The 55,569-nt window shown below is 71.3% G+C and carries 49 protein-coding genes and 2 pseudogenes (1 of these 51 running past the window's edge); 26 read left to right on the top strand and 25 right to left on the bottom strand.

Translation table 11 applies throughout. The features are described from left to right. A protein-coding gene (locus ACIRD7_RS07040) for an AAA family ATPase (protein ID WP_403451705.1) crosses the window boundary here: on the top strand, positions 1–420 show its 3' end. 438 nt of this gene lie to the left of the window's left edge; 420 of the gene's 858 nt are visible here — the last part of the coding sequence; the start codon falls outside the window, past its left edge; its stop codon occupies positions 418–420. After that, complete coding sequence (locus ACIRD7_RS07035; RefSeq protein ID WP_403450777.1) at positions 417–1,775, top strand: VWA domain-containing protein; 1,359 nt, start codon at positions 417–419, stop codon at positions 1,773–1,775. Before ACIRD7_RS07040 ends, ACIRD7_RS07035 begins: the two co-directional genes overlap by 4 nt. On the opposite strand, the gene ACIRD7_RS07030 is transcribed toward ACIRD7_RS07035, so the two are convergent. Then, complete coding sequence (locus ACIRD7_RS07030; RefSeq protein ID WP_403450774.1) at positions 1,776–2,477, bottom strand: SDR family oxidoreductase; 702 nt, start codon at positions 2,475–2,477, stop codon at positions 1,776–1,778. Positions 2,478–2,696: 219 nt separating this feature from the next. Between ACIRD7_RS07030 and ACIRD7_RS07025 the strand changes: the two genes are divergently transcribed. Beyond that, a complete protein-coding gene (locus ACIRD7_RS07025) occupies positions 2,697–3,674 on the top strand; it encodes an NAD(P)-dependent alcohol dehydrogenase (RefSeq protein ID WP_403450771.1) in 978 nt (325 codons plus the stop codon). 34 nt (positions 3,675–3,708) lie between these two features. On the opposite strand, the gene ACIRD7_RS07020 is transcribed toward ACIRD7_RS07025, so the two are convergent. From ACIRD7_RS07020 to ACIRD7_RS07010, 3 genes are all read right to left on the bottom strand, one after another. After that, positions 3,709–4,065 carry a cupin domain-containing protein gene (locus ACIRD7_RS07020; protein ID WP_403450768.1) on the bottom strand — a complete coding sequence of 119 codons (357 nt, stop codon included), beginning with the start codon at positions 4,063–4,065 and terminating at the stop codon, positions 3,709–3,711. 152 nt (positions 4,066–4,217) lie between these two features. Beyond that, complete coding sequence (locus tag ACIRD7_RS07015) at positions 4,218–5,195, bottom strand: threo-3-hydroxy-L-aspartate ammonia-lyase (RefSeq protein WP_403450765.1); 978 nt, start codon at positions 5,193–5,195, stop codon at positions 4,218–4,220. Positions 5,196–5,553: 358 nt separating this feature from the next. After that, positions 5,554–6,240 (bottom strand): transcriptional regulator, encoded by a 687-nt coding sequence (locus tag ACIRD7_RS07010; protein ID WP_403450762.1) that lies wholly within the window; start codon positions 6,238–6,240, stop codon positions 5,554–5,556. Between the two features lie 187 nt (positions 6,241–6,427). Here ACIRD7_RS07010 and ACIRD7_RS07005 point away from each other — a divergent pair, with 187 nt between their 5' ends. The 4 genes from ACIRD7_RS07005 (at position 6,428) to ACIRD7_RS06990 (ending at position 13,744) form a co-directional block, all read left to right on the top strand. Continuing rightward, on the top strand, positions 6,428–7,630 hold the full coding sequence (locus ACIRD7_RS07005; RefSeq protein ID WP_403450759.1) for an MFS transporter: 1,203 nt from the start codon (positions 6,428–6,430) through the stop codon (positions 7,628–7,630). Positions 7,631–7,759: 129 nt separating this feature from the next. Continuing rightward, the gene (locus ACIRD7_RS07000) at positions 7,760–9,523 is read left to right on the top strand and encodes a beta-galactosidase (protein ID WP_403450756.1); all 1,764 of its coding nucleotides are present in this window, start codon (positions 7,760–7,762) and stop codon (positions 9,521–9,523) included. A gap of 127 nt (positions 9,524–9,650) precedes the next feature. Next, positions 9,651–10,718 carry a LacI family DNA-binding transcriptional regulator gene (locus tag ACIRD7_RS06995; protein WP_403450753.1) on the top strand — a complete coding sequence of 356 codons (1,068 nt, stop codon included), beginning with the start codon at positions 9,651–9,653 and terminating at the stop codon, positions 10,716–10,718. Positions 10,719–10,840: 122 nt separating this feature from the next. Continuing rightward, on the top strand, positions 10,841–13,744 hold the full coding sequence (locus tag ACIRD7_RS06990; RefSeq protein WP_403450751.1) for a M4 family metallopeptidase: 2,904 nt from the start codon (positions 10,841–10,843) through the stop codon (positions 13,742–13,744). Positions 13,745–13,832: 88 nt separating this feature from the next. Here the strand turns inward: ACIRD7_RS06990 and ACIRD7_RS06985 are convergent, their stop codons facing one another. From ACIRD7_RS06985 to ACIRD7_RS06965, 5 genes are all read right to left on the bottom strand, one after another. After that, positions 13,833–15,812 carry a heavy metal translocating P-type ATPase gene (locus tag ACIRD7_RS06985; protein ID WP_403450748.1) on the bottom strand — a complete coding sequence of 660 codons (1,980 nt, stop codon included), beginning with the start codon at positions 15,810–15,812 and terminating at the stop codon, positions 13,833–13,835. Positions 15,813–15,846: 34 nt separating this feature from the next. Next, positions 15,847–16,734 (bottom strand): metal ABC transporter permease, encoded by an 888-nt coding sequence (locus tag ACIRD7_RS06980; protein ID WP_403450745.1) that lies wholly within the window; start codon positions 16,732–16,734, stop codon positions 15,847–15,849. Beyond that, positions 16,731–17,528 (bottom strand): metal ABC transporter ATP-binding protein, encoded by a 798-nt coding sequence (locus tag ACIRD7_RS06975; protein WP_403451703.1) that lies wholly within the window; start codon positions 17,526–17,528, stop codon positions 16,731–16,733. The genes ACIRD7_RS06980 and ACIRD7_RS06975 overlap by 4 nt, the downstream gene beginning before the upstream one ends. A gap of 47 nt (positions 17,529–17,575) precedes the next feature. Continuing rightward, positions 17,576–18,508, bottom strand: coding sequence for a metal ABC transporter solute-binding protein, Zn/Mn family (locus tag ACIRD7_RS06970; RefSeq protein ID WP_403450742.1), 933 nt, complete (start codon positions 18,506–18,508; stop codon positions 17,576–17,578). A 142-nt stretch (positions 18,509–18,650) separates the two neighbouring features. Then, positions 18,651–19,397, bottom strand: a complete 747-nt coding sequence (locus tag ACIRD7_RS06965) for an SOS response-associated peptidase (RefSeq protein WP_403450739.1) — start codon at positions 19,395–19,397, stop codon at positions 18,651–18,653. 226 nt (positions 19,398–19,623) lie between these two features. Between ACIRD7_RS06965 and ACIRD7_RS06960 the strand changes: the two genes are divergently transcribed. Beyond that, positions 19,624–20,580, top strand: coding sequence for a hypothetical protein (locus ACIRD7_RS06960; RefSeq protein WP_403450737.1), 957 nt, complete (start codon positions 19,624–19,626; stop codon positions 20,578–20,580). 61 nt (positions 20,581–20,641) lie between these two features. On the opposite strand, the gene ACIRD7_RS06955 is transcribed toward ACIRD7_RS06960, so the two are convergent. Further along, complete coding sequence (locus ACIRD7_RS06955; RefSeq protein ID WP_403450735.1) at positions 20,642–21,232, bottom strand: TetR/AcrR family transcriptional regulator; 591 nt, start codon at positions 21,230–21,232, stop codon at positions 20,642–20,644. An 86-nt stretch (positions 21,233–21,318) separates the two neighbouring features. Between ACIRD7_RS06955 and ACIRD7_RS06950 the strand changes: the two genes are divergently transcribed. Together ACIRD7_RS06950 and ACIRD7_RS06945 are read left to right on the top strand one after the other, a co-directional pair. Next, entirely contained in the window at positions 21,319–22,242 is a 924-nt protein-coding gene (locus ACIRD7_RS06950) for an SDR family oxidoreductase (RefSeq protein WP_403450732.1), read from the top strand. Positions 22,243–22,286: 44 nt separating this feature from the next. Next, on the top strand, positions 22,287–22,502 hold the full coding sequence (locus tag ACIRD7_RS06945) for a hypothetical protein (RefSeq protein WP_403450730.1): 216 nt from the start codon (positions 22,287–22,289) through the stop codon (positions 22,500–22,502). 116 nt (positions 22,503–22,618) lie between these two features. On the opposite strand, the gene ACIRD7_RS06940 is transcribed toward ACIRD7_RS06945, so the two are convergent. Then, on the bottom strand, positions 22,619–23,569 hold the full coding sequence (locus ACIRD7_RS06940; RefSeq protein WP_403450727.1) for a LysR family transcriptional regulator: 951 nt from the start codon (positions 23,567–23,569) through the stop codon (positions 22,619–22,621). 157 nt (positions 23,570–23,726) lie between these two features. Here ACIRD7_RS06940 and ACIRD7_RS06935 point away from each other — a divergent pair, with 157 nt between their 5' ends. From ACIRD7_RS06935 to ACIRD7_RS06915, 5 genes are all read left to right on the top strand, one after another. After that, positions 23,727–26,012 (top strand): FdhF/YdeP family oxidoreductase, encoded by a 2,286-nt coding sequence (locus ACIRD7_RS06935; RefSeq protein ID WP_403450724.1) that lies wholly within the window; start codon positions 23,727–23,729, stop codon positions 26,010–26,012. Between the two features lie 657 nt (positions 26,013–26,669). Then, on the top strand, positions 26,670–28,364 hold the full coding sequence (locus tag ACIRD7_RS06930) for an aminotransferase class V-fold PLP-dependent enzyme (RefSeq protein WP_403450722.1): 1,695 nt from the start codon (positions 26,670–26,672) through the stop codon (positions 28,362–28,364). Positions 28,365–28,536: 172 nt separating this feature from the next. Next, positions 28,537–29,103, top strand: coding sequence for a TerD family protein (locus ACIRD7_RS06925; protein WP_403450719.1), 567 nt, complete (start codon positions 28,537–28,539; stop codon positions 29,101–29,103). A gap of 3 nt (positions 29,104–29,106) precedes the next feature. Continuing rightward, positions 29,107–30,069 (top strand): hypothetical protein, encoded by a 963-nt coding sequence (locus ACIRD7_RS06920; RefSeq protein WP_403450716.1) that lies wholly within the window; start codon positions 29,107–29,109, stop codon positions 30,067–30,069. 463 nt (positions 30,070–30,532) lie between these two features. Then, positions 30,533–31,708 (top strand): glutathione-independent formaldehyde dehydrogenase, encoded by a 1,176-nt coding sequence (locus tag ACIRD7_RS06915; RefSeq protein ID WP_403450713.1) that lies wholly within the window; start codon positions 30,533–30,535, stop codon positions 31,706–31,708. A 216-nt stretch (positions 31,709–31,924) separates the two neighbouring features. Here the strand turns inward: ACIRD7_RS06915 and ACIRD7_RS06910 are convergent, their stop codons facing one another. Next, positions 31,925–32,083 (bottom strand): hypothetical protein, encoded by a 159-nt coding sequence (locus ACIRD7_RS06910; RefSeq protein ID WP_403450711.1) that lies wholly within the window; start codon positions 32,081–32,083, stop codon positions 31,925–31,927. A gap of 237 nt (positions 32,084–32,320) precedes the next feature. Here ACIRD7_RS06910 and ACIRD7_RS06905 point away from each other — a divergent pair. After that, positions 32,321–32,710, top strand: a pseudogene (locus ACIRD7_RS06905) (LysR substrate-binding domain-containing protein); the annotation flags it as partial. Positions 32,711–32,829: 119 nt separating this feature from the next. Here ACIRD7_RS06905 and ACIRD7_RS06900 read toward each other — a convergent pair. Both ACIRD7_RS06900 and ACIRD7_RS06895 read right to left on the bottom strand, forming a co-directional pair. Continuing rightward, complete coding sequence (locus ACIRD7_RS06900) at positions 32,830–34,131, bottom strand: RICIN domain-containing protein (RefSeq protein WP_403451701.1); 1,302 nt, start codon at positions 34,129–34,131, stop codon at positions 32,830–32,832. 100 nt (positions 34,132–34,231) lie between these two features. Continuing rightward, positions 34,232–35,662: an endo-1,4-beta-xylanase gene (locus ACIRD7_RS06895; RefSeq protein WP_403450708.1), complete on the bottom strand. Its 1,431-nt coding sequence runs from the start codon at positions 35,660–35,662 to the stop codon at positions 34,232–34,234. A gap of 445 nt (positions 35,663–36,107) precedes the next feature. On the opposite strand from ACIRD7_RS06895, the gene ACIRD7_RS06890 reads away from it, so the two are divergent. Continuing rightward, complete coding sequence (locus tag ACIRD7_RS06890) at positions 36,108–37,574, top strand: non-reducing end alpha-L-arabinofuranosidase family hydrolase (protein ID WP_403450706.1); 1,467 nt, start codon at positions 36,108–36,110, stop codon at positions 37,572–37,574. 186 nt (positions 37,575–37,760) lie between these two features. After that, positions 37,761–38,981: a metallophosphoesterase gene (locus ACIRD7_RS06885; RefSeq protein ID WP_403450704.1), complete on the top strand. Its 1,221-nt coding sequence runs from the start codon at positions 37,761–37,763 to the stop codon at positions 38,979–38,981. Positions 38,982–39,164: 183 nt separating this feature from the next. Here ACIRD7_RS06885 and ACIRD7_RS06880 read toward each other — a convergent pair whose 3' ends face one another. Both ACIRD7_RS06880 and ACIRD7_RS06875 read right to left on the bottom strand, forming a co-directional pair. Next, positions 39,165–39,653: a GNAT family N-acetyltransferase gene (locus ACIRD7_RS06880; RefSeq protein WP_403450701.1), complete on the bottom strand. Its 489-nt coding sequence runs from the start codon at positions 39,651–39,653 to the stop codon at positions 39,165–39,167. A 149-nt stretch (positions 39,654–39,802) separates the two neighbouring features. After that, complete coding sequence (locus tag ACIRD7_RS06875) at positions 39,803–40,768, bottom strand: pirin family protein (RefSeq protein WP_403450699.1); 966 nt, start codon at positions 40,766–40,768, stop codon at positions 39,803–39,805. Between the two features lie 133 nt (positions 40,769–40,901). On the opposite strand from ACIRD7_RS06875, the gene ACIRD7_RS06870 reads away from it, so the two are divergent. The 3 genes from ACIRD7_RS06870 to ACIRD7_RS06860 are packed head-to-tail and all read left to right on the top strand — an operon-like array spanning position 40,902 to position 42,248. Further along, entirely contained in the window at positions 40,902–41,393 is a 492-nt protein-coding gene (locus tag ACIRD7_RS06870; protein WP_403450696.1) for a MarR family winged helix-turn-helix transcriptional regulator, read from the top strand. Next, positions 41,390–41,851: a MarR family winged helix-turn-helix transcriptional regulator gene (locus tag ACIRD7_RS06865; protein WP_403450694.1), complete on the top strand. Its 462-nt coding sequence runs from the start codon at positions 41,390–41,392 to the stop codon at positions 41,849–41,851. The genes ACIRD7_RS06870 and ACIRD7_RS06865 overlap by 4 nt, the downstream gene beginning before the upstream one ends. Before the next feature lie 49 nt (positions 41,852–41,900). After that, complete coding sequence (locus ACIRD7_RS06860; RefSeq protein WP_403450691.1) at positions 41,901–42,248, top strand: tetratricopeptide repeat protein; 348 nt, start codon at positions 41,901–41,903, stop codon at positions 42,246–42,248. Positions 42,249–42,306: 58 nt separating this feature from the next. Here the strand turns inward: ACIRD7_RS06860 and ACIRD7_RS06855 are convergent, their stop codons facing one another. Then, positions 42,307–43,707: a PepSY-associated TM helix domain-containing protein gene (locus ACIRD7_RS06855; RefSeq protein WP_403450689.1), complete on the bottom strand. Its 1,401-nt coding sequence runs from the start codon at positions 43,705–43,707 to the stop codon at positions 42,307–42,309. Positions 43,708–43,853: 146 nt separating this feature from the next. Between ACIRD7_RS06855 and ACIRD7_RS06850 the strand changes: the two genes are divergently transcribed. Next, the gene (locus tag ACIRD7_RS06850; protein WP_403450686.1) at positions 43,854–44,501 is read left to right on the top strand and encodes a peptide deformylase; all 648 of its coding nucleotides are present in this window, start codon (positions 43,854–43,856) and stop codon (positions 44,499–44,501) included. A 22-nt stretch (positions 44,502–44,523) separates the two neighbouring features. Here the strand turns inward: ACIRD7_RS06850 and ACIRD7_RS06845 are convergent, their stop codons facing one another. Next, positions 44,524–45,951: a dihydrolipoyl dehydrogenase family protein gene (locus ACIRD7_RS06845; protein WP_403450684.1), complete on the bottom strand. Its 1,428-nt coding sequence runs from the start codon at positions 45,949–45,951 to the stop codon at positions 44,524–44,526. Between the two features lie 122 nt (positions 45,952–46,073). Between ACIRD7_RS06845 and trxA the strand changes: the two genes are divergently transcribed. Next, on the top strand, positions 46,074–46,460 hold the full coding sequence (gene trxA, locus ACIRD7_RS06840) for a thioredoxin (protein ID WP_403450681.1): 387 nt from the start codon (positions 46,074–46,076) through the stop codon (positions 46,458–46,460). Positions 46,461–46,479: 19 nt separating this feature from the next. Here trxA and ACIRD7_RS06835 read toward each other — a convergent pair whose 3' ends face one another. The 4 genes from ACIRD7_RS06835 to ACIRD7_RS06820 are packed head-to-tail and all read right to left on the bottom strand — an operon-like array spanning position 46,480 to position 50,937. Beyond that, complete coding sequence (locus tag ACIRD7_RS06835; protein ID WP_403450678.1) at positions 46,480–47,916, bottom strand: aldehyde dehydrogenase family protein; 1,437 nt, start codon at positions 47,914–47,916, stop codon at positions 46,480–46,482. A gap of 30 nt (positions 47,917–47,946) precedes the next feature. Next, a complete protein-coding gene (locus ACIRD7_RS06830) occupies positions 47,947–49,125 on the bottom strand; it encodes a 4-hydroxybenzoate 3-monooxygenase (protein WP_403450675.1) in 1,179 nt (392 codons plus the stop codon). A gap of 47 nt (positions 49,126–49,172) precedes the next feature. After that, positions 49,173–50,207, bottom strand: coding sequence for a LacI family DNA-binding transcriptional regulator (locus ACIRD7_RS06825; protein WP_403450672.1), 1,035 nt, complete (start codon positions 50,205–50,207; stop codon positions 49,173–49,175). A gap of 58 nt (positions 50,208–50,265) precedes the next feature. Further along, complete coding sequence (locus ACIRD7_RS06820; protein ID WP_403450669.1) at positions 50,266–50,937, bottom strand: TetR/AcrR family transcriptional regulator; 672 nt, start codon at positions 50,935–50,937, stop codon at positions 50,266–50,268. Positions 50,938–51,039: 102 nt separating this feature from the next. Here ACIRD7_RS06820 and ACIRD7_RS06815 point away from each other — a divergent pair, with 102 nt between their 5' ends. Next, on the top strand, positions 51,040–51,603 hold the full coding sequence (locus ACIRD7_RS06815; RefSeq protein ID WP_403450666.1) for an NAD(P)H-dependent oxidoreductase: 564 nt from the start codon (positions 51,040–51,042) through the stop codon (positions 51,601–51,603). A gap of 64 nt (positions 51,604–51,667) precedes the next feature. Here the strand turns inward: ACIRD7_RS06815 and ACIRD7_RS06810 are convergent, their stop codons facing one another. Beyond that, positions 51,668–52,573, bottom strand: a complete 906-nt coding sequence (locus tag ACIRD7_RS06810) for a LysR family transcriptional regulator (RefSeq protein ID WP_403450664.1) — start codon at positions 52,571–52,573, stop codon at positions 51,668–51,670. Positions 52,574–52,687: 114 nt separating this feature from the next. Between ACIRD7_RS06810 and ACIRD7_RS06805 the strand changes: the two genes are divergently transcribed. Then, positions 52,688–52,912 (top strand): hypothetical protein, encoded by a 225-nt coding sequence (locus ACIRD7_RS06805; protein ID WP_403450662.1) that lies wholly within the window; start codon positions 52,688–52,690, stop codon positions 52,910–52,912. 9 nt (positions 52,913–52,921) lie between these two features. On the opposite strand, the gene ACIRD7_RS06800 is transcribed toward ACIRD7_RS06805, so the two are convergent. Then, positions 52,922–53,803 (bottom strand): LLM class F420-dependent oxidoreductase, encoded by an 882-nt coding sequence (locus ACIRD7_RS06800; protein ID WP_403450660.1) that lies wholly within the window; start codon positions 53,801–53,803, stop codon positions 52,922–52,924. Between the two features lie 97 nt (positions 53,804–53,900). Next, positions 53,901–54,160 (bottom strand): annotated as a pseudogene (locus ACIRD7_RS06795) (TerC family protein); the annotation flags it as partial. Between the two features lie 136 nt (positions 54,161–54,296). Between ACIRD7_RS06795 and ACIRD7_RS06790 the strand changes: the two are divergent. Beyond that, positions 54,297–55,274 carry an alpha/beta hydrolase gene (locus tag ACIRD7_RS06790; RefSeq protein WP_403450657.1) on the top strand — a complete coding sequence of 326 codons (978 nt, stop codon included), beginning with the start codon at positions 54,297–54,299 and terminating at the stop codon, positions 55,272–55,274. Positions 55,275–55,569 lie beyond the last annotated feature (295 nt).

Genomic DNA, 55,569 nt, shown 5'->3' with positions numbered 1-55,569 from the left:
CTCAGCGACTTCCAGGTCACGGTCCCCGAGCTCGGCACGATCACCGCGACGCGCCGCCCGTTCGTCGTCCTCACCTCCAACGCGAGCCGGGAGCTGTCGGAGGCGCTGCGCCGCCGCTGCCTGTTCCTGCACATCGGCTTCCCCGACGAGGAGTTGGAGCGCCGGATCGTACGGCTGAAGGTGCCGGGGCTGGACGAGACGCTGGCCCGCTCGGTCGTACGGGTCGTGGGCGCCCTGCGGGCGATGGACCTGCGCAAGGTGCCATCGGTCGCGGAGACCATCGACTGGGCGCGCACCCTGCTCGCGCTCGGCGCGGACACGCTGGACGAGACCGTCGTACGGGACACGCTGGGCGTGCTGCTCAAGCACCAGGACGACGTCCTCAAGGCCACCGCCAAGCTCGACCTGGACGCCCTGTGACCACGCCCGTGGGCGTCGCGGAGCGGCTGACGTCCCTCGTCGGAGCGCTGCGCGCGCACGGCATCCGGATCGGCACCGGCGAGACGGTGGACGCGGCGCAGGCGATGGAGGCGCTCGGTCTGACCGACCGTGAGCTGCTGCGCGAGGGCCTGGCGGCGACGCTGCTGCACGGCACCGGGCAGCGCCAGGTGTTCGACCCGGTCTTCGACCTGTACTTCCCGCGCGGCGTCGGCGGCCCGGAGCAGAAGGCGGCGGGGCGGGACGACCTGCGCGACCGTCTGGCGGACGCCCTGGCCACCGACGACGAGGCGCTGATGGCCCGGCTGGCGGTCGAGGCGGTCGACGGCTTCGGTGGGTACGGTTCCTCGCCGGAGTCGGACGGCTGGTCGTCGTACCAGACGCTGGAGCGGCTGCGCCCGCAGACCCTGCTCGCCCGGGTCCGGGACAACATCCGCGGGCAGGGCGGGAGTTCGGGGTTCGCGGACCGGCTGCTGGAGGACGAGATCCGGCGGCGTATCGAGACGTTCCGCGCACTGGTGGCCGCGGAGGCGCGGCGCCGGGTCGCCGAGCGGCGCGGGCGCGACGAGATCGCCCGGCGGGCGGTGGCCCCCACCGCCGACCGGGTCGAGTTCCTGTTCGCCGGGAAGGCCCAACTCGCCGAGCTGCGCAGGGCCGTTCAGCCGCTGGCCCGAAAGCTGGCGACCCGGCTCGCCGCCCGTCGCCGGCGGGCTTCCCGCGGCACGATCGACCTGCGCCGGACGCTGCGGGGCTCGCTGTCGACGGGCGGGGTGCCGATGCGTCCGGTCCTGCGGCGCCGGCGTCCCGTCCGTCCCGAACTGGTGCTGCTGTGCGATGTGTCGGGTTCGGTGTCGGGCTTCTCCGACTTCACGATGCTGCTGGTGCAGGCGCTGCACGACCAGTTCAGCAAGGTGCGCGTGTTCGCCTTCGTCAACCGGATCGACGAGGTGACCGGACTGCTTCAGCGCGGCACGGCCGATCCGGCGGGACTCAGCGCCCGCATCGAGGCGGAGGCCACCCTCACCGGCTATCACGGCAGCAGCGACTACGGCATGGCGCTGGGCGAGTTCGCCGAGCTGTACGGCGACGTCGTCGGTCCGCGCACGACCGTGTTCGTCCTCGGCGACGCCCGCACGAACATGAGCGACCCGAACCTGCCGGCCGTACGCCAGATCGCCGAGCGGGCGCGTCGCGTCTACTGGCTGAATCCGGAGCAGCGCTCCCGCTGGGGCACGGGCGACTCCGCCGCGCCCGATTACGCCGAGCTGGTCGAGATGCACGAGTGCCGCACCGCCCGGCAGCTCAGCGCGTTGGTGGCACGGCTGCTGCCGGTGTGATCAGGCGGCGAGCTGCGGGTACAGGGCGCTGGGATCCGCCGAGAGCCCGGCCTTGACCTGCCGCGAGATGTCGTCGGCCAGCACCTCGTAGGCGCCCGACTCGATGCCGTCGAGGGCCTGGGCCGCGACGCTCTCGGCCGTGGACTTGGGCGCGTCGACATGGGCGGCCATGTCGGTGTCGACGTAGCCGACATGCAGGCCGGTGACCTCGATGCCGCGCGGCTTCAGGTCGAGCCGCAGCGAGTTGGTCTGGGACCAGAACGCGGCCTTGGAGGCGCTGTACGAGCCGGCGATGCCGACCCAGGACAGCACGGAGTGGACGTTGAGGATGTGGCCGCCGCCGTTGCGCTCGATGACGGGGACGAAGGCCCGGGTGACCAGCAGCGGGCCGTAGAAGTTGGTCTCGAACTCGCGCCTGACGTCGTCGACGGGCGAGTCGAGGAAGTTCGCGTTCACCGACGCACCCGCGTTGTTGATCAGCAGGGTGACGTCCTGCGCCCGCTCGACGGCCGCGGCCACGGACGCCGGGTCGGTCACCTCCAGCGCGAGCGGCACGGCGTCGGGGTTCGTGACGGTCCGGGGGTCGCGGGCGGTGGCGTACACCTTCTTCGCACCCCGCGCGTAAAGGTCCGCGACCAGGGCGCGGCCGATACCGCGGCTGCCGCCGGTGACCAGGGCTACCGAACCTTCGATGGCGGTCATGGGAGTCTCCCTCGCAATTCTTGCTGCTTCTGCACGGCTGTACTCAGCACGCCCGGAAACCGATCGGTTTCCCATGACGACAAGAGTAAACCGATCGGTTTTCTCAGGGCAAGGGCTCAGGGCAAGGGGAGGGCCGGACCCTGGCGAAAATCAGGGTTCGCCCCCGATGGTCGGTACGTGGCGGATTTCCTACGCTCGGCAGGAGCGGAGGGGGATCCCATGAAGGCAGTGATTCAGGACCGGTACGGCTCGGCGGACGCCCTGGAGTTCAGGGACATCGACACACCGGTGCCGACGGCCGACGAGGTGCTGGTGCGGGTGCACGCGGCCTCGGTGAACGCGTACGACTGGCACCTCATGCACGGCGACCCGGTGATCGGCCGCTCGATGATGGGCTGGCGCAGGCCCAAGGAGCCGGTGCGGGGCCGGGACTTCGCGGGGCGGGTGGAGGCGGTGGGCTCCGGGGTCACGGGGCTCAAGCCCGGTGACGAGGTGTACGGCGAGGCCGACGGCGCGTTCGCGGAGTACGTGTGCGCGCGGGACACCGAGATCGGCCCGAAGCCGGCCAACCTCACCTTCGAGCAGGCGGCGGCGATACCCCTGGCGGGCAACACCGCGCTGATCGGCCTGCGGGACGTCGCCCGGGTGCAGCCGGGGCAGACCGTCCTGGTGAACGGCGCGTCGGGCGGTGTGGGCACCTTCGCCGTACAACTCGCCAAGGTGTACGGCGCCGAGGTGACGGCGGTGTGCAGCACGCGGAACGTGGAGCTGGTCAGGTCACTCGGCGCGGACCGGGTCATCGACTACAAGCAGGAGGACTTCACCCGGGGCGACAGACGCTACGACGTGGTGCTGGACCTGGTGGGCAACCACTCGCTCGCGGAGTTCAGGCGTGTGCTCACGCCCACCGGGACGCTGGTCCTGTCCGGCGGCGGGGTGTACGAGGGCGGCAGCATCGTCGGCCCAATGGGGCTGTTCATCAGGCGGCGGCTGGTGGCGCCCTTCGCACGCCACCAGCGACTGCTCGAGATATCGGCACGCCAGAGCAGGGCGAACCTCGCGGCGCTGCGAGAGCTGGCCGAGTCCGGGCGGATCGCCCCGGTCGTCGAGCGGACGTTTCCGCTGAGCGAGGCGGCCGAGGCCATCCGGTACCTGGAAGTGGAGCACGCGCGCGCGAAGGTCGTCGTCACGGTGTGAGGCTCCGGCGCGGGCCGGCTGAGCCGGCGGGGGGCTACTTCTTCGCGTACTCCCTCGCCGTCTGCCCCTGGAAGTCGTAGACGACGACCTGCTCGTCGCCCACGACCCAGGCGTCGTGTCCGGGCGAGCAGACAAAGACGTCACCGGGGCCGACCTCGCTCTCGCCGCCGTCGTCCATGCGGATGTGCATGCGCCCCTGGGCCATGTAGCAGTTGTGGTGCATCTCGCAGCTCTTGGTTCCCGCGAGCGGGGCCACGGACTCGGACCAGCGCCACCCGGGCTCGAAGGTCGCCACGGCGAAGTCGAGGTCCGTCATGTGGATGGCTTCGAGGTGGCCGCGGGGGAAATCACGCCGCTCGTCCGGCTTGTCGAGGGTCTTCACTTCCAACATGACGCGCTCCCTTCCGGCCGCGCCTCACCGCGGCCGGAGCCGGTCTCCCCGGCGGCCCTGGACACCGCCGTCGGCGGCCGGCCTCCTACCACTCAATCGTCCGCCCGGCCACCTGGGGCCGCCATCCGGAGGCCGACCGGCAGGGCCTCCGCTCACTCCCCGTTCCCGCAGAGCTCGGCGAATCGCCGGGCGTCGACGTTGCCCCCGGAGATGATCACCCCGACCCGCCGCGGCAGCCCGCTCGCGCGGCCGGTGAGCAGGGCGGCGAGCGGGGTGGCGCCGCTCGGCTCGACGACGATCTTCAGGCGTTCGAAGGCGAACCGCATCGCGTCCCGGATCTCGTCGTCGCTGACCAGCGTGATCTCGTCGACGAGCCTGCGGTTCACGGAGAAGGTCAGCTCGCCCGGGGTGTGCAGAGCCTGCCCGTCGGCGATGGTGTGCGGCACGGGGATGCTGATGCGCCGCCCCGCCTCCAGGGAGCGCTTGGTGTCGTCCCCGGCCTCCGGTTCGACGCCGATCATCCGGATGTCCGGGTGCAGGCCCTTGGCCACGGTGGCACTGCCGGCCATCAGCCCGCCCCCGCCGACCGGCGTCAGCAGCGCGCCCAACTCCCCCACCTCTTCGAGGAGTTCGAGGGCGGCGGTGCCCTGCCCGGCCATGATGTGCGGGTGCTCGTACGGCGGGATGACGGCGAGGCCTCGCTCGGCGGCGAGCGCCTCGGCGATGGCGACACGGTCGCCGGAGTAGCGGTCGTACGTGACGATCTCGGCGCCGTAGCCCTCGGTCGCCGCGCGCTTCGACGGCGGGGCGTCCTCGGGCATGACGATCACGGCGGTGGTGCCGAGTTCCCGGGCGGCGAGGGCGACGGCCTGGGCGTGGTTCCCGGACGAATAGGCGGCGATGCCACGGCCGAGCTGCTCCGGGGTCAGCCGGGACGCCGCGTTGTAGGCACCGCGGAACTTGAAGGCGCCGACGCGCTGGAAGTTCTCGCACTTGAGAAAGACCTCGGCACCGACGACCTCGTCGAGCGTGCGCGAGCGCAGCACCGGGGTGCGGTGGGCGACGCCCTTGAGCCGCGCGGCGGCGTCACGGACGTCGTCGAGGGTGACCGGTGGGGTGGTGGTCGTCACGCGTGTCCTCCAGGGGATGTCGGGTGGGTCGCGGGTGGGGGCGGGGCGGTGGTCGTCGGGCGGGGTGGCGCGTCGGCCGCCGCTGCCGTTGCCGTCTGGGGTGGTGGCTCGATCGCTGCGGCGGTTGCCGTCTCGGGCGACACATCAGCCGCCACTGCCTTTGCCACTTGGGGCGACGCGTCGGCCGGCGCCGCGGCCCGCCTCCGCGCCGTGGTTGCGGTCCGTGCCGGCGCCTTGGCCTCGGACGTCGCCGGTGTTCGTGGGCGGGTGGCCGCTGAAGCTGACATCCGTGTCCTGGCCTGCGGCCCCGTCTGCGTTCGCGACCCGGGGGCCGGTGGCACTCGCGCCTCCCCGCGGCTCACCCCGAAGCCTCCGTCCCCGCACCCACCTCAGCCCGCGCCTGCGCCAAATAGCTGTACGCCGACGCCCGTGAGATCCCCAGCCGGGCCGCGACCTGTTCGATCGCCCGCCGCACGGCGAACACGCCCCGCTCGTCCAGGCCACGGAACAGCTCCAGCCGCCGGGCCCGGTCGAGCGACGCCCAGTTGCCGTGCTGCCGGAGCTGGTGGGCGTCGAGAATGGCGTCGACGACGGAGTCGATGTCGTTGCCGAAGGTGGTGACCGGTGTGTCGGCCGGGGCCGCGCCGAGGCCGGCGAGGGCGCCGAGCAGGGCCTGGGCGTCGCTCACGGCGGTGACGTCGAGGTTGACGCACAGGGCGCCGAACACCGTGCCCGTGGAGTCCCGCAGCACCATCGTGGAAGCCTTGACCAGCTTGCCGCCCCGGGTCCGGGTGACGTAGTTCAGCTCGTCGCCCGCCCCGTCGCCGCGCGCGACGATCCGCATGCCGATCTCGCTCATCGCGCCGCCCGCGACCCGCCCCGTCACCGAACCGGCCACGGCGACCACGGATTTCTCCGGCCGCCGGTAGTCGTGCAGCACCACCTCGCACATCGGCCCGAACGTCGCCACGAGCCCGTCGACGACCGGCGTCAGTGCGGCCACGATCGCGTCCCGCTCCGCCTCCAGAGCCCCCTCGTCCGCCATCGCCCGCTCCTCCGGTTCGTCCGGCCTCGGCACCTCGCCACCGAGTCGATATCTAGACTACTAGTCCAACCGCTGCACGAACAGTCCAACCACGCAGGAAACCCCCTCGCCCTCACCGCCGCACCCCCCACGAGCACAGGGAAAGCACCTTGACGAGCCGCAAGATGTTACCGGTAACATCCATCCCATGACGCTGACGTCGACCCCTACACACCCACGGGTCTTCAGCCCTACCGCCGTCGCCGCCTCCTGCCTCGGCTTCGTACTCATCGGCGTTCTCCAAGCCCTGTACGGCCCGGCGATTCCCGCCTTCCGCGAGGAGTTCGGCCTGTCGCCGTCGGCCGCCGGTCTCGGGCTCAGCGCGCACTTCGTGGGCGGGGTGGCCGGTGTGCTGGTCTTCGACCGGCTCTACAGCCGGGTCGGCAACCGGCGCATCCTCGGCGCGTCGTATCTACTGGTGGCCGTCGGCGCGGCCGGCTTCGCGCTCGCCCCGACCTGGCCGACCGCCCTCGCCATGTCACTGCTCGCCGGGTTCGGTGTCGGCGGCATCGACTACGGCCTCAATCAGCTGTTCGCCGTCGGCTTCGGCCGACGCTCGACGGCCATGCTCAACATCCTCCACGCCCACTTCGGCATCGGCGCGATCCTCGGCCCGGCCCTGATCGGCGCGGTCGGTTCCACGCACTACCCGGCGGTGTTCCTGGGCTTCGCGCTGGCCAACCTGCCCCTGCTGCTGTGCCTGCGCGGCGTGCGCGACCGGGCGCCCCAGCCGGCCGACGCGGCCACCGAGTCACCCGGCGGCGTGGTCCTCGCCCGCAGCCTCGGCTCCGTGCTCGCGCTGTTCGTCACCCTCTACGTCCTGCACGTCGGCATCGAGGCCGGCGTCGGCGGCTGGGAGCCGACGCACCTGGAGACCGTCGGCTACTCGGCCGGGGTCGCCGCGACCGCCACGTCCGGGTACTGGCTGATGATGACCGTCGGCCGTTTCCTGGTCGCGCCGATCGCGCTGCGTTTCTCCCCGCAGTCCATCATCGCCGTCTCGTGCGCGGGCATGACGGTCTGTCTGCTGCTCGCCTCGGCTCCCGGAGCGGCCCCTTACGCCTACGCCGGTGTGGGGCTCTTCATCGCGCCCCTCTTTCCCACCGGTCTGCCGTGGCTGCATCGGGCCGCCCCACGGGCCCGCCGGGCCGGCGCCCTCGTCATCGCCGCCTCCCTGGTCGGCGGCGTAGTGGCGGGCCCCGCACTCGGCAAGGCCATCGAGTGGTCCGGCATCCGCAGCGTCCCCCTCATCCTGGCCGCCGTATCGGCCCTGTGCCTGGCCGCGACCCTCCGGCTGATCCGCGTCACACGACCCGCCGATCCCGCCCTCGCCCCGCCCGGCTCCCCCTGATCAGCCCCCCGTAGGTCCGATGATCAGCGCCCCGTAGGTCCCAAGCGCCGCACCACTCCCGACGACACCCCCGCACCCCATCACTCCCGACGACACTCCCGCACCCTCGAAGCGAAGGGAAGCTTCCGAATGTCCGCTCTGACGACGTCCGCCGACGGTTTCCTGTTGCACGGCGAGCCGTTCCGGATCATCTCTGGCGCGATGCACTACTTCCGGATCCATCCCGACCAGTGGGCGGACCGGCTGCGCAAGGCGCGGCTGATGGGGCTCAACACGGTGGAGACGTACCTTCCGTGGAACCTCCACCAGCCCGACCCCGACGGCCCGCTCGTCCTCGACGGCTTCCTCGACCTCCCCCGCTACCTCCGGCTCGCCCAGGCCGAAGGCCTGCACGTCCTGCTGCGTCCGGGTCCGTTCATCTGCGCCGAGTGGGACCACGGCGGTCTGCCCGCGTGGCTCATCGCGGACCCCGACATCCGGCTGCGCTCCAGCGATCCGCGCTTCACCGGGGCGTTCGACCGCTACCTCGATGCCCTGCTGCCCGAGCTGCTGCCGTACACGGCCGCGGCGGGCGGCCCGGTGATCGCCGTACAGGTGGAGAACGAGTACGGGGCCTACGGCGACGACTCGGCCTACCTCAAGCACCTCGAGCAGTCCTTCCGGACCAGGGGCGTCGATGAGCTGCTCTTCACCTGCGACCAGGCCGACCCCGAGCACCTGGCCGGCGGCGCCCTCGCCGGTGTCCTGGCGACCGCCACCTTCGGCAGCAGGGTCGAGCGGAATCTCGCCCAGCTGCGCGGACACCAGCCCGAGGGGCCCCTGATGTGCGCGGAGTTCTGGATCGGCTGGTTCGACCACTGGGGTGGCCCGCATCATGTGCGGGACGCGGCCGACGCCGCCGCCGACCTGGACCGGCTGCTGTCGGCCGGCGCCTCGGTCAACATCTACATGTTCCACGGCGGCACCAACTTCGGCTTCACCAACGGCGCCAACCACAAGCACGCCTACGAGCCCACGATCACCTCCTACGACTACGACGCCGCCCTCACCGAGTGCGGTGACCCCGGCCCGAAGTACCACGCCTTCCGGGAGGTCATCGCCCGCCACGCGCCCGTCCCCCAGGAGCCCGCCCCGGCGCCAGCGCCCAAACTCCCGCCCATCACCGTCGAGTTGAGCGGCCGGGCGCCTTTGCTGCCCCACGTGAAGGCGCTGTCCGAGCCCGTCCGCACCGAGCACCCCGCCTCGATGAACGACCTGGGCCTGCACACCGGTTACGCGCTCTACCGCACCGTCCTCGACCCGGCCGGCGACGGACTGCTGCACTTCACCGGCGGTGTCGGCGACCGCGCCCAGGTCTTCGTCGACGGCGCCCCCGTCGGCGTTTTGGAACGCGAACGCCATGACGAGACCCTGCCCGTCCGCGTCCCGCACCCCGGCGCGACGCTGGAGGTCCTCGTCGAGAACATGGGTGGCGTCAACTACGGCCCGCGGATCGGCGCCCCCAAGGGCCTCCTCGGCCCGGTCACCTTCAACGGCGGCTCCCTGCGCGACTGGGACTGCCACCCTCTCCCGCTCGACGACCTGAGCGCGGTGCCGTTCGCCCCGTCCGACGCGGCCACGGCTGCCGAACCGGCCTTCCACCACGGCACGTTCGAGGTCGACACACCGGCCGACACATTCCTCGCCCTGCCCGGCTGGACCAAGGGCCAGGCCTGGATCAACGGCTTCCATCTGGGCCGCTACTGGAACCGCGGCCCGCAGCACACCCTCTACGTCCCCGCCCCGGTCCTGCGCCGGGGCACCAACGAACTGGTCCTCCTGGAACTGCACGCCACGACCGACACCCGTGCCCAGCTCACCGACACCGCCGACCTCGGCCCGGAGACCGACTGACACCCGGCCCGCACCGACCGCGCGCCCCGCGCCCGCCACTCCCCCGCCTACCAGCGCCTCCCTGCCTATGCTGGGGACCTGGCGGGGCGGAACACCGCCCCCGTGACCACGTCGAGGAACAGCGACCATGACCCGAGGCTCCGCCGACGACTCCGCTCCGCGAGGGCGCAGCAGACGGAACTTCGCGGGCGCGCGCCCCGTGATGGACGACGTGGCCCGGCTGGCCGGCGTCTCCAAGCAGACGGTCTCCCGCGTCCTCAACGACCATCCGTCGGTGCGGGCCGAGACGCGCGAGACAGTGCTGGAGGCCATGCGGACGCTGGGCTACCGGCCGAGCCGCAGCGCGCGTTCGCTGGCCAGCGGGCGGACCCGGATGGTCGGCGTGATCTCCTTCGACGCCGCCCGCTACGGTCCGGCGAGCATCCTGACCGCGATCAACACCGCCGCCCAGGAGGCCGGTTACCTGCTCAGCTCGATCGCCCTGGACACGGCGGAGCCCGACACCGTCGTCGAGGCGGTGAACCGGCTGTCGGCCGAGGGCGCGGACGGGGTGATCGCCATCGCCCCGCAGCTGTGGGTGGGCAAGGCGCTCGCGGACACCCGCCTCGACACGCCGCTGATCGTGCTGGAGAACGGCCTGGACACCGACACCCAGCAGGTCACCGGCGACTCGCGGGCCGGTGCCCGCAAGGCCGTCGAGCATCTGCTGGGGCTGGGCCACGGCACGGTGTGGCACATCGCGGGCCCGACCGGCTGGACCTCGGCCGATCACCGGCTGGGCAGCTGGCAGTCCTGTCTGGAGACGGCGGGCGCCGAGGTGCCGGCTCCACTGATCGGCGACTGGAGCGCCGACTCCGGCTACGAGCTGGGGCGGCGCCTGGCCCGGCGGCCGGACGTCACGGCCGTGTTCGCCTGCAACGACCAGATGGCCCTCGGTCTGCTGCACGCCCTGCACGAGGCCGGCCGTTCCGTCCCCGGCGACGTCAGCGTCGTCGGCTACGACGACATCCCCGAGGCCGCGCACTTCCTGCCCCCGCTGACCACCGTGCGCACGGATTTCGCCGAGATCGGCACGCGTTCGCTGCGGCTGCTGCTGGACCGGCTGGACGGCTCCGACGGGCCGCCCCGTACCGACTCGCTGGTCCCGGTCGACCTGGTGGTCCGCAGCAGCAGCGGCCCGGCGCCCAGCCGCTGACCGCCGTCCGTCCCCACCTCGACCGCCGTCCGTCCCCACCTCGGTCGCCGTCCGTCCACCTCGGCCGGAAGTCACCTGTGGGCGCGGCCGCCCCGTTGATGGAACGCCACATCGCCGCTTCCATGGCCCCTGGCCGGGCGGCCTCCGCCCCCGGCACCGCGACCAAGGGGGTTCGGGAACCTGTGCGTCACCCCAGAAGAGCCAGCAGAGGCAGAAGACTCACCGGCCGGGGAGCCGGCCACGCGGCACAACTGAGCGGTTTACCGGGTGCGGCGGCGCTGTTGAGCGTCGTCGCACTCGTCGTCCCGGCGGTCCCCGCCCACGCCGCGGCCGAGGCGACGCCACCGTCGCCGAGCCCGGCCGAGGTGATCCCGGGACAGCGGACGCAGACTCCGGCACTGGTACGGGGCATCCGGGAGCCGGTCCCCGCGACGGGCAGCGCGGCCGCGGCGGCACGCGCCTACCTGGACGACCGGCAGGGCCGGTACCGGATCGCGCAGCCGCGGCGCGACTTGGTGGCGGCCGGGACCACCGCCGCCGACGGCCGGGAGACGGTCCGGCTCCAGCAACGGCACCGGGGCGTGCCCGTCCTGGGCGGCCAGTACCTCGTCCGCATGGAGCGCGAGAACGGCGAGCGCGTCGTCACGGGCACCTCCGGCAGGTACTTCACCGAGCTGCGCACCGGCACGACGCCCGCCGTGGGCGAGGAACTCGCCGTCGAGCGCGCGGTGGACGCCGTCCGCACCGAGCTCGGCGACCGGCACTTCGGCACCCGGACGGCCGAGGACGGGCCCGGCCTCGAAGGCACCGCGCGCGGACTGGTCGTCCTGCCCACGGGGACGGGCGTCCTCACCCAGCACGTCACCGTGCACGGCACCGACCCGGCCGACGGTGAAGCCGTGCGCCGCGAGGTCTACGTCGACGCCCGCTCCGGATACCCGGTCCTTCAGTACAGCGGGATCAAGACGTTCGGCACATCGGGCGGGGCGGCCGGACAGCCGGCGCCCGCGACCGCCACGAGCCGGGCGCGCGCCGCCGAGCGGGGCAGCGGTGTCAGACTCGACGGCACGACCGTCGGCCTCGCCGTCGAGCACGACGCCGACCGCGGTGTGTACGTGCTGCGCGACCGCACCCGAATACCCTCCGACAACGTCCTGTCGACCTGGGACGCGCGCGGCAAGTGGTACACCGACGTCGGGGGCCAGTGGCCCGAGGGCATCCAGGAGTTCGGCTCGCCCACCCCCGCGTTCGGCGGCGAGGCCACCGACTCGGGGGCCGTGGACGCGCACTGGGCCGCGGGGAAGGTCTACGACTACTTCCGGGACCAGCACGGCCGCGACAGCCTCGACGGACGTGGCATGACGGTCAACTCCCTGGTGGGCGTGACCGATTACGGGCAGCCGTACGTCAACGCCTTCTGGGACGGCCAGAAGATGGTGTACGGAAGCGGCGACGCGGAGTACCGCCCGCTGTCGGCGGCGCTGGACGTCGTGGGCCACGAGATGACGCACGGCGTGATCGAGCACTCCGCGAACCTGGTGTACGCCGGCCAGTCCGGCGCGGTGAACGAGGCTCTCGCCGACTACTTCGGCAACGCCGTCGAGACGGACGTGTACGGCATCCCGACGACCGACCCCGACGCCGGTCTGCTCGGCGAGCGGCTGTGCCGGACGAAGTCTCCGCGCGAGTGCGCGCTGCGCGACCTGGCCGACGGGCGGACCACGGCCAAGTCGTTCCTCGGCGTCGGCTTCGCCACGGACAACGGGGGCGTGCACCTCAACTCGACCATCTTCGGCGGCGCGCTGTGGGACGCCCGGGAGGACCTGGGCGCCGGTGTGATGGACCGGATCGTGTACCGGGCGCTCACCGAGTACATGACTCCGCTCGACGGCTTCACCGAGGCGCGGGCCGCCGTGGTCGCGGCGGCCGAGGACCTGCGGATCCCGGGCGCCGAGCAGCGGGCCCTGCAACGCGCCTTCACCGCCCACGGCATAGTGCCGGGCTGGGAGTCGGCCCTGGGCGAGGACTCCGACCTCCTCCTCGACCGCATCAACACCAGCGGCACCGGCCTGGGTGCGGGCGGCGGCTGGTGGGCGGCGGCCAAGTCCGACGAGAAGGGCTCGGAGCCGTACTCGGTGTGGGCGGGCCGCGCCGACGGCACGGGTTCGCCGAAGCTGATGAGCCCCAACGACGGCCGCTTCCACATCAATCCGGCCACCGACGGCAGGTCGGTGGTGTGGCAGGCGTACGGCACCGACGGCGTCGACGTCCTCGCCCGGCCACTGGCAGGCGGCCCCGTGAGGAAGCTCTGGCACGGCCGCACCCCCGGCAGTTCGGTGGACGTCGACGGCGACCTGGTGGCCTTCGACTACGTCACCTACGGCGGACGCCGGGCGGTGGCCTACCTGAGCCTCAAGGACCCGGCGAACGTGCAGACGATCGGCGGCGGCACCTACTACCGGGCGTGGGCACCGTCGGTGAGCCACGGCAAGGTCGCCTACCAGGAGCGGCGGCGGGTGCGGGCCGAGTACGCGGTCGGTACGCGGGTCATAGACGTGGCGACTGGTGAGAACAGGCAGATCCAGCCGGCAGCGGACGGTGTCGCGCTGGGCCCGACGGCCATCAACGGCACCCATGTCTTCTGGCTGCTCGACGACGACGCGGCGGACGGGAGGACGGCGCTGCGCCGGGCCGCGCTCGACGGTTCCGGCGTGGTCGACCTCAGCCCGGAGACCGGGCCGGACGCGCTCAACGCCTACGCGCTGACGGTGTCGGAGGACAGGCTGACGGTCGGCAGCTACCCGGCCGACGCCCCGCTGAGCAATGAATCGGCGCCCAAGCTCCACCAGTTCGCGGCGAACGGCTCGCCCGGCGATCCGGCCACGCGCAAGGGCCAGGTCTCCTGCAACCGCGGCGAGCAGTCGTCGGCGGCCGCGGTCGAGGGCGGCCGGGTCGTGTGGCTGGACTCGACGACCGGCGTCACCAACGTGGTGACCCGAGCCCGCCCGGCGGGCCGCTGCGCCTGATCCGGAAGGTCCGAGCAACACAGGGCCGTCGGCAGCCAGTGCCACCTGGCGGCCGACGGCCCACGTTCCTCCATGCGCCGCAGGCCCGTCAGCCCGCCGCGTCGGTCGCAGCCCTCTCCCAGGCCGCGTCACGCAACAGCCGCAGCCCGTTCAACCCGACAAGCACCGTCGAGCCCTCATGCCCCGCGACACCGAGCGGCAGGGGCAACGTCCCGGCCAGGTCCCAGACGACGAGCCCGGCGATGAACACCCCCGCGACCACGAGGTTCTGCACGACCAGTTTCCGGGCGCGGCGGGAGAGGGCCACGGTGGTGGGGACGGCGGCGAGTTCGTCGCGGACGATGACCGCGTCCGCGGTCTCCAGGGCGAGGTCGGAGCCCGCCCGGCCCATGGCGACGCCGATGTGGGCGGCGGCGAGGGCGGGCGCGTCGTTGACGCCGTCCCCGACGACCATCACCTTGCGGCCCATGCCCTCCCACTCCTTGACCACGGTCAGCTTGTCCTGCGGCAGCAGTCCGGCGCGCACGTCCTCGATGCCGGCCTCGGCGGCGAGGTGGGCGGCGGCCCGGGAGTTGTCGCCGGTGAGCAGCGCCGGGGCCGTGCCGGTGAGCGCGGTGAGGGCCGCGACGGTGGCGGCCGCGTCGGGGCGGAGCCGGTCGGCGATGCCGAGCACTCCGGCGGGGCGGCCGTCGACGACCACGAGCACTGCGGTACGGCCGCGCTCCTCCAGTTCCTCGACCAGAGCCGCGAGCGTGCCGTCGAGGTCGGCGAGCAGCCGGGCCGGGGCGCCGACCTCGACCGTACGATCGCCGACGCCGGCCCTGACGCCGACGCCGGGCGCCGACGTGAAGTCCCGCGCCGCGGGCAGGTCCAGACGACGCTCGCGCGCGGCCTCCACCACCGCCCGCGCCAGCGGGTGCTCACTTGGGTGCTCGGCCGCCGCGGCGAGCGTCAGCAACTCGCGCTCGTCCAGGTCGCATCCCGGCGCCGGCCGTACGTCGACGACGCGCGGCGTGCCCTCGGTGAGGGTGCCGGTCTTGTCCAGGGCCGCGGCGTCCACCTGGCCGAGGCGTTCCATCACCACGGCCGACTTCACCAGCACACCGTGCCGCCCGGCGTTGGCCATGGCCGACAGCAGCGGTGGCATGGTGGCCAGCACCACGGCACAGGGCGAGGCCACGATCATGAAGGTCATGGCCCGCAGCAGCGCCTCGGAGAACTCCTCGCCGAACGCGAGCGGGACCCCGAACACGGCGAGCGTCGCCGCCACCATGCCCAGCGAGTAGCGCTGTTCGACCTTCTCGATGAACAGCTGGGTGGGCGCCTTGGTCTCGGACGCTTCCTCCACCATCCGTACGATCCGGGCGATCACGGAGTCCGAGGCGTCGCGCTCGACCCGCACACGCAGTGCGCCGGTGCCGTTGAGGGTGCCCGCGAAGACCTCGTCGCCCGGCTCCTTGACGGCGGGGAGGGGTTCGCCGGTGATGCTCGCCTGGTCCACCTCACCCGTTCCGTCCAGCACCCGCCCGTCGGCGCCGACGCGCTCACCCGGCCGTACGAGGATGGTGTCGCCGACCGTCAACTCCTCGACGGCGACGGTCTGTTCGGTGCCGTCGGCGGCGATCCGGGCGGCCGTGGCGGGAGCCAGGTCGAGCAGGCCGCGCACCGAGTCGGCGGTGCGGGCGGTGGCGAGCGCCTCCAGGGCGCCCGAGGTCGCGAAGATGACGATCAGCAGGGCGCCGTCCATGACCTGCCCGATCGAGGCGGCGCCGAGCGCGGCGACGACCATCAGCAGATCGACGTCCAGGGTGCGTTCCTTGAGCGCCTTGAGTCCCTCCCAGCCGGGCTCCCAGCCACCCGTGGCGTAGGACAGGGCGTACAGCGGGCCCCAGGTCCAGGCGGGCGCTCCGGCGAGCTGGAGGGGCAGCGCGAGCAGGAACAGGGCGGTGGCCGCACCGGCCCAGCGGACCTCCGGCAGCGCGAGCAGCCGGGTGCGCCGCCGGGGCACGCGCCCGGTGCGTGGGGACGCGGCGCGGTCGGCCGACGGTGGGGTGAGCGTGGCAGTCATGCCCCCCACAATAGAGGAACAGATGAAGACTCGTTCATGTCTTCATGCCGAGCTGCGCGCTGACTCTGATGCCGGCACGCCGTGCCCGGAAGGCCCCGACCCGTCTGCACACCACGTAGATCGCGAACGAGATCGTGGTGACGTACGGGCTGATGGGGATGCTGCTGCCCAGGGCCAGCAGGATGCCGCCCTCGATGGAGGCCACCGCGAACAGTGCGCTCAGGACGGGCAGCAGCACGGGTGAGGCCGTGATCCGGGCCGCCGCGGCGGCCGGCGTGACGACGAGGGTGAGCACCAGGAGCGCCCCGACGATCTGCACGGACAGCGCGACCGCCAGCCCGAGGACGATCATGAAGACGAACGACAGCCCCCGCACCGGCACTCCGCGCGCCCCGGCCACTTCCGGGTCGGCGCCGGCGAAGGTGAGCGGCCGCCAGATGACCGCGAGCGCCACGAGAACGACGGCCGACGTGCCGAGCAGCCAGGACATCTGCGGGGTGTCGACCGCGACGATCTGCCCCGTGAGCAGTCCGAACTTGTTCGCCGCCCGGCCCTTGTAGAGCGCGAGGAACAGCACGCCGAGGCCCAGTCCGAACGGCATGATGACGCCGATCACCGAATTGCGGTCCCGGGCCCGTGCGCCGAGCAGTCCGATCGCCCCGGCCGCGATCAGCGAGCCGACGATCGAGCCGGCCACGATGTTCACGCCCAGCAGGAGTGCGGCGGAGGCCCCGGCGAACGACAGCTCGCTGATCCCGTGCACCGCGAAGGGCAGGTCCCGCATGATCACGAACACTCCCACCAGGCCGCCGACCAGGCCGAGCGCGACACCGGCGACGAGGGAGTTGCGGACGAGGGCGAGCAGTTCGCCGTAGTGGTCGAAGGTGAAGACCTGCTGCCAGATCCCCTCGGCGATGGTCATGGCCGTGCTCCGTGCGGTGGTTCGGGATGGTGGGGCGGCCGCGCCACCTCGTCGGGCGCGCCCACGACGACGACCCGGCCGCGGACCCGGACGACGTCGACCTGAGTGCCGTACAGCAGCGTCAGCGACTCGGAGGTCAGCACCTCGTCGGGCGCGCCCACCCGGTGGCCGCCGCGGGCGAGGTAGAGCACGCGGTCCACGAGGCCCAGTACGGGGTTGATCTCGTGGGTCACGAAGACCACCGCCGTGCCGTGGGAGCGGCGCCGGGCATCGACCAGTTCCGTGACAGTCCGCTGATGGTGCAGGTCGAGCGAGAGCAGCGGTTCGTCGCAGAGCAGGATCCGCGGGTCGGTCGCGAGCGCCTGCCCGATGCGTACGCGCTGCCGTTCGCCGCCGGAGAGCAGGCCTACGGGTACGTCCGCGTAGGCGGTGGCGCCGACGGAGGCGAGGACCTCGTCCACGCGGCGGCGTACGGCGCCGGCGCGCGGGCGGGGGCCGAAGGCGTGCCCGTCGATGCCGAAGCGGACCAGGTCGCGGGCGCGCACCATCGCCTGGGCGGACAGCGCGGCCTGCTGGGGGACGTAGCCGATGTGCCGGCTGCCGTTGCGGGGCGGGCGGCCCAGGACCGTCAACGTGCCGGCCGACAGGGGCCGCTGCCCCAGCAGGGCACGCACGAAGCTGGTCTTGCCCGCTCCGTTGGGCCCGAGGACGGCCAGGAACTCACCCGGCCGCACGTCGAGATCGAGGTGCTGCCACACCACGCGCTCGCCGTAGGACAGGGCGGCCGCACGCATGCTGATCAGCGGGGCGTCCGGGCCGGGACCGGACTCGTGGGAGCCGCTCACTTGGCCAGCGCGCTCGCGAGCGCGTCGACGTTGGCGGTCATCCAGCCGAGGTAGTCCTTGCCCTTGGGGAGGGTCTCGGTCACGGGAACCACGGGAATTCCGGCGGACTTCGCCGCCCGCTCCACCTTCTCGGTCTGCGGGCCGGAGGTCTGCTCGTTGTAGACCAGCGCCTTCACCTTCTTGCCGGTGAACAGCGCGAGGGTGTCCTGGAGGGTCCTCGGGGAGACGTCGTCGCCTTCCTCGACGGCTTCGCTGAACTCCTCGGGCGTCGCGTTCGTCAGGCCGCCGGCCTCGATCATGTACAGCGGCACGGGCTCGGTGATGGCCACGGCGGCACCGCCGTGATCGGCCTTGATCCGGCCTTCCTTCTGCTCCAGCGGCTCGAGCTGCCGCTCGAAGGCCTTCGCGTTGGCGGTGAAGGTGTCGGCGTCGCCCGGGTCGGCCTTGGCGAGAGCGGCGGCCACGCGGCCGGCGAGCCTCGCGACCGTCGGAAAGTCGTACCAGACGTGCTCGTTGAGTTCCCCGCCCGTCGGCGCCGTCCTCCCGGAGACCTTGACGGCGTTGATCAGCTCGGGGGACGAACCGCCGCTCTTCAGCATGCGGTCGATGAAGTCGTCGTACCCGCCGCCGTTCTCGATGACGACCTCTGCCTTGGACAGGGCCAGCCGGTTCTGGGTGCTGGCCTCGTAGGAGTGCGGGTCCTGGTCGGGGTCGCTGATGATCGAGGTGACCTGGACCTTGTCGCCGCCTATTCGCCCGGCCAGGTCTCCGTAGACGTTCGTCGAGGCGACGACCGGGATGACGGACGCCCCGGCGGGACTCCGCGGGGCATCACCGGCGTGGTCCGACGAACTGCCGCACCCCGCGAGGAGGACGAGGCTGGCGCCGGCTGTCAGCGGCAGGAGAAGTCGGGACGAGGACGCGGGCATGGGGTACCTCCGAGCACGGCGAATGGTCCGCCGAGCGCCATCCGTCCCGGCTTCGCGCCCACGCTAGATGAAAACGGATGTCAAAACGGCCGGAGGGTGACCCCTGAGGGCAACGCTTACCGAGAACTCACCATCCCCCCGGTCAGGGGGCCGGGACCTCGTCCACGAGCTGGGGCCCGTTGTTGCTGACGCTGTTCACGGCCGGCGAGACCGGACGGGCGTCGAGATGCCCTCCGGCAGGGGTGACGAGCAGGGCGCGCAGGTCGTCGGTCGACTGGTGGTGGGGGTCGAGCCAGGCGTCGTAGTGCTCGGGAGTGAGGGCGAGCGGCATGCGGGGATGGATGCGGCCGGCCGCGTCGGTGGCCTCGGTGGTGATGATCGTGCAGGTCAGCAGCCAGGCGGCGGGGTCGTCATCCTCCCTGACCGCCGGATCGCGCCAGAACTCGTACAACCCGGCGAGGGCCAGGACCTGCCCGTCCTCCGGGTGGATGAAGTACGGCTGCTTGCGGACCTTGCCCGACGTGCCGTCCTTGACCTGCTCCCACTCGTAGAAGCCGTCGGCCGGGAGCAGGCAGCGGCGTTTGACGAACGCGCGGCGGAAGGCGGGCTTCTCGTGCACGGTCTCCACGCGCGCGTTGATCAGCCGCGCGCCGATCTTCACGTCCTTCGCCCACGAGGGCACGAGCCCCCACCGCAGCGGCCGCAGCCGACGCCGCGCCGGTGCGTCCTCGTCGGCACCGCGCGGCCGACGCTCCAGGACCGCCCACACATCGTCGGTGGGGGCCACGTTCCAGCTCGGCGCGAGGGTTTCCTCCGGATGCCACTCGACAACCTGGAACAGCTGGGCCAGGTCCTCGGGGCTACGGGAGGAGGCGTAGCGGCCGCACATACGGCCACTGTGCCACGGCGCGTGGTGTCGGTCCTGGCGGGCCGGTCGTCCGGGGGGTGACGGCACCGCCGGGCCGGAGCCTCAAGCTGCGATCAGCCTGCCCAGGGGCCTACGGCTGCGGAACACCGGTGTCAGTGCCTGCTGATACACACGTCTCAGGAGGCGAGGAGAATCATGTCCCGGCCGCCTCCCCCGCCGTCACCCGTCCGCCGAGGAGCGCCAGGCCGTGAACGTGGAGATCCCCCAGCACACCCTTGACACCGCGATCAGCCTGGGGGCCGGAGTCCCCCACGCCCTGAAGCTTCTGGCCGGCCGGCTGGAGAACGACCCGGACGTGGGCGCACCCTCCGGATTACCCGGCGTCCTCACGGTGATGGTCGAGGCAGGCACGTTCGAGGACTGTCCCGCCCTGGCCGTCGGTTACATCCGCGAACCCGACCGGATCGAGATCCGGTTCGTGTCGGTGGCCTCCCCCGCAGGGTCGGCCCCGACTGTCGAAGACGCAGACCGGGAACAGAGCCACGACCTCGATCCCCGCACCGACCCCTCCGCCGGCACGCTCGTCGGGCGTGAGGTCGACGACGCGTGGCGGCGCATCACCCACTGGCTCCGGAACAACGCCCCCGACTCTCACGCCGCACTCCGCCCCGGCGTCGGCCCCGGCGCCATCGACGCCCTGGAGCGCCGGCTCGGCATCCCGATACCCGTCGAACTGCGCGCCCTGTGGCTGCTGGTGTCCGGCGACGACGGGGTCGACGGCTCGGGGTGTCTTCCCGGCAACCGGGCCCTGATGACGCTGGACGCCGTGGCCGCCGACCACCGCATGCGGATGGACTGGCAGGCCCGCGATGACGCCCGTGGCGTCGGCCGCCCCGACGACGAGGAGCGGATCCCGGCATGGAAAGCGGCGTGGATTCCCGTCGTCTCCTTGAGCGTGAACGACCGTACGTCGGGCCTGTATCTGGATTCCGAGACAGGCCTTCTGGGCCGCTGGTCCCGTTACAACGAACCCCCCGACGAGGAACTGGACACGCTGGTCACCTACTTGGAGGAAGCCGCCGACATGCTCGAAGCCCCGGCCCTGGCCACGCGGGACAGGCCGGGCCTGATCGGTGGAGCGCTGGTGTGGGCCAACGGATTGGGCCGCTTCCCGGAAGCCGGCTGGCAGCCCCTGGCCGGCTGAAGCATGCCTGCGTGACCATGACCCGGCGTGGATGCCGGGCCGCACCGCCCCTTGACCTCGATCACATGACCGCGGTCTCGCCCACCTGACCGCCCGCGGTCACCGCAGTCCTCAGCTCGACCAGCGATTCGCGCATCAGCTCGGCCAGGGTGCGCTCCTCGGCCGCCACGATCCACCGCTCGAAGCCGATCTTGAACACGGCGATCCCGGCTTCGGCCGTGAGGCTCGCGGCCGGCTCCCCGATGCCGCGCCCCCGCAGGGCCTCGGCGAGTGCGGCCGACAAGGAGGCGAGCTTGATCAGCTCACGCTCCTGGAGTTCGGCGTTCGCCGCGATGACACTCTGCCGCTTCCGCGAGTGCTCGCGGTCGACGAACTCCGCGGCGACCGTCTCCAGTCCGGCCGCAACCGCGTCGATCGGCGCCGCGGACCCGGGAGTCTCCGCTACGGCGGTCACGAACAGTTCCCGCAACACGTCGGAGCCGCCGAACAGCACCTCCCGCTTGTCGGCGTAGTGCCGGAAGTAGGTCCGCTCGGTGAGGCCGGCCCGTCCGGCGATCTCCGCCACCGTGGTCTGTTCGTAGCCGCGCTCGCTGTAGAGGTCCAACGCGGCTTTCGCCAGGCGTTCCCGCGCGTTCGGCTCCCATCTGCCCATGCGCAGATCCTACGCGATGACAGTCGCTGACATCGCGTGCTAGCGTCGATGACAGTCACTGACATCAACCGTTGGGGGACTCTCCCATGCGCATCTTCGTCACCGGCGCGTCCGGCTGGATCGGCTCCGCCCTCGTTCCCGAACTCGTCGAGGCCGGTCACCGGGTCGTGGGTCTCGCCCGCTCGGACGCCTCAGCCGCCGCTCTCACCGCGGCCGGAGCGGAAACGGTCCGCGGCACCGTGGACGACCTCGACGTCCTCGGCAGCACGGCCACCGCGTCCGACGCGGTGGTCCATCTCGCCTTCAAGCACGACGTCGCCTTCTCCGGCGACTACCGGGGCGCCGCGGAGGCCGACCGCCGAGCCGTCGACGTCTTCGGCGACGCCCTGGCCGGCACCGACCGCCCTTTCGTCCTCGCCTCCGGTGTGGCCGGGATGAAGCCGGGGCAGGTGGCCACCGAGCGGGACATGCCCGTCGTGGACGGCTCCGCGACGTCCATCCGTCCCGCCACGGCCGCGGCGGCCCTCGCGCTCGCCTCGCGGGGCGTCCGCTCGACGGTGGTACGCCTGGCCCCGACCTGCCACGGCGAGGGTGACAACGGGTTCATGGCCACCTTGGTGGCCATCGCCCGCGCCAAGGGCGTCTCCGGCTACATCGGCGACGGCACCAACCGCTGGCCCGCCGTCCACCGCCTCGACGCCGCACGCCTGTTCCGTCTCGCGGTCGAGAAGGCCCCCGCGGGCACGGTCCTGCACGGCATCGCCGAGGAGGGCGTCGCCATCCGTGAAGTCGCCGAGGTGATAGGCCGCCACCTCGACGTACCGGTCACGTCCGTCGCGCCCGAGGCCGCGGCCGGCCACTTCACCTGGCTCGGCGGCTTCCTCGCCCTCGACGCCCCGACGTCCAGCGCCCTGACCAGCGAGCTTCTCGACTGGCGGCCCACCCACCCCGGCCTGATCGAGGACCTCGACAAGGGCCACTACTTCCACGCCCCGGCCCCCACCCCGTGATCGCCCCGCATGCGCACACCGGGGCCAGGCCGCAGGCTGGTGCCATGGCCAGCTCACAGCCGATCGTCGTGTACCCGCCCGCCGAGGACGGGGGGCGGCGGGTGCGCGTGGACGACCAGTTCGTGGGGATGGCGTACGGCCTGCTGGACATCGTCGAGTTCTTACGCCTCGCGGGGCTGGAGAACGTCGACGACGACTGGGTGCGGCAGTCCGGTCTGGTCGAGTGGCGGGGCGGCGGGCCGGAGAGCTGGGCCCCCTGAGAGGCCTGCCCGGGGCGGAGAGCTGGATTCCCTGAGAGGCCTACCCGGGGCGGAGAGCTGGATTCCCTGAGAGGCCTACCCGGGGCCGGGAGCGGGTGCTCCGCCCCCCGCGGCGGTCAGGGTCGTACGCCGCTCGGCAGGTCGTCGTCCGGCGCCTGATGGGGCAGCCGTTCCAGCACGGCGGCGATGCCGGCCCGCTCCGCGACGTCGATCAGCGCCTGTCCGATCACGGAGACCGGTTCGCGGCCCGGGAGCACCAGCCCGATGCGCTCCGTGCGGACCGGACGGACCAACGGGACGGCACGCATGCCCGCGGGCACGCCGAAGACGTGCAGCCAGGCATGCGGCACGATGCTCGCCCACTGTCCCGCCCGGACCTGTGCGAACAGGGAGGCGATCGAGTCGGTCTCGACCCGCGGTGTCACGGAGACACCCACCGTCTCGAACACCGCGTCGAGCACCTGACGGCCCTGCATCATGGGGTGCAGCAGACACAGGGGGTGGTGGGCCGCCTCCTCCCAGGAGACCTCGGCGGGTCCGGCACCGGGCCCGGTCCGCTGGGTCAGCAGCACATACCGCTCCTGGTACAGCGGCACGAACTTGAAGTCCTGTGTGACGAGGGGGCTGTGGTAGGTCACGGCGGCGTCGAGTTCGTACGTCCGCAGCCGGTTCACGATGTCCTCGGCCTGCAGGTCGGCGAAGACCTGGACGGTCGCCAGCGGGTTCGCGGCGCAGAACGGCTGGGTCAGCAGCGCGACCGTGGTGGACGCGGTCGGGACGGTGCCGATCCGCAGCCGGCCGCTGAGCCCGGCGCGCAGGGCCTGGATCTCGCTCTGCATCGCGTCCCGGTCGGCGAGGATGCGCCGCGCCCACAGGACGACCCGCTCGCCCTCCGGGGTGAAGCCGTCGAACCGGCGTCCCCGCCGGACCAGGGGGATGCCGAGCTCGTCCTCCAGTTTCCGGATGCCCTCGGAAAGGGCCGGCTGGGAGACGTAGCAGGCCTGCGCCGCCTTCGCGAAGTGGCGGGCGCGGGCGAGGGCGACGAGGTACTCGAGTTGGCGCAGCACACCTCAATGATCCCCCCGCGCCCGGCCGCCCGGCGCTGCCGAGCGGCACTGATCGGCGCTGCCTCTCAACCGATCGGAACTACCGCTTTGACCTGCCCCGAAGCGCAGGCGAAGAGTGTGCTCGGGAAAGTGGCCGCGCAGAGGGGCATGGTGTGTGATGCGGGAGATCGACGAGCCCGACGAGGCTGAGCTGTCCGTGTCGGCGCCCAAGACGTGGGCGACCGGTGCCCCCGCGGTCGCACACGCGCTGCGGTACGCGCTCGGGCAGACGTCGCCGAAGCGCACCGCGCTGACCCTGCTCGGCATCAACCAGGCGAAGGGTTTCGACTGCCCGGGCTGCGCCTGGCCGGAGCCCGCGCCGGGCGAACGGCACCGCAACGAGTACTGCGAGAACGGCGCCAAGCACATCAGCGACGAGGCCACCACCCGCCGGGTGACGGCCGAGTTCTTCCGCCGGCACTCGGTCGACGAGCTGAGCCGGAAGTCGGACTACTGGCTCAACCAGCAGGGCCGGCTGACCGAACCGATGGTGCTGCGCGAGGGCGCGACCCACTACGAGCCGATCGGCTGGGACGAGGCGCTGGACCTGCTCGCGGGCGAACTGCGCGGCCTGGACCACCCGGACGAGGCGCTGTTCTACACCTCGGGCCGGCTCGCCAACGAACCGGCCTTCCTGCTTCAGCTGTTCGCGCGCGCCTTCGGCACCAACAACCTGCCGGACTGTTCCAACATGTGCCACGAGTCCAGCGGCTCGGCGCTGAACGAGACCCTGGGCATCGGCAAGGGCAGCGTGAGCCTCGACGACCTGTACGACTCCGACCTGGTCTTCGTCGTGGGGCAGAACCCGGGCACCAACCACCCGCGCATGCTCTCCGCGCTGGAGGAGACCAAGCGCCGCGGTGGGCACGTCGTCGCGGTCAATCCGCTGCCCGAGGCGGGGCTGCTGCGCTTCAAGCACCCGCAGAAGGCGCGCGGGATCATCGGGCGCGGCACGGACATCGCCGACCAGTTCCTGCAGATACGGCCCGGTGGTGACCTGGCGCTGTTCCAGGCGCTGAACCTGCTGCTGCTGGAGGCCGAGGACAAGGAGCCGGGCACCGTCCTGGACCGCGAGTTCATCGAAGGACACACGGCGGGCTTCGACGCCTTCGCCGAGCACCTGCGCGCCACCGTGTCCTGGGACGAAGTCCTGGAGGCCACCGGCCTGAGCAGGGAGCAGATCGAGGAAGTTCACGAGCGGGTCCTGGCCAGCCGAAGCGTCATCGTCTGCTGGGCGATGGGCCTGACCCAGCACAAGCACGGCGTGCCGACCATCCGTGAGGTGGTCAACTTCCTTCTGCTGCGCGGCAACATCGGCCGTCCGGGCGCCGGGGTGTGCCCGGTGCGCGGCCACTCGAACGTGCAGGGCGACCGCACCATGGGCATCTGGGAGCGCATGCCCCAGCCGTTCCTCGACCGGCTGGGAGCGGAGTTCCGTTTCACCGCGCCGACGCGGCACGGCCTGGACTCCGTCGACTCCATCCGCGCCATGCTCGACGGCCGGGCCAAACTGTTCGTCGGGGTGGCGGGCAACTTCGTCCGGGCGACGCCCGACAGCGACGCGACGGAGCGCGCCCTGCGCAACTGCCGCCTGACCGCGCACATTTCGACCAAGCTCAACCGCTCCCACGCCGTGTGCGGACGCACCGCCCTGATCCTGCCCACGCTCGGGCGCAGCGACCGTGACGTCCAGGCGGGCGGCGAGCAGTTCATGACGGTCGAGGACTCCATGAGCGAGGTCCACGCGACCCGCGGCCGTCTCGCACCCGCGTCCGCGCACCTGCTCAGCGAGGTGTCCATCCTCACCCGCCTCGCCCGCAGGGTCCTGGGCTCCGAACCGGACATCCCCTGGGAGGACTTCGAGGCCGACTACGACCTCGTCCGCGACCGCATCGCCCGGGTCGTCGACGGCTTCCAGGACTTCAACGAACGGGTACGGCACCCGGGCGGATTCCGCCTGCCGAACCCGGTGAACGAGAGGGTGTTCCGCACGCCCGCCGGAAAGGCCGTCTTCACCGCCAACGACTTCACGATGCTCCAGGCACCCGAGGGCCACCTGGTCCTGCAGACGCTGCGCTCGCACGACCAGTGGAACACGATCCCGTACGCGATGGACGACCGCTACCGAGGCATCAAGGGCGGCCGGCGCGTCGTCCTCGTCAACGCCGCCGACCTCGCCGACCTCGGCCACGACGACGGCGACCTCGTCGATCTCGTCAGCGTCTGGACCGACGGCTCGGAACGCCGCGCCCCCGACTTCCGCGTCGTTGCCTACCCGACGCCCCGGGGTTCGGCAGCCTCCTACTACCCGGAGACGAACGTCCTGGTACCCCTCGACAGCGTCGCGGACATCAGCAACACGCCGACGTCGAAGAGCGTGATCATCCGCCTGGAACGGCGGTAGTTCGGGCAGCGCACCCTGGAGGACCACCTCTCCGGCTCCACGACGGACGGCCTGCCCCCGTCGTCGGTGACCTCACCCTCGACTGGCACACGTGGCCGTTTCGGCGCCGGTGATGTAGGGGGCGCCGTCGGACGGGAACGTTCATCATCGGCCAGTTCACTCGGCCTCGCTCCGCCCAGCCGCTCAGCCCACCCCGCCATGTTTACCCATGTCCTCACTGCCGTACGGGACTTGGCGCCCGCTGATCCCGGGTCGTCTCCCCTCGACCACGCACGCGGGTATGTCTTCGGCCGAGTTCCCCCCTCGCCCACGAGCCTGGTTGCCTGCCGCGAAACCCTCCGGGCAAAATACCCCGCAGGGTATACGGCCGAGACGGCGAGGCAACGGCAGAACGGGCCCCGGTGCACCCCGACCAGGCCTTCGCTCCACGCCACCTGTCTCGGACGTATGGATTTCGGAGCAGTCGACACACGAGCGAGAGGGACCGGCCATGACCGGCAGCACACCGCAGACCCTCAGCACGAACACCCCGCCCATGACGGTGCGGCGCCCCGTCCCGCCGCCGCATCCACCGAGACAGCACCGCGCGGCCCCGCCAACGGCGGTCTCCCCATGCACGGTTCAGCAGTCAGCCGAGATCGTCATCGAGCCCCAGCCGTGAGGACGACCGCGACGCCGACCGCCGCGACCTTGCTGGACCGCATCCGCACCGGCCTCATCGGTGACGACGAGGTACTTGTGGGCCCCTACGGCCCGAAGCGGATCGTCTACGCCGACTACACCGCGTCCGGCCGCTCCCTGGACTTCATCGAGGACTTCGTCCGGGAGCGGGTTCTGCCGCGCTACGGCAACACGCACACGGAGAGTTCCAGCACCGGGTTGCAGACGACACTGCTGCGTGAGGACGCCCGCCGGATCATCCGGGACGCGGTCGGCGGCACCGAGGACGACGTGGTGATCTTCTGCGGCTCCGGCGCGACCGCCGCCGTCAACAAGCTGATCGGCATCCTGGAGCTGCGCCGCACGGACCGACCGCCGCCGGCCGAGCGGCCCGTGGTGTTCGTGGGGCCGTACGAGCACCATTCCAACGAGCTGACCTGGCGCGAGTCCATCGCCGACGTGGTCGTGATCGACGAGGACGCGGACGGCCACATCGACCTCGCCGGGCTCGAAGCGGGTCTGCGCAGGTACGCCGACCGTCCGCTGCGCATCGGCAGCTTCTCCGCCGCCTCCAACGTGACCGGCATCCTCACCGACACGGACCGAATCGCCCGTCTGCTGCACGCATACGGCGCGCTGTCCTTCTGGGACTACGCGGCGGCGGGGCCGTACGTCCCGATCCGCATGGCCGGGAGCGCTCCGGGCGCCGGGGATCACAAGGACGCGCTGTTCCTGTCGCCGCACAAGTTCGTCGGCGGCCCCCAGACGCCGGGGGTGCTCGTCGTCCGGCGCGAACTGGTCCGCAATCCGGTGCCCACCGTGCCCGGGGGCGGCACGGTCGCCTTCGTGGACCCGATCGGCCACCGCTATCTCGACGACCCCGTGGCCCGGGAGGAGGGCGGCACACCGGCCATAGTGGAGTCCGTGCGGGCCGGGATGGTCTTCGCGCTCAAGCAGGCCGTCGGCACCGACACCATCCAGGCGGCCGAGGAACGGCACTGGCGCCGCGCGCTCGCGCACTGGGACCGCAACCCCGGCATCGAGATCCTCGGCAACCACCACGCCCGCCGCCTGTCCATCGTCTCCTTCCGAATACGCCACGGCGAACGCGCCTACCTGCACCACAACTACGTCGTCGCGCTGCTCAACGACCTCTTCGGCATCCAGGCCCGCGGCGGCTGCTCCTGTGCGGGCCCCTACGGCCACCGCCTGCTCGCGATCGACGCACCCACCTCCCACGCCCTGCTCGACGAGGTCGTACGCGGCTGCGACGGCATCAAGCACGGCTGGAGCCGCCTCAACTTCAACTACTTCATCAGCGAAACGGTCCGCGACTACCTCATCAACGCCGTCGACCTGATCGCCGCATACGGGCACCGGCTCCTGCTCGACTACCGCTTCGACCCGCACACCGGCCAGTGGCACCACCACGAGGGCCACCCCGCTCCACCACTACGCCTGACCGACCTGTCCTACAGCGCCGACGGCGGCCTCACCGCCCCGGCACCCCGCCACCACCGACTGGGCGAGGAAGCACTCGCCGGCCAACTCGACCGGGCCCGCGAGGTGTTGACGACTCGCCCCGACCACCTGGAGGAGGGCCCGACAGGCCTGGCGGCCGACTTCGAGCGCATGCGCTGGTTCCCGCTGCCGCCGGCTTGCGTGGAGGGTTCCCGAACCGGAGCCGGGTGACACGGCGAGGAGCGGGAGCCGGCAGGCCGCCGCCTCCCGCTCGTCGAGCTTCTGGCTCCGGCGGACAGCTCTGCGGCACCCGTACACGCACGTGGCAGGATGGACAACCTGCCTTGTCCGCCGGGCAGTTCGGGGCGGAGGCAGCGCACGGGAACGGGGAAGGGGAAGCCTGGTGAACGGCCTCAACAAGGGGATCCGTAAGGCCGAAGTCGCATTGAAGTGGGACCCGAGTCCGACGGGGCAGCCGCCCGCCGATCTGGACATCGTCGCCGCCACCTACCTGGCGGGGGATCCCCACGGCGAGCCCGCCCATGTGGTGCACTTCGACAGCCGCTCCCCCGACGGCAGCATCAACCTCAACCGGGACAGCAAGGACGGCAAGGGCTTCGGCTGGGACGAGGTCATGACGCTGGAGCTCGACCGGCTGGATGGCCGGTACGCGCGCGTAGTGGTCAGCGTCGTCATCCAGCAGCGCTCGGCGCACCGCACCTTTGTCAGCGTGCTCAACCCGCGCTTGCGGATCCGCGAGGGGTACACCGTCCTGGCCGAGGACGACTTCGGCGGCGTCGCCGGGTCGACGGCGGCGACCGTCGGCGAGTTCGTACGCGACGAGTCCGGCAGTTGGACCTTCCGCCCCGGCATTCACGGCTTCGAAGACGACATGGGCCACCGCCTCGTCGGGCACACATCTCCCGGACCGGAGAACGATCCGGACGACGACTGGCCGCAGGAGTCCTGATCCGTGGGTGACATCGCCAAGGGCGTCCTGGGGGGCGGGTGGGCGTTGGTCGTCGGCTGGGTGCTGCCCACCGCGCTCAATCTCGCGGTCTTCTTCCTCACCATCGCCCCCAGTCTGCGGCGAACCTCAGCCATCGAGCGAGTATGGCCCGACACGGCCAGTCAGACAGCGTTGCTGCTCCTCTGCGCCGCCGTTCTCTTCGGCTTCGTGCTCAATGCTCTCCAGACCCCCCTCTACCGGATCCTGGAGGGCTATCTGCTGTGGCCGCGCAGAGCGTTCGACCGTGGATGTCGGCGCCAGCGGGCCCGCAAGGAAGGGATCGCCACTCTGATCGCTTGCCCGGACGGCCGCACTCCGGTACAGCGGGCACTCCTCAACGAGCAGTTGGCCCGCTATCCGGTGGACAACGACCAGCTCGCCCCGACCCGGCTCGGCAACGCGATCCGTCGGTTCGAGGAGTACGGCCACAATCGCTTCTGCCTCGACTCTCAGGTGCTCTGGAACGAACTGAGCGCCACCGCACCCGTGCAGGCGCGTCGCCAGGTGGAAACGGCACGTACCAGCGTGGACTTCTTCGTGGCCTTGCTTTACGGCCACGGGGTGGTTGCGGTCCTTGCTCTTCTGGCCCTGACCACAGCCGAAGCCGAGCATGCCCTGTTGATCGTCACTGGCATCGTGCTGTGTGCACTCATTCCCCTGTGGTACCGCTCTGCGGTTTACGCCACCGATGAGTGGGCCGCCGCAGTGCGGGCCATGGTGAACCTGGGCCGCAAACCACTGGCCGACGCGCTCGGGCTCGTCCTGCCTCAGCAACTGTCCGAGGAACGGGCCATGTGGCAGCTCGTGACCCGGATGTCCCGGCGGCCCTACCGGGATGCCGCGGACCCGGCGTTCGCACCGTACCGGGCCGCGCCACCAGATCCGAGCTGTCCACTGCACCCGCCGGTTCCGGGCCCGGGCGCGTGACCCGCTCCGCGCTGGGTGACCATGTAGAGAAGAGCCACCTGGCGGGGTCCGGGCGCTCCTACCTGCACTCACCGCTCGTACACCACACGCCCATCGATCACCGTCAGATCCACCTCCAGTCGCCACGGGCGGCGCGCTGGGATACCACGGTGACTGGCTGGTGACCCGAGTCGGAGATGCCCCTACGGTCGGTGGCCGGCCGGATGCGAAGAAAACCGCTGATCGATCGGGAATGGTCGTTTCGCGTCGGAGGCCGATGGGGACTCGCACGGCACGCCGCCGGGCGCCGAAGCTCCGCCTGGCGGGCCGGTGGCGGCACCACCGTTCCATCTGACCCGGGTGAACGGCCCGTAGAGGCGTGCCGGAGCCACGACCCCGCCGTAGCAACTTCCGAGAGTCAGGCTCTTCGCGCCCTCGTCATCGCCGTGCCGCGGTCATCCCCGCGACACCAAGGGAAGTCATCATGAAAGCAGCGGTATACGAAGGACCGCGAACGGTCACGGTGAAGGACGTGCCGGACGCGAAGATCGAGCACCCCTGCGACATCATCGTCAAGATCACCACTACCAACATCTGCGGTTCGGACCTGCACATGTACGAGGGCCGCACCTCGTTCGAGTCCGGCCGCACGCTGGGACACGAGAACATGGGCCAGGTCGTGGAGGTCGGCTCGGCCGTGCGCAAGGTCCAGGTCGGCGAGTACGTGGTCCTGCCCTTCAACATCGCCTGCGGCTTCTGCAAGCAGTGCGAGCGGGGTCTGACCAATTACTGCCTGACCATGCAGCCGGAACCGGCCCTCGCCGGAGCCGCCTACGGTTTCGCCGACATGGGCCCCTACCAGGGCGGCCAGGCGGAACTGCTGCGCGTGCCCTACGGGGACTTCAACGCGCTGCGTCTGGGCGAGGACGCCGCCGAGCGGCAGACCGACTACGTGATGCTCGCCGACATCTTCCCCACCGGCTATCACGCCACCGAGATGGCCCACGTCAAACCGGGCGACCAGACCATCGTCTTCGGGGCCGGCCCCGTCGGGCTCATGGCAACCTACTCCGCCCTCCTCAAGGGCGCCGGTCGCGTCTGGACGGCCGATCACCAGCCCGACCGGCTGCGCAAGGCGGAGGAAATCGGGGCCATCCCGATCAACACGGCCGAGCAGAACCCGGCGGAGGTCGTCAAGGAGGCCACCCTCGGTCTGGGCGCCGACAACGGCTGCGAGTGCGTCGGCTACCAGGCGCACGACCCCGAGGGACACGAGGACGCCAGCCTCACGCTCAACGGCCTGATCGACTCGGTCAGGTTCACCGGCGACATCGGCGTGGTGGGTGTGTTCCTGCCCCAGGATCCCGGCGGCACGGAGGCTCAGGGGGAGCTGGAGGCCCAGGGCAAGGTCCCGATCGACTTCGGCATGATGTGGTTCAAGGGCCAGCACATGGGCACCGGTCAGGCGCCGGTGAAGAGGTACAACCGGGCGCTGCGGGATCTGATCGCCGGCGAGAAGGCGAAGCCGAGCTTCGTCGTCTCCCACGAGCTCAGCCTGGACGACGCCCCCTCCGCCTACGAGCACTTCGACGCCCGTGACGAGGGCTGGACCAAGGTGGTCCTGCATCCCGACGGCCACGGCAACGGCCACAAACGGTAGGAACCCCAGGGCCGCCGTCCGCCTGCTCCCCCGAAGCGGACCGGCCGACGAACGGAGTCCGACCCCGGCTCCGGCCGGGGCGGACGGACGGACCGTGGTCGCCTGCGTTCCCGTCACACCTGAGCAGAGCAAAACTCAGCCCGAGCCTGCCTGATCATCCCGCGCACTGGAAACTGACGAGCCCAGCAGGACCGTTCCGGCCGATGCGGATCAAGGTCAGAGTCGGCGCAGCGTCTCGATGATCTTTGCCGTGACGGCCTTGGTGGAAACGGGGTTCTGACCCGTCACGAGCCTGCCGTCAGCGGTGGCGAAGGGGGTCATCGGGATGGTGGCCTTGACATAGTTCGCGCCCCGCTTGCATTCCGCAGGCACCATGGCAGACCGAGGAGACCACGCCGCCGTTCTCATAGATGTCCCGCGCGACCTGCTGAAGCGCGGCATTGCCGGGGAAGTCCCAGATGACGCCATGCCCGCGCGTGTAGGACCAGCTCTGCGATCCACAGCCCGGTCCGGTGGGGGTTCGATCCGTAGGTCGGCTGGTTGGTGACTACGGCGAGGATCTTGCTCATCCGTGTGCCTCCGGCGGTAAGGCAGGGTTCTGGTGACTGCCCGGTCGCAGCCCCCGTCCTGGCCGAACGGCTCAAGGGAGGGGAACTGCCCACTGCCCTGGAAAGCCTGCCCCTGATCGCCTCCGCCGAGGACCTGCCCATCGCCCGCCGCTACTGGCGCCACGTCTTCGACCGCCGCCTGCACGCCCAGGCGGCGATCACCGTCCCGGACCTGCGCAGCGTCCTGACCGCCCTCACGGCCGGTGCCGGCTGGAGCGTCGTGCCCAGCTACCTCTGCCGCACCGAACTCGCCTCCGGCGCCCTCCGGCTGCTGCACCAGCCGGAGGACCCCCCGATCAACACCGCCTACCTCGTCCAACGCCCAGGCAGTTCCATCAATCCTCACGTCACGCTCGTCCGCGAGCATCTGCTCGCCGCTGCGAAGACCTGGTGAGCCCACCCGGCGCCCCTCTTGAAGAACTTTCCTGGTTCTTACACCGTCCTTCAATCCGGGACAGACATCGACGGAGTGGAGCCAGGATCGTCCTGGCTCCACTCCCTAGTGCGGGCGTGTCACTGGAACTGTGCGAAGAACCTCCAGATCTCTGCTTTGGTCCAGGTGGTGACGCCGCTTTCGCCGGAGGAGCCGTCGACCGGACCGGGTATGTGGCCTCCGTCGAACGCGGCCCATTGGACCGGGTATCCGGCACGGCAGCCCGAGTAGGTGGTGGTGATGTGCGTTCGGCTGCCCGGCCCGGGCTCGCGCGGGTTCTGGGGGGTGCAGCCGTTGTTGCTGACGAATTTGTCGCGCAGGGACCGTCCTTGCGCGATGTTCAGGACGGAGTCGCTGATGCCGTGGATTCCGAAGTAGGCGATGGGCTGGGTGCCACCACTGCACCCGCTGATCTCAGCGCCGGAGATGACCGCGACGGCCCTGAAGACATTCGCCCGGCTGCAGGCGAGTGCGTAGCTCATACCGCCGCCCCAGCTGAATCCCGTGGCGAAGCGCTGTGCCGGGTTCACACAGAGGCCGCCCTCGATGCGCCGGATCATGTCGTCGACGAAGGTGACGTCCTCACCACCCGAATTGGCCCAGCCGTTGCCCAGACCCTGGGGGGCGACAAGGATCGCGCTGTTGTTCGACTGTTCCTGTTGGCCGTAGTAGGACCAGGCGTTCCCGCTCGTGCCCCCGGAGGCGACGTCGCCGGCGGTTCCGCCCCGCCAGTGGAACGCGAAGATCAGCCGGTAGCGGTGGCTGTTGTCGTAGTTGGCGGGAACCCTGAGGATGAAGCTACGGCTCTTGCCGCCGCTCTGAATCGTGTGCGTACCGCTCGCCAGAGTCGGGGCGCTGCCGCATGCGCCGCCGCCACCGGACGACAGCTTGACCATCTGCCACTGCTGGTTGGCGCCGCCCCAGTCGGCGTACTGGACGACGTTGCCGCCGTCGGCGGTCGAGGCGCCCTGCACCTCCACCGCCTTGCCGCTGGTGCGGTTGATCAGCCGGACGTGGCCCGCGTCGGAGTCGGCCAGGCGGAACTGCTGGTTGGCCCCGTTGTGGTCGGCCCACTGCTGGATCCCGGCACCGTCCGCGGTCGAGGCGCCGGCCACGTCGAGCACCTTGCCCGAGTGCTGGGCCTTGAGGCGGTAGAAGCCGTCGCCGGAGTCCACGAACTGCCACCGCTGGTTGGCTCCGTCGGTGCGCGTCCACTGGTTGACCCGCGCGCCGTCGGCGGCGGATGCGCCGGATACGTCCAGCGCCTTGCCGCTGTTGCGATTGACCAGGACGTACCAGGCTTGGGTGTCCACCGTCGCCGCCTCGGCGGGCGCCGGATTCACGGCGGCGAGCATGCCGATCGCGAGGGTCGCCGCCACCACGGCGGCGACCCGGGACCACCAGCGGTCTCTTCGTGGAGGGGCGGGGGGAGCCGCACCGTAGGTCTTCATCGATTCACCCCTTCGTTTGCGGCAGGCCCCATCAGGTGCGGGTCCAGCGTTGGTTGCTGCCGTTCGAGCAGGAGTAGAGCTGGATCAGGGTGCCGTTGGCGGTGCCGCCCGAGGCGGCGTCGAGGCAGAGGCCGGACTGGGCGCCGACGATGGATCCGTCGGAGTTGAGGCGCCATTTCTGGTTGTCGCCGCCCCAGCAGCTGTAGATCTGGAGTTTGGTGCCGCTGCCGGTGCCGGCGGCGTCCAGGCACTTGTTGCCGTAGACCCTGAGCTCGCCGGCGGCGGTGTACGTCCACTGCTGGTTGGTGCCGTTGTGGCAGTCCCACAGCTGGAGTTGGGTGCCGTCGGTGGTGCTGCTGCCGGGCACGTCCAGGCAGCGGCCCGAACCGACGCCCTTGATCGGTCCGGAGTCCGAAGGCGGGTTCGTGGAGCCGCCATTGAGTGCGTTGAGGACCGCTGTGTAGGCGGGCTTCTTGCTTCCGTCACCGTTGAACAGCAGCGGCGTGTGCTCCGGTCGCCAGGAGTCGCTGTCGCGCACACCCCAGACGGTGATGCCCAGGCAGCGCGGGACGGCCAGGCAGTCGTTGGTCACGTTGGCGTAGGTCGTGGCCGGGGCGCCCTGGATGTCGAGTTCGGTGATGGCCACGTCGACGCCGAGGGCGGCGAAGTTCTGCAGAGTAGTGCGGAAGTTGCTGTTGTAGGGGCTGCCGCTGTTGAAGTGCGACTGGAAGCCGACACAGTCGATCGGTACGCCGCGCTGCTTGAAGTCCCGGACCATGGCGTACATGGCCTGGGTCTTGGCCCAGGTCCAGTCCTCGACGTTGTAGTCGTTGTAGCAGAGCTTGGCGGCCGGGTCGGCCGCGCGCGCGGTGCGGAAGGCGACCTCGATCCAGTCGTTGCCGGTGCGTTGCAGGTTGGAGTCGCGCCGGGCCCCCGAACTGCCGTCCGCGAAGGCCTCGTTCACGACATCCCATTGGACGATCTTGCCCTTGTAGTGGGCCATCACGCCGTTGATGTGGTCGATCATCGCCTGGCGCAGTGAGCTGCCGCTGAGGCTCTGCATCCAGCCGGGCTGCTGGGAGTGCCAGGCCAGGGTGTGGCCGCGCACCTTCTTGCCGTTCTGCACCGCCCAGTTGTAGACGCGGTCACCGGCGGTGAAGTTGAACTGGCCCCGCTGCGGTTCGGTGGCGTCGATCTTCATCTCGTTCTCGGCCGTCACCATGTTGAACTCACGGCTCGCGATGGTCGTGTACGCCGAGTCGCCCAGCCTGCCCGAGGCGATGGCGGTGCCGAAGTAACGGCCGCTCTGCGCCGCCGCGGCGCCGAGCGTGCTCTCGGCCGCGTGTGCGGGCGGCGGCGCGACCAGTGCGGCGGACGTACCGAGCGCGCCGACGACCAGCGCCAGCAGCAGGCCGCGGATCTTCTGGCGGACAGGGAGTCTGGGAAGGGCATACGAGCCCATGACTGTGCCTCCAAGGTAGAAATCACGGAAGGACTGAACCGCGGGAAATTCGTCGCCCGCTCCCACTCGGCAGTCGGGCAGGGCGGGCTGCCGGAACCCGGGCGGCGGCGTGTTGCGACACAGGCATGGGGGCACTCCAACGCGGCTCAGTGGGGGGACCGCCATACGGCGTCACGGTTCGACATTTCGAACTACCGCCGGGTTCTCAGACAGGGAGACTGAAGCGTTGACGATGCATCGTCAATACTCTCTGCAAAAGAAATTTCGGTCCCTCGATCGAAACATTCGGAACCTCTTCGCCCCAGGGACGGAGCCAGGGCCGGGAGGGGAGGCGCCGTTTGTAGACAGTTTCAGCGACAGGCCTTGACCAGAGGGCTCCACATTTCTAGCTTGTGGCGTCGAAGTATCCGGGAATTCTTCGAATGTTTCGAGAGGGAGCTCTCTGATGTGGTTTCGCCGCCCGTCCCCGCTCCGTCCAAGACGCTTACTCGCCGTCCTCGCGCCTTTGCTGCTCGTGGCCACCTTCCTCGGTGCCCAGCCCGCCGCCGCGGCGACCGTAGACCCCAACGCCTCGTATGTGCTGGTCAACCGCAACAGCGGCAAGGCCCTGGATGTCTACAACAGGGCGACTGACGACGGCGCCCGCATCACCCAGTGGACCAGGAACGATCAGACCCAGCAGCAGTGGCAGTTCGTCGATTCCGGGGGCGGCTACTACCGCATCAAGTCCCGCCACTCGGGCAAGGTGCTGGACGTCTACAACTTGTCCACCGCGAACGGTGGCTCGATCGTCCAGTGGGCCGACCTGAACGGCACCAATCAGCAGTGGCGGCTGGCCGACAGCTCAGACGGCTACGTGCGGTTCGTCTCGCGCCACAGCGGCAAGGCCCTCGAAGTGCAAGGCGGTTCCACCGCCGACAACGCGAACATCGTCCAGTACGACGACTGGGGCGGCACCAACCAGCAGTGGCAGCTCGTCAAGGTCGGCGGCGACATCCCCGGCACGTGCGATCTTCCGTCGACATACCGCTGGACATCAACGGGCGCACTGGCGCAGCCCAAACCGGGGTGGGTGTCGCTCAAGGACTTCACCGTCGTCCCCTACAACGGCAGGCAACTCGTCTATGCGACGACGCACGACACGGGGACGAGTTGGGGTTCCATGAACTTCGGCCTGTTCACCAACTGGTCGGAGATGGCCTCGGCCAGCCAGAACACGATGTCGTCCTCCACCGTCGCGCCCACGCTCTTCTACTTCGCGCCGAAGAACATCTGGGTACTCGCCTACCAGTGGGGCGGAACCGCCTTCTCCTACCGGACGTCGAGCGACCCCACCAACCCCAATGGCTGGTCATCCCAGCAGACGCTCTTCACCGGAAGCATCTCCGGCTCCGGCACCGGACCCATCGACCAGACGCTGATCGCCGACGGGACGAACATGTACCTGTTCTTCGCCGGTGACAACGGCAAGATCTACCGGGCGAGCATGCCGATCGGGAACTTCCCGGGCAGCTTCGGCTCGTCGTACACGACGATCATGAGCGACACCCAGAACAACTTGTTCGAGGCCCCGCAGGTCTACAAGCTCCAGGGTCAGAACCGCTACCTCATGATCGTCGAGGCGATCGGCTCGCAGGGCCGCTACTTCCGCTCGTTCACGGCCACCAGTCTGAACGGCTCATGGACACCCCAGGCCGCGACCGAGAGCAACCCCTTCGCCGGCAAGGCCAACAGTGGCGCCACCTGGACCAACGACATCAGCCATGGCGAACTGATCCGCACCAGCGCCGATCAGACCATGACCGTCGACCCCTGCAATCTGCGGTTGCTCTACCAGGGTCGCAGCCCGAACTCCGGCGGCGACTACGGCCTCCTGCCCTACCGTCCGGGTCTGCTGACACTGCAGCGCTGACGGCGTGGCACGAGTCCGGCTCCGGTACGGAGCCGACGTGGCGGGCCCGGCGGAAGGCCGAGCCCGCCCGGGTCACGCGACCACGTCGGCGCTCCTACGGCGAGGGAGCGAGGGGCGGGCAACGCTCACCAGCCCGAGGGCGACGGGATACAGTGCGCGGTACGGCAGCCTGGCCAGGGGGGAAGCGTGACCGACACCAGCAACACCCGACCCGCCGACAGCGAAGCGCAAGCTCCGCGACAGAGCCGACTGCACCGCCTGATGCGCTACCTCCCCCTGATCGCCCCCGTCCTGCTGTGGGCCGTGCCCTGCTGGGTGCTTCTGCACACCGGCCAGCACTGGCCGCTGCCCGTCACGCTGGTCGGCACCGCCCTGTTCGCCCTGGGCCTCGTCGGTATGCCGCTCGCGATGGTGCGCGGCCACGGCCGGCGCCAGCAGGATCGGGCGGCGATCGTCGGTGACACCCTGCTGGGCACCAGCTGGGTTCTGTTCACCTGGTCCCTTCTGCTCGGCGTCCCCTTGCGGCTCGCCCTGACCGTGGCCGGCGTCGACGAGAGTCAGGACCGGGCCCGAATCGTCACTTGGGCCGTCCTGGGCGCAACCGCCGTACTGCTCGCCTGGGGGTACGCCGAAGCCCGCCGCGTGCCGCGCGTGCGCCGACTCGACGTGCGACTCCCACGGCTGGGTGCCGGATTGGACGGCATCCGCGTCGTCCTCATCACCGACACCCACTACGGCCCGCTCGATCGCACTCACTGGTCGGCACGGGTATGCGAGACGGTGAACACGCTCGAAGCCGACCTGGTCTGCCACACCGGCGACATCGCGGACGGCACGGCCGAACGCCGCCGCGCCCAGGCCACCCCACTCGGCACCGTGCAGGCCACCCGGGCCCGCGTCTACGTCACCGGCAACCACGAGTACTACAGCGAGGCCCAGGGCTGGGTCGACCTGATGGACGAGCTGGGCTGGGAGCCGCTGCGCAATCGCCATCTGCTGCTCGAACGCGGTGGCGACACCCTTGTGGTCGCCGGCGTGGATGACGTCACGGCCGAGTCCTCCGGCCTCGCCGGCCACGGCGCTCACCTCGCCGGAGCCCTGCACGGCGCCGACCCCGAGCACCCCGTCCTGCTCCTGGCCCACCAGCCCAAGTTCGTCGAGCGGGCGGCAGCCGCCGGCATCGACCTCCAACTCTCCGGCCACACCCACGGCGGCCAGATCTGGCCCTTCCACCACCTGGTCCGCGTCGACCAGCCCGCCCTCGCCGGCCTCAGCCGCCACGGCACCCGCACCCTCCTCTACACCAGCCGCGGCACCGGCTTCTGGGGTCCGCCCTTCCGCGTCTTCGCCCCCAGCGAGATCACCCTGCTCGTACTCCGCTCCCCGCAGCGGCCCCCCACCCCGTAGCGCTGGGCGGGCCGGCGGTTCCGCCTGGAGATGTCGCAGTGTGCGGGCGCCCCGAAGAGGGCTGCGCATCCTGCGACGCCGTGCGCGTCACCAGCGGCACCATGAGCGCGCGGCGTCCAGCGGTGCCTGCGTGCCTGGCCACCATGCGGGCGAAGCCGGTGCCCTGCGAACCGGCACACCGCCTCATTCCGAAGGAATGCGAAACTCGAAACTGGGACGGTCCCACGGCACGGCGGGCGGGTTCGCGAGCACGGTCCCGGTCCGCACTGCGCCGACGCGGTGATAGAAGTCAGCGGCGGGAAGATGCGACACGACCTTGACCCGGTCGAGCCCGGCGGCACGGGCCTCGGACTGCATGTGCGCAACGAGCAGCCGCCCAATGCCACGTCCTTGCGCTTCGTCGGCGACGAACAGCAGGTCGAGCTCCGGTGGAGCAAGGACAAGCGAGTAGAACCCGAGGACCCGGCCTCCATGCTCGCCGGCGCCCACGGCTACGAAGGCACGATGGGCCTCGATGTAATCAGGACCGACCCGGTAGCCCGCCACTGCGGCTGCGTACTTGCCCTCATAGGCGCCTGAACCACGCACGAGACGCGTGAGCCGTTTGGCATCCCGCGCGACTGCCCTCCGTATCGTGATCGGCTGGCTGATCGAGGAAGTACGTGAACTCATCGGGAGAGTATTTCGCACCAGGAAGCGCCTTCCTTCGGCGGGTCGGCTGCTCGGGGAGCCTCCGCTGCCGGCGTCCTGCCGCAGAGGTGGGAGGCAACGCCCGACCGCCTCCCACTCTTCAACCACGCGACTTCAGGCATTCCTTCAGGTCAACGGACCCTTCCCCGCGGCTTCAACGCCCCCGCCGGCAGCTCAGGGGCGGGCAGCGGAGCCCCGTCGTACCCCTTCACCTCCCCGAACCGCGACCCTTCCATCCAGTCGCGACGCGCCTGCTCGATCTCCTCCTGGGTCCGCCCGATCCAGTTCCAGAACATGATCAGCTCCTCCTCGAACGGCTCGCCACCGAGGAGCATCAGGCCGGCGTCCGACTCGGCGCGCAGCGGGAGTTCGGTGCGGCCGCAGCCGAGGTAGAGCATGGAGCCGGGCAGTACCGGTACGCCGTCGACGTGGGCCTCGCCGGACATGGACAGGACGGCGTACTCGAAGTCCGGTTCCAGCGGGAGGCGTACGTCGGCGCCGCTCGTGAGGGTGAGGTCGGCTCCGACGATCGGGGTGTACGTCGTGCCCGGCGAGGTCGCCCCGTCGAGGCTGCCCAGGATCAGGGTGGCGCTCAGGCCCGGTGCCGTGACGTGCGGCAGCTCGGCGTGGTGTTCGAAGTGCGGGTCGGTGTGCCGGTGGCCGTCCGGGAGGGCGACCCAGAGCTGGGCGCCGTGCAGGTAGCGGGCGTGCGACTTCGGGCTCTCCTCGGAGTGGCTGATCGCCCGGCCGGAGGTCATCAGGCCCAGCTCGCGCGGGCGGATCGTCTGCAGGCTGCCCGTGGAGTCGCGGTGCAGCACCTCGCCCTGGTGGAGCCAGCTCACGGTCTGCAGGCCCATGTGCGGGTGCGGTGGCACCTGCATGCCGGGCTCGTCGGCGATGTCGTCGGGACCGTAGTGATCGACGAAGCACCAGGCGCCGACCATGCGCCGGCCCAGGTTGGGCAGCAGGCGGCGGACCTCGGTGGATTCGCCGAGCTTGACGCGGCGAGGGCTGAGAAGTTCGCGTACGGGCTCCGCCACGACGAAGCCGCGGCCGCCGCAGATGGCGGGCACCGCCTCGCGATCAAGATTGCTCATGACGCCCAACCTAGCCCCGCCGGGGCCACCTCGTCAGTCTGTAACCCGGGGCTGGCTCGATGCGTTCGGGGAAATAGTAGCCGTGGTAATAAAATAGTAGCCATGGATATAGTCGCCATGTACTGTATCTGGCATGAGCAAGGGTTCCGAGAACGCCACCCCCGGGTTCCTGGTGTGGCGCCTTTCGACGAAATGGCGGGTCGCGGTCGACCGGGCCGTCACGCCACTGGGTCTCACCCACGCGCAGTACGCCCTGGTGGCCTCGCTGTACGGCATGCAGCGCGGCGGCGAGCGCCCCAGCCAGCGGCGCCTGGCCGACCACACCGGGCTCGAACCGCTGTACGTCTCCAAACTGGCGCGCTCCCTGGAGGCCGCCGGCCTCCTCGAACGCACCCGGGACCCCCGCGACCCGCGCGCGGTGCAGCTGACGCTGACCGAGCAGGGCCGGGAGCGGACCCGGCAGGCGATCGAGGTCGTCCAAGGGCTCCTGCAACAGCTGCTGGCGCCGCTCGGCGGGCTGGACAGCGCGCGCACCCGGGAGTTCACGCGCGACCTGGCGACCCTGCTCGACGCACCTCTTGACCCGTTCGCCCTGGACAGTGAGTCCGAGAAGGAGCAGTCATGACCACCACCTCTCCCCTGGTAGACCCCCGGGTCATAGCCCTGGCCCACTACGCCGGCCGCGCGCTGCTGGAAAGGGGGCTGGCGCGCCACGGGGTGACCTTCCAGCAGTCCGTCACCCTCCGGCTGACCGCCGTCGCCGACGGGCCGGTCGAGCGAAGCCACCTCGTCGACGGTGTCGTCGGCGCGCTGAAGATCGATCCCGCCGAGGCCCATGCGGTGGTCGACGAGCTCGTCGCGGCCGGACTGGTCGCGCCCCAGGAGCCGTCCGGCGTCCGGATCACGGACGCCGGACGGGAGCTGCACGAGCGGACCTCGGCGGAGACCGCCCCGATCAGCGCACGGATCTACGCCGGGATCCCCAGGGAGGACCTGGCAGCAGCGGGGCGGGTGCTGACCCTCATCACCGAGCGGGCCGACGCCGAGCTCGCCGCCATGACCGACACCGCCATGACCAAGTAGTGGAATATTGAACGACTGCCCTCCGTTGACGGCGTCGAAGGAGGTCAGAGTGGACATGACGTACTACGACCACGGAACACCGGCCGAGCGCTGGGAGCGCGCGCAGATGTTCTTCGACGCCAAGGACTTCGCCGCCGCCGCGCGCGTCCTCGGCAACCTGGTCGAGGAGGTGCCGGAGCAGACGGGACCGCGGCTGCTGCTGGCGCGCGCCTACTACCACTCGGCCCAACTGCGCCGCGCGGAGACGGAGTTGCGCGTCATCGTCGAGCGTGACCCGGTCGAGGGGTACGCCCGGCTGATGCTCGGCCGGACCCTCCAGCGGCAGGGGCGGCACGAGGAGGCCGAGCCGCACCTGCGCCTCGCCTCCGCGATGGCGGGCGACTTCGAGCAGCTCTGAGCGCAGTGCGAGGGGCCCGGTTCCCCCCGGAACCGGGCCCCTCGGTCTGTCAGTTCCGCTAATTCGCCTCCGCCGGGGTGCGCTTGCCCCGACGGTGAGCGATCTCGCCGAGCACGACGTCCAGGACGACGAACGCCGCCAGAGAGATGCCGAGCAGGGGCACGAAGTAGCCGACCACGGCGACCACCGCCACCAGCGGGACCAGGATCTGCGGCGGCACCTGCTGCCAGGCACCGCGCGGTATGGGCCGGCCGAAGGACGAACCGCGGCCGCGCTGCCACCACATGCGGTAGCCCCACACGATCAGCAGGATCAGCGAGAGCGTGAGCGCCATCAGCAGGATCTGGTTGACGAGGCCGAACAGCACTCCGGTGTGCAGGTCGATGCCCCAGCGGGTCAGCTTGGCGAGCACCGGGTAGTCGGCGAACCGCAGTTCGTCGGTGACCTCGCCGGTCGCCGGGTCGACCGCGACCGAGTCCGCCTTGGTCGGCCAGCTGCGCTGCACCTGCTTGACGACGTACGCGGACGAGTCGTCGGCCGGCGGCACGATCTCCACGGGGTCGCCGAGGCCCTTGGCGCGCGCGGCGGACAGGACCTTGTCCAGGCCGACGCCGTGCTCTCCGCTGCCTCCCGCGCCGGCGCCACCGCCGTGGCCGCCGTGCTCACCGCCGGTCGTGGCGGAGATGGACGGGGTGGCCTGGCGCAGCGAGGTGCGCAGTTCGTCGATGTTGGCTCCGGCGTACGTCGACCAGGTCAGACCGGTCGCCGAGAGGAACAGGAAGCCCACGGCGGCCCAGGCGCCGACGGTGCCGTGCAGACCGAGCGTGCGGCGGCGTCCACTGGTGCCCCGCACCTTGCGCAGGGCGCGGCGGCGGGAGAACCACAACACCAGGCCGCCGGCCGCGATCACCCACAGCCAGCTGGCGGCGAGTTCGCTGTAGAGGCGGCCGGACTCACCGAGGTGCAGGTCGCGGTGGAACTCGTCGATCCAGGTGCGCAGCGCCAGCGCACCGGTGGAGCCGTACTGTTCCAGGGCCCCGCGCACCTCGGCGGTGTACGGGTCGACGAACACGGCCAGCGTGTGGTCGTCGTCGACGCCCTCGACCCCCGACAGCATCACTCTGGTGGACGCGTCGTCCGCGGGTGAGGGCCGTACCGCCGAGACCGTGCCCTCGGGGTGGGCCTTGCGCGCGGCGGCGACCTGCTCGGATATCGGCAGCTTCGCGTCGCCGACGGGGACGTACATCTCGTGCGCGTACACGATCTTCTCGGCCTGGAAGGCGCCGGCGTACAGGAAGCCGGTGGCCGCGGCGACGAGCAGGAACGGCGCGACCAGGACGCCGGCGTAGAAGTGCAGACGCAGGATCAGCGGGCGCAGCGGTGCCCATCTTCGGGGCGACGGCGCCGGGGCGTCGGGCCGCGTCGCCTCTGCCTCGGTGGTCGTGGGTGCGGTGGACATCGGCGGCTTCTCCGGGGGTGGGGACGTTTCTGTGCTGTGGCTGGTCCAGTAGTCGGAGAGAGGTGCGGCCCAGTTCCCGGCATCTCAAGTGACGTACGCCACAAGGAAGTCCGCCCGTCGCGCAGGCGGCATGGCATCCTGGCGCGATGGCACTTCCGAACGATCGCGTCCCGCTGGCCGAGCGGGTCGAGCAACTCCTCGCCACCGAGGGCCCGTTGCCCATCGTGGCGGCCGGCGAGCCGGTGCTGCGGCGTCCCACCGAGCATTTCGACGGCCAGCTGGACCCCGCCCTGCTGGCCCGCTTCGTCGAGGCACTGCGGATCACCATGCACGCGGCGCCGGGGGTCGGCGTCGCCGCACCGCAGGTCGGCGTGCCGCTGCGGATCGCGGTGATCGAGGACCCGGCGCCGGTGCCGGAGGAGGTACGGCTGGTGCGCGGGCGGGTGCCGCAGCCGTTCCGGGTGCTGGTGAACCCCTCGTACACACCCGTCGGTGCCGCCCGTGCCGCGTTCTTCGAGGGCTGTCTGAGCGTCCCGGGCTATCAGGCGGTGGTGGCCCGGCCCGCCGAGGTGCGGCTGACCGGCGAGGACGAACACGGGCGCGCCGTCGACGAGGTGTTCTCGGGGTGGCCCGCCCGCATCGTGCAGCACGAGACGGACCACCTCGACGGCGTGCTCTACCTCGACCGGGCCGAGCCGCGCTCACTGTCGTCGAACCAGGCGATGGCCGAGTACTGGGCCCAGCCGGCCCCGGACGAGGCGGCGCGGGCCCTCGGCTTCGAACTGCCGGACTGAGACAGCGGGCCCGCCCCGTACGTCAGTTGTCCCGGTAGGCCTCCAGCAGTCGCAGCCACACCTCGCTGATCGTCGGGTACGACGGGACGGCGTGCCACAGCCTGCTGATGGGCACCTGGCCGACGACCGCGATGGTCGCCGAGTGGATGAGCTCGCCGACTCCCGGGCCCACGAACGTGACGCCGAGAAGGATCTCGCGCTCCAGGTCGACGACCATGCGGGCGCGCCCGCGGTAGCCGTCGGCGTACAGGGACGAGCCGGCGACCGCGATGTCGAGGTCGACGGCGCGGACCCGGTGGCCGGCCCGTTCCGCCTCCGCGAGGGACAGGCCCACGGCGGCCGCCTCCGGGTCGGTGAAGACGACCTGGGGGACGGCGCCGTTGTCTGCGGTTGCCACGTGCGGGCCCCACGCGTCGTCCAGCAGGGGCTCACCGGCGGAGCGTGCGGCGATGGCGGCGCCCGCGATGCGGGCCTGGTACTTGCCCTGGTGGGTGAGGAGGGCCCGGTGGTTGACGTCGCCGACCGCGTACAGCCATTCGCTGCCGGTGACGCGCAGGGTGTCGTCGACGGGCAGCCAGGAGCCGGGCTCCAGGCCGACCGTCTCCAGACCGATGTCGTCGGTGCGCGGGGCGCGCCCGGTGGCGAAGAGGATCTCGTCGCCCTCGATCCGCTCGCCCCGGTCGGTGACGACCACGACCGTGCCGTTCTCCCTGGTCACCGACTGGACCGAGGTGCCGGTGCGGACGTCGACGCCGGCCTCGGTGAGCCCTTCGGCGACGAGTTCCCCGGCGAAGGGCTCCATGCGGTTCAGCAGGCCCTTGCCGCGGACGAGGAGCGTGACCTGGGAGCCGAGGGCCTGCCAGGCCATGGCCATCTCGGTGGCGACCACTCCCCCGCCGACCACGACGAGACGGCCGGGCGCGGCCTGCGCGCTGGTGGCCTCGCGGCTGGTCCAGGGCTTGACCTCGGCGAGCGAGGGCAGGTCGGGCAGGACGGCCCGGCTGCCGGTGCACACGGCGACGGCGTGCCGGGCGGTCAGCGTGTGCCGTTCGCCGTCGGGGCCGGTCACCTCCACCGTGCGGGGGCCGGCGAGGCGGCCGTGGCCGCGGTAGAAGACCGCGCCGGTGCCCTCCAGCCACTGGACCTGGCCGTCGTCGTTCCAGTCCGCGGTGAAGGAGTTGCGCCGGGCGAGTACGGCGGCCGTGTCCAGGGGGCCCTGCACGGCCTGGCTGAGGCCCGGCAGGCGGCGGGCGTCGGCCTGGGCGATCACCGGGCGCAGCAGGGCCTTGCTGGGCATGCACGCCCAGAAGGAGCACTCGCCGCCGACCAGCTCGCTCTCCACGACCGCGGTGGAGAGGCCGGCCGCACGGGTGCGGTCGGCGACGTTCTCCCCCACCGGCCCGGCTCCGAGTACCACGACGTCGTAAGCGATGGAATACGTATCCGTCATGGGGTCAGTCTTGCGGGTGGTGTGCGGCGTGGCCACACGGGTACGCGCGCGGAATACGTGACCGTGCGGTCGTGTTGTCGCCGACGGCTTCGCCCCCGACACCAGGAAGAGGGAAATACGCCATGAGCAGCACCGTGGAGCTCACCAAGGAGAACTTCGACCAGACGGTCACGGACAACGATTTCGTCCTGATCGACTTCTGGGCGTCCTGGTGCGGGCCGTGCCGTCAGTTCGCCCCCGTGTACGAGAAGGCCGCGGAGGAGAATCCGGACCTGGTGTTCGGCAAGGTGGACACCGAGGCGCAGCCTGAGCTGGCCGCCGCCTTCGGTATCCAGTCGATTCCGACGCTGATGATCGTCCGGGACCGGGTCGCGGTGTTCGCGCAGCCGGGTGCCCTGCCCGAGGCCGCCCTGACGGACGTGATCGGGCAGGCCCGCAAGCTCGACATGGACGAGGTCCACAAGGCCGTCGAGGCCCAGCAGGAGCAGGCCGAGCAGAACGGCCAGTAGGGACCGCGGTCCCGGATTCCTAGAAGGGGTATGCCGCCACGTCTCCGCGCACCGTGGTCCAGCGCACGTCGGTGAACGCCTCCAGGTTGGCCTCGCCGCCGAACCGGGCGCCGGTGCCGGAGGCGGCTATGCCACCGAAGGGCGCGACGGCCTCGTCGTTCACGGTCTGGTCGTTGATGTGCACGATGCCCGTCGGGATCCGCTCGGCGAGGTCGAGCCCGCGGGCGGTGTCCCCGGTGACGATGCCCAGGGAGAGGCCGTAGGAGCTCGCGGCGGCGAGCGCGGCGGCCTCGTCGGCGGTGCTGAAGGCACGGACCGGCGCGACCGGACCGAAGACCTCCTCGGCGTACGCGGGGGTGTCGTCGTCGACGCCCGCGAGCACCGTCGGCCGGTAGAAGAGCTCCTCGTGGGTGCCGCCCGCGGCGAGCTTGGCGCCCCGTGAGGTGCTGGCCTCGACCAGGCCGTGCACCTTGCCCAGTTGGCCGGCGTCGATGAGCGGGCCGAGGTGGACCTCGGCGCGGTACGGGTCGCCGACGGCGAGGGACTCGGCCTTGGCCGCGAGGCGTTCGACGTAGTCCGCGTACAGCGACTGGTGGACGAGGTGGCGGCCGGTCGTCATGCAGATCTGGCCCTGGTGGAAGAACGACCCCCAGGCGGCCGTGGAGATCACGGCGTCGATGTCGGCGTCCTCCAGCACGATCAGGGCGGAGTTGCCGCCCAGCTCCAGATGCGCCCGCTTCAGATGGCGTCCGGCGGCCTCGCCGACGGCCCGGCCCGCGGCCGTGGACCCGGTGAAGGAGATGACCGGCACGCGGGGGTCGGCGACCATCGCCTGGCCCGCCTCCGGGCCGCCCGGCAGCACGTGGAACAGCCCCTCGGGCAGGCCGGCCTCGGCGAAGACCGCGGCCAGCGACAGGCCGCCGCAGACCGCCGTGCGCGGGTCCGGCTTCAGGACGACGGCGTTGCCGAGCGCGAGGGCCGGGGCGACGGAGCGGATGGACAGGATCAGCGGCGCGTTGAACGGCGAGATCACACCGACGACGCCGACCGGGACGCGGCGCGTGTACGACAGCCGGGGCGCCTCGCTGGGCAGGATCTGCCCGGCCGGGCGGGAGGCGAGGGCGGCGGCCTCGTAGCACTCCTGGGCGGCGACGTGCAGTTCGAAGTCGGCCTTGCCGGGTATGGAGCCGGATTCGCGGACGAGCCATTCGCGCAGCTCGTCGGCGTGCGCGGCGAACAGGTCGCCGGCCTTGCGCAGCACGGCGGCACGCACGAAGTGCGGCAGGCGCGCCCACTCGGCCTGGGCGGCGCGGGCGGCCTCGGCGGCCGTGGCGACGTCCTCGGCGGTGGCCAGGGTGACGGTGCCGAGTGTGTCGCCGGTGGCGGGCTCGGTGACGGTGTACTCGTCTCCCGACAGGGAGCGGGGCTGCCAGGCCTTGGGGTCGAGCAACGGCATTGCGACTCTCCGTTCGATCACCGGCGGGACTCACAGGGAGAGCGGAAGTCCCGAGTAGTTGACCGCCAGTTCGGCGGCCGCGTGACGGGATGCGGTGATCCGGCGCAGACGTGCGAGCTGCATCCGGTGGTCGAACGCATCCCCGTCTGGTTGAGCATGCAACATCTTAGTCATGTCATCCGAGAACCGTGTCACCTGCCACACCCGCTGGAGACACAACTCCGAATATCTGTCGAGGAGTTGCGTGTCCCCTGTGCGCTGCGCGGCGATGAGGGCGCGGGCCAGCACGCGTACGTCCGCCACCGCGAGGTTGAGCCCTTTGGCGCCCGTCGGCGGCACGATGTGGGCGGCGTCGCCGGCCAGCAGGAGACGGCCGTGGCGCATCGGTTCGTGGACGTAACTGCGCATGGCCGTCACGGACTTGGCGGTGACGGGTCCGCGGGCGAGGGTCCAGTCGGCGTCGATCGCGAAGCGGGCGGCGAGTTCGTCCCAGACACGGTCGTCGGGCCAGTCGCCGGCGTCGGTGCCGTTGGGGACCTGGAGGTAGAGCCGGGAGACGGTGGGTGAGCGCATGCTGTGCAGCGCGAAGCCGCGCTCACCGCGCGCGTAGATCAACTCGTCGCAGGACGGGGCGACTTCGGCCATGATGCCGAGCCAGGAGTAGGGGTACTCGCGTGCGTACGCGCGGGCGCTCCCCTCGGGGAACACGCCCCGGGAGATACCGTGGAAGCCGTCGCAGCCGGCGACCCAGTCGCAGGTCAGGGTCTGCTCGCGGCCCTCGTGCAGGTACCTGACGACGGGCGCCTCGCTCTCCGCCTTCTCGACGGCGAGCGCCTCTGCCTCGAACAGCAGCGGTGGCCCGCCGTCGAGTTGCAGCGCGACGAGGTCCTTCACGATCTCGGTCTGCGCGTAGATGGTCACCGTACGGCCGCCGGTCAGGGCCGGGAAGTCGATGTGGTGGCGTTCCCGGGCGAAGCGCAGCTCGATGCCCTGGTGGACGAGCCCTTCGGCGGTCAGCCGGTCGGCGGCGCCGGCCTCGCGCAGCGCGTCGACGGTGCCCTGCTCCAGCATTCCGGCCCGCTGGCGCTGCTCGACGTACTCCCGCGCCCGGGCCTCCAGGACCACGCAGTCGATGTCCGCGCGGTGCAGCAGCCGGGCGAGGAGCAGTCCGGCGGGGCCGCCGCCGATGATGCCGACCGTCGTGCGCATTCACGCCTCCCTGGCTTCGACGGTACGTCGGCCGGGCGCGCGGGGCCTCAGCTGGACTCGCGGTGCACCACCGTCGCCCCCAGCACCTTGTGCGTCCCGGGCGCGGCGCCGGGGTTGCGCACCGCGCGATCGACCAGTTCCGCGAGGTCCCGGCCGGACGGCAGTTCGATGTGGACGGTGCTCAGCCTAGGTCGCAGCAGCCGTCCGAGCATCAGGTCGTCGGCGCCGATGACGGCGGTGTCGGCGGGGACGCGGACGCCGGCGTCCTGGAGTGCGCGCATCAGCAGCATCGCGTACTCGTCGTTGTAGCCGAACACGGCGTCAAGGCCGAGGTCGCCCCAGCGGGCGGCGAGCCGCGCGGCGGACTCCTCCTCGTAGGCGAGGGGCAGCGGGGTGACGGTGGCGTCCGTGCCGCTCAGGGCGCGGCGCACGCCTTCCAGGCGGGGCGCGGAGAAGGACTCCAGGCCCTCCTCCTCGGGTACGACGACGCCGATCCGGCGCCTGCCGCGGCCGTACAGGTGGCGGGCCGCGCAGTGGCCGACGGCCTCGTAGTCCATGAGCAGGGCGTGGGCGCCCTCGGCGGACTCGGGGCCCAGCGTGACCACGGCCCGGGCGCCGGAGCGCTTGAGCACCGTCACGCCCTTCGGGCCGAGCCCCGAGCCGGAGACCAGGACGGCGACCGGGCGCAGTTCGGCCCAGGCGCGGGCGGCCTCGTCGCCGTGCAGGCCGACGCTGCCGTGCTGGACGACCGTGTAGTCGAGGCGGCCGAGGGCGAGCTGGAGGTCGCTGAGGAAGTGGCTGTACAGGGGGCCGACGGGGAAGCTCGGCGCGGGCATCAGGACCATGCGGCTGTGCCCGGCGCGCAGGCTGCGGGCCGCGGCGTGCGGGACGTAGCCGAGTTCCTTCGCGGCCTCGTGGACCCGGCGGCGGGTGGGCTCGCTGATCCGGACGGCGCTGGTGTTGTTGAGGACGTAGGAGACGGTCGCGCGCGAGACGCCGGCCAGGCGGGCCACATCGGCGCTCGTGGGTACCGAGCGCGTTGCGGAGGAAGCGGGCGCGGGCGTTTTCGGTATCTGCACCATGACGTACCGCATCCTTGCAGAAGCTGTGCGCACAACTCCCGTGAGGGTCCTGCCCCGTTCACTCAGGTGTACGGGCCATCCGGTCGACCAGGTCGATCCAGCCCTTCTCCAGCCGCTCCATGGGCATGGCGCACTGCCGGGTCAGGTGGTTGATCAGGGCGGGGTCGAGATACGACATCAGCGTCTGGGCGAGCAGCTCGCAGTCGGCCTCGGGACGTATCTGCCGCAGCAGCATCGTGACGTGGGTGTGCAGCGCCCGGTACGAGGGGTGGGAGAAGCGGCGGGTCGGCTCCGGCTGGGCCGCCAGCTGGAGGTCCAGCTGCTCCGCCGCGCGGTACAGGGCGGCCACGCCGAACGCGCGCAGCCGGTCGACCGGCGGCGCGCCGGGACCCAGGGGCGGCGGGCCGGCGAGGAAGTCGGCCTGGAGCTTGTGCGCGGAGTGGTCCAGCAGCGCCATCAGCAGGCCGGTGCGGTCGCCGAAGCGGCGGAAGACGGTCCCCTTGCCGACGCCGGCCGCCGCGGCCACCGCCTCCATGGTGACGCCGGCCGCGCCGTGCTCCGCGATCAGCCGGGCGGCGGCCTCCAGCAGCCGGGCGCGGTTGCGGGCCGCGTCGGCGCGCAGGCAGGGGTCGGGGGCGGACCCGACCTCCAGCAGCTGGGGTGTGTCGAGGGGTTCCTGGGACTCCGGGAAGGGCGGCAGGGCGGCGGACATGAAGCCAGCGTAAAGCATCGGGAATGAAACTGGACCGTGGTCCGCTTATGGTGCTAGAAAGAAAGCGGACCTCGGTCCGGATCGTAACGGCAGTGTTTCAGCATCCCTCTTGGAGTTCGCATGTCTGTTCGCATCCTCGCGCTCGTCGGCAGCCTTCGCGCCGGTTCGCACAACCGTCAGCTCGCCGAGGCGGCCGTCAAGCTCGCCCCCGAGGGCGCTGAGGTCGTGCTCTTCGAGGGCCTGGCCGACATCCCCTTCTACAACGAGGACATCGACGTCGAGGGCAGCGTCCCGGCCGCCGCGGCCAAGCTGCGTGAGGCCGCGCAGGCCGCTGACGCGTTCCTGTTCTTCTCCCCCGAGTACAACGGCACCATCCCGGCCGTGCTGAAGAACGCCATCGACTGGCTGTCGCGCCCGTACGGCTCCGGCGCCTTCGGCGGCAAGCCGGTCGCCGTCGTCGGCACCGCCTTCGGCCAGTACGGCGGTGTGTGGGCGCAGGACGAGACCCGCAAGGCCGTGGGCATCGCCGGCGGCAAGGTGCTGGAGGACGTCAAGCTGTCCATCCCGGGCTCGGTGACCCGCTTCGCCGAGACCCACCCGGCCGACGACGCCGAGGTCGCCGCCCAGCTGACCGAGGTCATCGCGCGCGTCCACGGACACGCGGGCGAGCCGGTCGCCGCCTGACCAGCAGGGGCGTAGCACCCGCCGAGCGGGGCCGGAGCCAAGTGCTCCGGCCCCTCTCCGTGTCTCAGGCCACTGCCGTCGGCGCCAGCTCGCGCAGTTCCGCCAGCGCCGCCGCGATCGCCGGGCGGGTCTGCGCGCCGCCTCGGGTGCAGGTCATCAGCTTGCGGTGCGGGTTGCCCGTGCAGCGGACGCGGCGGATCGGCAGGTGCGGGGTCAGATGGGCGAGGCGGGGGATCAGTGCGATGCCGAGCCGGTGGGCGACGAGGTGGGCCATGACGTTCCAGTCCATGGCCTGATGGACGATGTCCGGGGTGAAACCGGCCTCGCCACAGGCGGACAGCACGTGCGAACGGCAGGGGCTCTCCGGAACCGGCGCGATCCACTCCTCGTGGGCCGCCTCCGCGAGGTCCACGTCCGCCCGCCCGGCGAGGGCGTGGTCCTCGGGGACGACCAGGTCGAACGGGTCGTCCAGCAGCGGCTGCTGGTCGAAGCGGCTGTCGCTGAGGGGCGGGTTGTAGATCGTCGCCTCGACGACGGCCAGGTCGATCTCCCCTCCGAAGAGCAGGTCGAAGCTGTCCGGCACCTCCACTTCCTGGATCCGGACGCTCAGGCGCGGATGGCGTGCGCGCAGCCGAGCCGCCATGGGCGCGAGCAGCACCGAGACGGCCAGCGGGAAGCCGCTCGCCCGCAACGGCCCGGCGGGCGCGTCGTGGTCGGCCCGCAGATCGAGTTCGGCCAGCTCCCAGCGGGCCTGGATCGCGTCCGCGTGCGCCAGCAGACTCTCCGCCGCCGGCGTGAGGCGCACCCCGCGCCCCTGCGGCTCCAGCAGGTCGACGCCCAGCTCGCGGGCCAGCTGACGGATCTGCTGGGAGGCGGCGGACGGCGTGAAGTGCAGGGCGCGCGCGGCCGCGGTGACCGTGCCGTAGTGCGCCACGGCCCTCAGTACATGCAGTCGGCGCAGGTCAATCATGAAGCCCACGCTTCAAGGTGCCGTCCACAAAGTCAACCTGGACGTGTACGAAGCCGCGGCGCACCCTTGGTCATGTCGCGACGGTCAACCAGCCACGAGGTAGGAGGAGTCGCCATGACCAGCACGACCGGCACCGTCTGCCCGCACTGCGGGTGGCCCGACGGCGCCGAGCCCTTTCAGGTGCTCTCCCGGCACACCACCGCGACGGGCAGCACGGTCTGGACGCGGTGCGGCTGCGGCTCGTTGCAGGTCCGGGTCGTCGACGCCCGCGGGATGCGGATCGTCTCGCGCAGCCGCCCCGCCGATGACGATGTCCGGCGGGGCACGCCGTGCCGATGAGCTCCCCGCTCAGTCGAGTTCGGCCAGCCGCCGCACGGCGGGAGCGGCGAAGTTCTCGATGAACGCCGCCGGTTCCCCCGTGCGCGGGCTGAGGATCACCGTGTCGATGCCGAGCTTGGTGTAGCCCGCGATGTCCCGGGTGAACGCGTCGAGGTCGCCCCGGTCGGCCGCCTCACCGGAGTAGAGGACGGTCTTGCGGATCTCGTCGTAGTCGCGGCCCTCGGTGTCGCAGTGGCCGCGTAGCACGTCGAGCTTGTGCCGGACCTCCTCGGGCGAGGTGGTGAACAGGTTGCACGCGTCGCCGTACCGGGCCACCAGCCGCAGCGTCTTCTTCTCGCCGCCCCCGCCGATCATGATCTCCGGGTGCGGGGCGCTGACCGGGGCCGGGACGCAGAGCGTCTCGGCGAGCCGGTAGTGCTTGCCCTCGAACGGGCCGTTGGCCTGCGGGTCCCACATCTGCAGGCAGATCCGCAGGGTCTCCTCCAGTCGCTCGAAGCGCTCGGCGACCGGCGGGAAGGGCACCCCGAGCCCCTCGTGCTCCCGCCCGTACCAGGCGGCGCCGATCCCGAGGGTGGCCCGGCCGCCGGACAGGACGTCGAGCGTGGTGGTGATCTTGGCGAGCAGGCCGGGGTGGCGATAGGTCACGCCGGTCACCAGGGCGCCGAGGCGGACCGTGGAGGTGTGCGCGGCGAGGTAGCCGAGGGTGGTGTACGCCTCCAGCATGGGGTCCTCGGCGCGGTCGTTGAACTCCATCTGGAAGTAGTGATCCATCACCGACAGCCAGCTCAGACCCGCCGCTTCGGCGGCGGCTCCCGCGGCGGCGAGTTCGGTGCCGAGCGCGGGGCCTCCTCCGGGGTGGTCGAACCGGTTGATGTGCGCGCCGACCCGCATGTCCTGCCTCCGTTCACCGGGACCTTCCACCGACCCTGACGACGCTAGATCTTCGAGTGCTCTCGAAGTCAAGCCCCGCCGGCGCCCGCGCTCGGCCGCCGAAGAGGTAGAACGCCCAGGAGAACGCGGAGATGATCGCCGCGCCGGCCGCGATGAACCCCGCGCGCAGCACCAGCGCCATGATCACGCCGACCATCAGCACCCGCTGCTGGTACTGCGAGGGAACCGCGAACTTCCCCATGATCAGGACGAAGACGACACGACCCGGACGATCGTCCACGTGGCCGCTTCCCTGAGGGAAACGTCGTGTGGCTTGCGACCGATCAAGAAGTCCACTCGTCTCCTGGCAGACTCCAGGTCACGGGGGTGCCACCCGCCGGACGGCGGGCAGGTTCCGCCGAACGGCGGCCCTCCACCCGGGGCCGACGCCCGGATCCTGACCGCAGAGCCGCAGAGCCGCCCGGCACACCGTGCCCCCGTCTGAGGAGAAGCCATGACCCAGGCCCCGCCGCCCCCGTTCGATCCCGAGCTCGCCGCCGCGCTGGAGCTCATCAAGGACATGATCTCGCCCGGCCTCACACTGGACGAGATAGCCGACGTCCGCCAGGGTCCGGGGATCCAGATGCTGGCCGATCTCGATCTGACCATGGACGGGTTCTTCGAGGTCGAGGACCGGGTGGTGCCGGGCCCCGCGGGTGCGCCCGAGATCTCCCTGCTCATCTGCCGGCCCGCCGCCCCGACGGCGGCGGTCGCGCGGCCCGTGATCTACCACGTGCACGGCGGCGGGATGGTCATCGGCAACAACCGGGTGGGTGTGGACGCGCCGCTGGCCTGGGCGAGGGAACTGGACGCGGTCGTGGTGTCCGTGGAGTACCGGCTCGCTCCCGAGCATCCCCACCCGGCCCCGGTCGAGGACGTGTACGCCGGTCTGGAGTGGACGGCGAAGCACGCCGCCGAGCTCGGTGGCGACCCGCAGCGGATCGTCGTCGCCGGTGCGAGTGCCGGCGGCGGGCTCTCCGCGGCGCTGGCGCTGCTCGCACGGGACCGCGGGGGCCCAGAGCTGTTCGGCCAGATGCTGATGTGCCCGATGCTGGACGACCGCAACGACAGCCCGTCCACCTCCCAGATGGCCGGCCTCGGCGTCTGGGACCGGACGGCGAACGAGACCGGCTGGACGGCGCTGCTCGGCGACCGCCGGGGCGGCCCCGACGTCCCCGCCTACGCGGCACCGGCGCGCGCCGAGGACCTGTCCGGGCTGCCGCCGGCCTTCCTGGACGTCGGCTCGGCGGAGACCTTCCGTGACGAGGTCGTCGCGTACGCGTCCCGGATCTGGCAGGCCGGCGGGGTGGCCGAGCTGCATGTGTGGCCGGGTGGGTTCCACGGGTTCGACGGGTTCGCGCCGCAGGCGGCGGTTTCGCAGGCATGCCGGGCCGCGCATCTGAGCTGGTTGCGGCGGCTGTTGAGCCAGTAGGCGTGCGCTGCGCCCACGCACCCGCCGGGATCGACGCATGCACGGCTCGGCCACGTGGGCACGACGACCCACCGGCAGCCCCGTGCCCCCCGGTTCGGCCGCAGTCATCGGCATCGCCCGGGCTCTCCCGCCGCTTGACCGCGAACCGCGCCATGGGCCTGTGAAAGAGCTGGCCGGGCGTCCCACCCGAACCGGCTGCGGCGGCCGTTGAGGCAGTAGCCGTGCGCCGCGGCCACTCGCCCACCGGGATCGGCGCACGCGCGGCTCCGCCGGGTGGGCCCGACGAGCCAAGGGG

Origin of the sequence: Streptomyces sp. NPDC093568 (assembly GCF_044764945.1) — a bacterium.
In the GTDB taxonomy this organism is placed as follows: Bacteria; Actinomycetota; Actinomycetes; order Streptomycetales; family Streptomycetaceae; genus Streptomyces.
This window is presented reverse-complemented; position numbering and strand designations above follow the sequence as displayed.

What these genes read in the sequence shown, in the direction of transcription:
- ACIRD7_RS06895 (WP_403450708.1), bottom strand. Translation starts at nt 35,662, where the DNA reads ATGGGCTCGTATGCCCTTCCCAGACTCCCTGTCCGCCAGAAGATCCGC.
- ACIRD7_RS06980 (WP_403450745.1), bottom strand. Translation starts at nt 16,734, where the DNA reads ATGACCATCGCCGAGGGGATCTGGCAGCAGGTCTTCACCTTCGACCAC.
- ACIRD7_RS06865 (WP_403450694.1), top strand. Translation starts at nt 41,390, where the DNA reads ATGACCACCACCTCTCCCCTGGTAGACCCCCGGGTCATAGCCCTGGCC.
- ACIRD7_RS06835 (WP_403450678.1), bottom strand. Translation starts at nt 47,916, where the DNA reads ATGCCGTTGCTCGACCCCAAGGCCTGGCAGCCCCGCTCCCTGTCGGGA.
- ACIRD7_RS06825 (WP_403450672.1), bottom strand. Translation starts at nt 50,207, where the DNA reads ATGGTGCAGATACCGAAAACGCCCGCGCCCGCTTCCTCCGCAACGCGC.
- ACIRD7_RS06975 (WP_403451703.1), bottom strand. Translation starts at nt 17,528, where the DNA reads ATGCGTGCGGCCGCCCTGTCCTACGGCGAGCGCGTGGTGTGGCAGCAC.
- ACIRD7_RS06935 (WP_403450724.1), top strand. Translation starts at nt 23,727, where the DNA reads ATGCGGGAGATCGACGAGCCCGACGAGGCTGAGCTGTCCGTGTCGGCG.
- ACIRD7_RS06870 (WP_403450696.1), top strand. Translation starts at nt 40,902, where the DNA reads ATGAGCAAGGGTTCCGAGAACGCCACCCCCGGGTTCCTGGTGTGGCGC.
- ACIRD7_RS06965 (WP_403450739.1), bottom strand. Translation starts at nt 19,397, where the DNA reads ATGTGCGGCCGCTACGCCTCCTCCCGTAGCCCCGAGGACCTGGCCCAG.
- ACIRD7_RS06830 (WP_403450675.1), bottom strand. Translation starts at nt 49,125, where the DNA reads ATGCGCACGACGGTCGGCATCATCGGCGGCGGCCCCGCCGGACTGCTC.
- ACIRD7_RS06945 (WP_403450730.1), top strand. Translation starts at nt 22,287, where the DNA reads ATGGCCAGCTCACAGCCGATCGTCGTGTACCCGCCCGCCGAGGACGGG.
- ACIRD7_RS07025 (WP_403450771.1), top strand. Translation starts at nt 2,697, where the DNA reads ATGAAGGCAGTGATTCAGGACCGGTACGGCTCGGCGGACGCCCTGGAG.
- ACIRD7_RS06790 (WP_403450657.1), top strand. Translation starts at nt 54,297, where the DNA reads ATGACCCAGGCCCCGCCGCCCCCGTTCGATCCCGAGCTCGCCGCCGCG.
- ACIRD7_RS06820 (WP_403450669.1), bottom strand. Translation starts at nt 50,937, where the DNA reads ATGCTTTACGCTGGCTTCATGTCCGCCGCCCTGCCGCCCTTCCCGGAG.
- ACIRD7_RS07020 (WP_403450768.1), bottom strand. Translation starts at nt 4,065, where the DNA reads ATGTTGGAAGTGAAGACCCTCGACAAGCCGGACGAGCGGCGTGATTTC.
- ACIRD7_RS06880 (WP_403450701.1), bottom strand. Translation starts at nt 39,653, where the DNA reads ATGAGTTCACGTACTTCCTCGATCAGCCAGCCGATCACGATACGGAGG.
- ACIRD7_RS06970 (WP_403450742.1), bottom strand. Translation starts at nt 18,508, where the DNA reads ATGCCCGCGTCCTCGTCCCGACTTCTCCTGCCGCTGACAGCCGGCGCC.
- ACIRD7_RS06985 (WP_403450748.1), bottom strand. Translation starts at nt 15,812, where the DNA reads ATGACTGCCACGCTCACCCCACCGTCGGCCGACCGCGCCGCGTCCCCA.
- ACIRD7_RS06915 (WP_403450713.1), top strand. Translation starts at nt 30,533, where the DNA reads ATGAAAGCAGCGGTATACGAAGGACCGCGAACGGTCACGGTGAAGGAC.
- ACIRD7_RS06855 (WP_403450689.1), bottom strand. Translation starts at nt 43,707, where the DNA reads ATGTCCACCGCACCCACGACCACCGAGGCAGAGGCGACGCGGCCCGAC.
- ACIRD7_RS06910 (WP_403450711.1), bottom strand. Translation starts at nt 32,083, where the DNA reads ATGGTGCCTGCGGAATGCAAGCGGGGCGCGAACTATGTCAAGGCCACC.
- ACIRD7_RS07005 (WP_403450759.1), top strand. Translation starts at nt 6,428, where the DNA reads ATGACGCTGACGTCGACCCCTACACACCCACGGGTCTTCAGCCCTACC.
- ACIRD7_RS07030 (WP_403450774.1), bottom strand. Translation starts at nt 2,477, where the DNA reads ATGACCGCCATCGAAGGTTCGGTAGCCCTGGTCACCGGCGGCAGCCGC.
- trxA (WP_403450681.1), top strand. Translation starts at nt 46,074, where the DNA reads ATGAGCAGCACCGTGGAGCTCACCAAGGAGAACTTCGACCAGACGGTC.
- ACIRD7_RS06875 (WP_403450699.1), bottom strand. Translation starts at nt 40,768, where the DNA reads ATGAGCAATCTTGATCGCGAGGCGGTGCCCGCCATCTGCGGCGGCCGC.
- ACIRD7_RS06815 (WP_403450666.1), top strand. Translation starts at nt 51,040, where the DNA reads ATGTCTGTTCGCATCCTCGCGCTCGTCGGCAGCCTTCGCGCCGGTTCG.
- ACIRD7_RS06890 (WP_403450706.1), top strand. Translation starts at nt 36,108, where the DNA reads ATGTGGTTTCGCCGCCCGTCCCCGCTCCGTCCAAGACGCTTACTCGCC.
- ACIRD7_RS06845 (WP_403450684.1), bottom strand. Translation starts at nt 45,951, where the DNA reads ATGACGGATACGTATTCCATCGCTTACGACGTCGTGGTACTCGGAGCC.
- ACIRD7_RS06800 (WP_403450660.1), bottom strand. Translation starts at nt 53,803, where the DNA reads ATGCGGGTCGGCGCGCACATCAACCGGTTCGACCACCCCGGAGGAGGC.
- ACIRD7_RS06810 (WP_403450664.1), bottom strand. Translation starts at nt 52,573, where the DNA reads ATGATTGACCTGCGCCGACTGCATGTACTGAGGGCCGTGGCGCACTAC.
- ACIRD7_RS07010 (WP_403450762.1), bottom strand. Translation starts at nt 6,240, where the DNA reads ATGGCGGACGAGGGGGCTCTGGAGGCGGAGCGGGACGCGATCGTGGCC.
- ACIRD7_RS06995 (WP_403450753.1), top strand. Translation starts at nt 9,651, where the DNA reads ATGACCCGAGGCTCCGCCGACGACTCCGCTCCGCGAGGGCGCAGCAGA.
- ACIRD7_RS06850 (WP_403450686.1), top strand. Translation starts at nt 43,854, where the DNA reads ATGGCACTTCCGAACGATCGCGTCCCGCTGGCCGAGCGGGTCGAGCAA.
- ACIRD7_RS06805 (WP_403450662.1), top strand. Translation starts at nt 52,688, where the DNA reads ATGACCAGCACGACCGGCACCGTCTGCCCGCACTGCGGGTGGCCCGAC.
- ACIRD7_RS06955 (WP_403450735.1), bottom strand. Translation starts at nt 21,232, where the DNA reads ATGGGCAGATGGGAGCCGAACGCGCGGGAACGCCTGGCGAAAGCCGCG.
- ACIRD7_RS06990 (WP_403450751.1), top strand. Translation starts at nt 10,841, where the DNA reads ATGGCCCCTGGCCGGGCGGCCTCCGCCCCCGGCACCGCGACCAAGGGG.
- ACIRD7_RS06950 (WP_403450732.1), top strand. Translation starts at nt 21,319, where the DNA reads ATGCGCATCTTCGTCACCGGCGCGTCCGGCTGGATCGGCTCCGCCCTC.
- ACIRD7_RS07000 (WP_403450756.1), top strand. Translation starts at nt 7,760, where the DNA reads ATGTCCGCTCTGACGACGTCCGCCGACGGTTTCCTGTTGCACGGCGAG.